The following is a 57,109-nucleotide window of genomic DNA, read 5'->3' as shown; positions in this document are numbered from 1 at the left end:
TGCCGCTGGGCCCGCGCGGGTTGACGACGTGGCTGTCCCCGGACGACGGGGCCCGGCTGTTCGAGGCGTGCCTGTCGGCGCCCTCGCCGGGGTACCGGCTGATCTGGGGTGTCTCCGACAACACGCGCCGGATCTACTCGCTGGCCGAGGCGGAGGCGCTGGGCTACAAGTCCCTCGACGACGCCGAGGTGTACGCGGACCAGCTGGCCTCTCGCCCCGCCCCCACCGGCGCGGCGGCCGAGTACGTCGGCGGCCCGTTCTGCACCGCTCCCCTGGGCGTCTTCAACCCGCTCTGACTTTGGTCATGAGTGCTCCTTGCTGGAAGCCGCGGAGGTACTAGTACCTTCGCGGCTTCCTCGTCTGTACGGGTGAGGCCAGGGTGACGCGCATGATCTTGAGATCCCGCCGCGCGCGGAAGTGGACCATCGTCGTCGCGAGCGCGCTGGTGCTCGTCGTCGGCGCCGCGGTCACCCTGTTCGAAGTCTCGAAGTCGCGGACGTTCCAGTTCTTCGGCACGCTCGTGAACCGCGTCGAGACCAGTGAGAAGGTCGTCGCAATCACCTTCGACGACGGGCCCGATCCCGCCGGCACCCAGGCGATCCTCGACACGCTCCGCGAGCGCCGGGCACCGGCCACCTTCTTCCTCATCGGCCGCGACATCGCCGCGCACCCGGACCTCGCCCGCGCGATCGCGGCGGCCGGACACGAGATCGGCAACCACAGCTTCAGCCACGAGCGCATGATCGGCGTGACGCCGGCCTGGGTCGCCGACGAGGTCGAGGCCACTGACGCGCTCATCCGCACCACCGGCTACACCGGCGAGATCCTCTTCCGGCCGCCGAACGGCAAGAAGCTCTTCGCCCTCCCCCACTACCTCGCGGCGCACGACCGGACCACGATCACCTGGGACGTCGAGCCCGATTCCGACGGCGCGCCGGACGCGGCGGCCGTCGAGAAGACCACCCTCGATCAGGTCCGGCCCGGCTCGATCGTGCTGCTGCACGCCATGTACGCCGCGCGTGGGCAGACCCGGCAGGCGATCGGGCCGATCCTCGACGCGCTCAAGCAGCGCGGCTACCGGTTCGTGACCGTGTCGCAGTTGCTGGCAGCGCGACACTGACGACCCACTCGCCGTCCCGCGGGCCGTACGTCAACGCGCCGCCCGCCTGTTCCGCGAGCCCGGCCAGCCCGTAGCCGCCACCCGGGCGCGGGGTTCCCTTGATCGGGTTGCGCGCGGTGATCCTCACCGGGTCGCCCGCTTCGACGTCCAGCCGCAGGCGGACGCCGGGACCGTTGTGCCGCAACGCGTTCACCGCCACCTCCGCGACGAACCGTTCGGCCAGCTCGCGCACCGGACGCGGCAGCTCGGGCAGCACGGGGTCGCGGTCGAGGACCAGGCCCGCGGTGCGCAGCCGGGCCAGCACCTCGGCGAGGTCGGGCGCCCGTTCGGCGTCGTCGCGCAGGTCGTCGAGCGTGCGGCGGACCAGCGTGAGCGCGCCGCGCCCGGCGGCCAGCAGGGTGTCGAGGCGCTCGCGGTCGGCGTCGGTGAGGTCGCCGACCGCGCGCAACGTCTCCGCCTGCACCAGCATGACGGCCGTGGTCTGGGCGAGGGTGTCGTGCAGCCGCCGGGCCGCGCGCTCGGCCCGCTCGGCCAGCGCGCGGCGGCGTTCGGCGCCGAGCAGCCACGCCACGGCGCAGATCGTCACCGCCAGGACCGTGCCGTCGATTGGGCCCTTCGCCGGGAACACGGCGGCGCCGACGGTGAGCGTCGCGGCGGCCGCGAGCCACCGCTGGGGCGTGCTGTAGAGCGCGAGCAGCACCGGTACGTACATCGTGTTGCGCGGCTGGTCGAGCAGCAGGTGCCCGGCCGTGGCGAGGGTGACGGCCACGAGCACGGCGGCCGGCGCGCGGCGCGCCCACAGCAGCGGGACGAGCTGCACCGCGCTGAGCCCGGCCGCGACCCAGCCCTGCTGCGGGGTCCAGGCGCCGCTGGCGAAGAACACCGCGGCGACCGCTGCCGTCGTGAGGAAGGACTGGCGCATGCGGCCGACAGTAGAGTGCCCGGCATGATCCGGGTCCAGGTCGTCGACGACCACGCGCTGGTGCGCGAGGGCATCGCACTGATCCTGGACGCGCAGCCGGACCTCGACGTCGTCGCGCGGTACGGGAGCGGGCCGGAGCTGCTCGCCTCCACCGTGGCGGCCGACGTCGTGCTGCTCGACCTCTACCTGCCCGGCATGGACGGCCTCGAAGTCCTGCGCCGGCTCCCGCCCGCGGCCCCGCGGGTGCTGATGCTGACCACCGTCGGGCGGCCCCGCGAGATCCGCGAAGCGCTCAACGCGGGCGCGGCCGGCTTCGTGCTCAAGGACTCCTCCGGCGACGAACTGGCGGCCGCCGTCCGGGCCGCGCACCACGGCGTGGCGGCGCTCAGCCCGGCGGTGGCCACGGCGCTGAGCGCGGGCGGCGCGCTGACCCCGCGCGAACGGGACGTGCTGGAACTGCTCGGCGAAGGACTGTCCAATCGCGACATCGCGAACCGGCTGCGGCTCGCCGAGCGGACGGTGAAGGTGCACGTCGGCAACGTGCTGGCCAAGCTGGGCGTCACGAGCCGCACCCAGGCGGCACTGCTGGCCAGGGACCGGTGATCGGGTCGTGGTGCGCGGCGCACCTGGGCAGCACTCCGGCCGAGGTGCTGTTCGAGCGCCGGTCCCTGTCGGACGTCGTCGGGCTCCGGCTGGCCGACGGCCGGGAAGTCGTGGTGAAGGCCCGTGCCGACGACGGCCGGGCCGCGTCCTGCGTCGCCGCGCAAGAACACCTGGCGGCGCAAGGGTTCCCGTGTCCCCGGCCGTTGACCGCGGTGACCCTGGTGGACGGGCTGGCCGTGCACGCCGAGGAGCACCGGCCCGGCGGCGAGGTGCTCCTCGGCGACTCGCCGAACGTCGCGGTGCGTTACGCGGCGGTGTTCGCACGGCTGATGACCGGGCTGGCCGAGGTCCGCGTCCCGCCGCCGCTGCCGAACCCGCGCTGGGCGCGCTGGGACCACAACGGCCCGGGGTTGTGGCCGCCGATCGGCTTCCTGGACGAGCGGGACCAGAGCGCGGTGCCCGGCTACGTCGTCGAAGCGGCGGAGCTGGCCCGCGCCCGGTTGCTGGCCGCGGACCTGCCGTGCGTGCTGGGCCACGCGGATTTCGAAGCCCAGAACCTCCGCTGGGACGGCGAGGTCCGGTCCGTGCACGACTGGGACAGCCTGGCCTGGCAGCCGGAAGCGGCGCTCGCGGGCGCGGCCGCCGGAGCGTTCGCCAACGACTCGCCGCCGACACTGGCTCCGGTCGTGAGCTCCGCGGCTTTCCTGACGGCGTACCAGGATTTCCGCGGCCGGCGGTTCACCGGCGAGGAGCGGGAGATCGCGTGGGCGGCGAGCCTCTGGCCGGCCCTGCACAACGCCCGCTGGGAGGCGCTGCACGGTGATCCCCCGGTGTGCGGCTCGGCCGTCCGCGCGCAGGCGGCCGAGCGGCTCCGCCGGGCGAACGCCTGAGCTTGTACGCCCTGTGTACGTGCTCGGCCTACCGTCGCGCGCCATGTCGAAGAAGCTGCTTTCGCTGGGCGTGTTCGCCGCCCTCGCGGCCACCGCCTTCACCGCCACCGACGCGGCCGCCGCGCCGAAGACCTACTACGTCGACCAGGTCGCCGGCAGTGACTCCGCGGCCGGGACGTCGCAGTCGGCGCCGTGGCAGTCCCTCGCCAAGGTCGCCGCGACCACGCTGGCCCCCGGGGACACCGTGCTGCTGCGCCGCGGCCGGACCTGGAGCGGCGGGCTCGCCGTCCGCGGCTCGGGCAGCGCGGCCGCGCCGGTGACCATCGGCGCCTACGGCACCGGGGCGCGCCCGATCGTCCAGGGGAACGAAGAAGCCTGCGTCAACCTGCCGGGGAACTACATCACCGTGCAGGACCTGCAGGTCGGGGTCGCGGCCGACGCCGGGCGCTGCTCGTGGGCGGGCGTCGAGGTCGGCGGGGACCACGACAAGGTCCTCTCGAACTACATCACCGGTGCCGGCGCGGGCGTCTACATCGCGCCCAGCGCCGACGGCACCGAGGTCACGCAGAACGACCTCGTCGACAACAACCACATGACCGTCGTGACGCCGGGCGGCAGCGACGACTCGGGCGCGTTCGCGATCCTGGTGCAGGGCAACGGGTCCGACATCGGCTGGAACCGGATCAGCGGGTCGATCGCGGTGAGCGACGACTTCGGCGGCCTCGACGGCGCCGCGGTCGAGATCTTCTACGGCTCCGGGAACGTCATCCACCACAACATTTCCGAGGACAACGAGTCCTTCACCGAGCTGGGCACCGACGCCGCCGACCCGGACGGCGTGTCCCGCGACAACGTCTACGAGTACAACGCCGTCTTCGGCGCCAAGACCCGCGGCGGCATCGTGACGCGCGGCGCCGAAGACCAGAACGGCCCGGTGACCGGCACCGTCTTCCGCAACAACTCGGTCCGGCTGAGCAACGCCGAATCGGAAGGTTTCGTCTGCTACGGCGGGTGCACGAACCAGACGTTGAAGCTGACCCAGAACGTCATCCAGTCCGCAATGAAGGTCGGGTACGCCGACGACGGCTGGACCGCCACGGACCACAACGTCTTCTACGGCGGCCAGCGGCAGTTCACCCCGGGCGCGACGGACAAGGTCGCCGACCCGAAGTTCACCTCGGCCACCAACCTGGTCCTGCAATCCACGAGCCCGGCGATCGGCCTCGGCACGACGAAGTACGCGGACGTCGACGTCGACGGGAACGCGGTCGGCACGCGGATCGACGCCGGCGCCTACCAGTTCACGCCGTGACGTAGCGGGTCAGCATCGCGACCATCTCGTTCTCGAGCTTCCCGGCGTCCACCGGTTCGTGATCGGCCACGAGCTGGTGGACGACCAGCTCGGTCGTGGTGACGCAGAGCCGGGCCGCCGTCTCGGTGTCGGCCACGCGGACCTCGGGGTGGGTGTCGAACAGCTCCTGGACGTAGCTGACCAGGGACTGCTTCAGCCGCTCGACCTTGTCGAGGAGTTCCTTCGACCGCGGCGCCTGTTCCATGAGCAGGCGCAGCAGCTGCGGGTTGCCGAGGTGGGTTTCGATCGCCCCGCGGACGAAGACGCGGAAGATCTCCTCGATCGAGGCGGGCAGTTCCCCGCGCTGGATCCGTTCCGTGGCGGCGGTGCCTTCGTCGAGGTGGCGGACGAGCAGCTCGGCCAGGATCGCGTCCTTGTTCGGGAAGTACTGGTACAGCGAGCCGATCGAGATGCCGGCGTGCTCGGCGATGCGGTTGGTGGTGCCGGCGGCGTAGCCGAACTCGCCGAAAACGTGAGCAGCCGCGGTCAGGATCCGCTCCCGGGTCAGCTCGGCGCGGACCTGGCGCGGCTGTTTACGTGGCTGGATGCGGCGCTCGCCCAAGCTCACGGCTCCTCCTTCCGCGCCGCTCGAAAGCGAGTAGCGCCAGATCTGAGTATTTGCTCATAATTGTGTCATGACCAGCACAAACACGCTGAGCCGAGTCAGCATGGCCGAGGTTCGGGCCCGGCTGGGCGAGCCCGAAGCGATGATCGAAGCGAAGATCGGCGACCGCATCGACCGGCACGCCCGCCGCTTCATCGCCCATTCGCCGTTCCTGACGCTGGCCACCGCCGACGCCGCGGGCCGCGCCGACTGCTCGCCCCGGGGCGACTACCCCGGGTTCGTGAAGGTCCTCGGCGAACGCACGCTCGCGATGCCCGACCGCACCGGCAACAAGATCGCCGACTCCTTCCGCAACATCGCCGAGAACGACGGCGTCGGCCTGCTGTTCTTCGTCCCCGGCACGCGGGAAACGCTGCGCGTCAACGGCCGCGCGTACGTCACCGACGAGCCCGACGTCCTGGCCCGGATGCGCACCGAAGCCAAGGAGCCGATGCTCGCGATCATCGTCGAGGTCGAGCAGGTGTACTTCCACTGCGGCCGCGCGCTGATCCGCTCGCGGCTGTGGGACCCGGCGAGCCAGGCGCTGGCGGCGGAGCTGCCTTCGGCGGGCGAGGTCGCCGCCGAGGCGATGGGCGCCGATCCCGAGCTCCTCGAGCGGATGCTCGAAGAGGGCTACCGGAAGCTGTACTGACCATGCAGAAGACGATCCTCGACCGCGTCGAGCGGGTCGCCGACGACGTCGTTTCCCTCGTCCTGCGCGGCGACGAAGGCCCGCTCGAAGCGTGGGCACCGGGCGCGCACATCGACCTCGCGCTGCCGAACTGGCTGACCCGGCAGTACTCGCTGTGCGGCGACCCGGCCGATCGCTCGGCGTACCGCATCGCGGTCCGGTACGACCCGCTCAGCCGCGGCGGCTCGGAGTACGTCCACCTGTTCCTGCGACCGGGCCGGACGCTCGAAGTTTCCGCGCCGCGCAACCACTTCCCGCTCGTGCCGGCACCGGAGTACCTGTTCCTGGCGGGCGGTATCGGGATCACGCCGATCCTGCCGATGCTGCGTGCCGCCGGGCCCCGCGCGACGCTGGTGTACGCCGGCCGGTCGGCGAGCACGATGCCGTTCGCGGCGGAACTGCGGGCCGAATTCGGCGACCGCGTGCGGCTGTTCGACCACGGCCGCCCGGACCTCGCGGCACTGGCGGCGGAGTTCCCGGCGGCGGAGGTCTACTGCTGCGGCCCGGCGTCCATGGTGGACGCGGCCGAAGCGCTGTTCCCGCGCGTGCACACCGAACGCTTCCAGCCCACGCGGCGGGTGTTCGGGCCCGACACGCCGTTCGAGGTGGAGTGCGCCCGCTCGGGCGGCACGATCCGGGTCCCCGCCGACGAATCCCTGCTCGACGCGCTGAACCACGCCGGGCGGCCAGTGCCGTGGGGCTGCCGGGAAGGGGTGTGCGGCAGCTGCGAGCTGTCCGTGCTGGACGGCGAACCCGAGCACCGCGACGACATCGGCGCGCCCGAGGGCCGGATGTACGCGTGCGTGTCGCGGGCGGTCTCGCCCCGGCTGGTGCTGGACGTCTGATGATCCCCAAGGTGCGCCGCCCGAAGACGCGGCGGATGCTCACCCTCGAAGTCCGCGCGAACACCGCGCCGAGCCCGTCGTTCCGGACCATCACCCTCGGCGGCCCGGACCTCGAGGACCTCGAACCGGCGGGCGACGACCAGGCCGTGCGGCTGTTCTTCCCCCGCGCCGGCCAGGAGCGGCTGCGGATGCCGACGCTGGACAACGAGGGCTGGATGGCCGAGGTGCTGATGCTGCCGAAGAGCCGCCGCCCGTGGGTCCGCAACTACACGATCCGCCGCTCCCGACCGGGCGAGATCGACCTCGAGTTCGCCCTCCACGACGGCGACGCCCCGGCGGCGTCGTGGGCCCGCCAGGCCCGGCCGGGCGATCCGGCGGGGGTGTTCGACCTGGGGGTCAGCTACCTGCCGCCGCCCGGGGTGCCGTGGCAGCTGCTGGCCGGGGACGAGAGCGCGGTCCCGGCGATCCTGGCCATCCTCGACCACGCACCGGCCGGGCTGGTGGCGGAGGTGTTCCTGGAGGTGCCTTCGGCGGCTGATGTGCGGGAGGTCGAGGCGCCGGCGGGGGTGCGGGTGCATTGGCTGCCACGTGCCCGGGCCGGCGACCGGCCGGGCGAGCTGGCGCTGGCGGCGCTCGTTGGTGCTGATCTTCCGCCGGGGCCGGCGTACGCGTGGGTCGCCGGGGAGGCCGCGCTGGCGACCGGGGCGCGGCGTCACCTGGTGCGGGAGCGGGGGTGGGCGAAGGGGGACATCGCGTTCTTGGGGTACTGGCGGCACGGGCGAGCAGCGCCGGGCTGAGCCACTGGCCGCGGCCGTGCGGGGACGGCGACGCGCCGCTCGGCCCAGCTGAACCGCCACCGCAGGGACTCGGCAAAGTCGCGCCGGCGAGCGGGTGACCGGCGGCAGAGTCGCCTGGCCGCGTGGTCTCCCTGCGCCGCGGGAATGTCATGAAAGGGTCGTTCATGTCGTCTGGCGAGGTGAACGACCCTTTCATGACATCGCGGACCGCCGCACCGGCCCAGGGCTGAACCCACGCGGCCACCGACGTGCGGTCGGCCGCCGCCGGCCGGTTCGGCGCGTACCATCGCGGACAGCCTCGACGGCGAGGAGATGGGCGTGGGCGAACTCGGGCTGGCCGACACCAACGGCATCCTCGCGCTGCCCTGGGTACGCCCGGATCGGACCAGCGCCGGCCTCGGCTGGAGCAGCGTCTACGTCTCCAAGCAGCGCGAACGCCCCTACCGCGCCGACTTCGGAGCGGCGCGCAGCCACCAGCTGATCCTGCACCTCGACGGCCCCGTGACCGTCCGGCGCGGGGTCGGGACGCCGCGCGAGCAGCGCCGGCGGATGCCCGCCGGTGGGCTCTTCCTGCAGCCGTCGCACGCCGAGTTGTCCGTCGAGCTGGGCGGTGAGCTCGACACCGTGCACGTCTACCTCGCCGACGACGCCGTGCAGGAAGCCGCCGGTGGGGACGCGCCCGTGCGGCTCGCCGAGGAGCTCGGGAGCACCGATCCCCTGCTCGAACAGCTCGTGCTGAGCCTCGACGGCGTCGTCCGCGACTGGGAGCCGAGCGCCCGGACCTACGCCGACCAGCTGGGTGCGCTCGTCGCCGCCCAGCTCGTCCGGCGCCACGGCGGTGGGCCCGTGCGGGAGGCCGTCGATCGCGGTCTCTCGGACCGGCAGTTCGCGACGGTCCGGGACTTCATGGCGGACCGCCTGGCCGAGCAGGTGCCGCTGGCCGAGCTGGCGGCGCTCGCCGGGTTGAGCGTCAGCCAGTTCTCCCGCCGCTTCAAGGCCCGCACCGGCCTGCCCCCGCACCGCTTCCTGCTGCGCCTGCGCGTCGAGCGGGCCGGGCTCCTGCTGCGCACGGGCGACGACCCGATCGCCGAGATCGCCGTCCGCTGCGGGTTCTCGCACCAGGAACACCTGACGCGGGTGCTGCGCGCCCAGCTCGGCACGACACCGGCGGCCCTGCGCCGCGCAGGCTGACACACGCGCGTTTCGTGCCGGACGGCAGCAGGAACGTGCAGGACCGGGCCGCCCAGTGCGGCCGATACTCCCCCGCATGACCTCGTTCAGCTACGCCGCGAACCCCGTCCGGGTGGTCTTCGGCTCGCTCGACTGCCTCAGCACCGAAGCCGATCGGCTCGGGCTCGGCCGCGTCCTGCTGATCGGCCGCCCGCGGCACGCCGACCGCGCCGCCAAAGCACTCGGGGCTCGGCTCGCCGCGCGCTTCGGAGAACCCGCCATGCACACCCCGGTCGACGTCACCGAGCGCGCGCTCAAGCTCGTCGCCGAGCACGACGTCGACGGCGTCGTCGCGATCGGCGGCGGCTCGGCCACCGGGCTGGCCAAGGCGATCGCCCTCCACACCGACCTGCCGCAGCTGATCGTCCCCACGACGTACGCCGGTTCCGAACTGACCTCGGTGCTCGGCCAGACCGCCGACGGCCGCAAGACCACCCAGAAGACCCCGAAGGTCCGGCCCGAGACCGTCCTCTACGACGTCGGCCTGACCCTGGACCTGCCGGTGAGCGTCTCCGCGGCCAGCGGTCTCAACGCGCTCGCCCACGCCGTCGAGGCCCGCTACGCCCCCGACGCCAACCCGATGACCGACCTGCTCGCCGCGGAAGCGATCAAGCTGCTCACGAGCGCGCTGCCGCGCATCGCCGCGAACCCGTCCGATGTGGACGCCCGCGCCGACGCCCTGCGCGGCGCCTGGCTCGCGGGCAGCTGCCTCGACGCCGTGCAGATGGGCCTGCACCACCGGCTCTGCCACCACCTCGGCGGCAAGTTCGGCCTGCCGCACGCCGAAACCCACGCCGTCCTGCTCCCCCACGTCATGGCGCACCAGGGTCTCGACGACGCCGACGACGTCTTCGAGCTGGCCGCGAGCCTCCCCGTCCCGCACTCGCTGGCGGAACTGGGCCTCACCGAAGCCGACATCGAGGGCGAGCCCGAAGAAGAACTGCTCCGCCAAGCCCTCCACGGCACCCGCCCGGCCGCGCGCCCGAGCCTCAGAGCACTCACGAAGCAGGTCGTCGACAGCTTCTCCAGCGCGCCGGACCGCGTCCGCACGCTCCTCACCGACCTCGTGGAGACCCTGCACGGCTACGCCATCCGCACCGATCTCACGCAGGACGAGTGGGAGTACGCGATCGGCTTCCTGACCCGCGCCGGGCACCTCACCACCGACACGCGCCAGGAGTTCATCCTGCTGTCGGACACCCTCGGCGTGTCGAGCGTCGTCGACGTCCTGACCAACTCGCGCACCCCGGACACCACCCCGTCGGCCGTGCTCGGCCCGTTCTACGTCGAAGGACCACCCGAGACCCCGCAGGGCGCCGACATCGCCGACGGCCTGCCCGGGACTCCACTGTGGACAGACGTCCGGGTCACCGACACCGAAGACCGGCCGGTGCCGGACGCGATCGTCGACGTCTGGCAGTCCAATGAGGACGGGTTCTACGACGTTCAGCTGCCGGACCTCGACGGCCCGGTGCTGCGCGCCCGGTTCCGCACCGACGCCGACGGTCGGCTGCGGTTCCGCACGATCGTGCCCAGCGCGTACCCGATCCCCGCCGACGGCCCGGTCGGCGAGATGCTCGACGCCGTCGGGCGGCACCCCTACCGCGCGCCGCACGTGCACTTCATGATCGCCAAGCCCGGCTACCGCACCCTCATCACGCAGCTGTTCGTCGCCGGCGGCGACTACCTCGACTCCGACACGGTTTTCGGCGTCAAGGACGGCCTGATCGCCGACTTCGCCGACCAGCGGCTCGAGTTCACCTTCCGGATCCAGGGGAGCACCGAATGAGCTACGACACCGACGTCATCGTGGTCGGCAGCGGCCCGGCCGGCGGCTCGGCGGCCCTGCTGCTCGCCACCTACGGCGTCCCCACCGTGCTGGCCACCAAGTACGGCTGGACGGCGAACACGCCCCGCGCGCACATCACCAACCAGCGCACCATGGAAGTCCTGCGGGACCTCGGCGTCGAGGACAAGGCGCTCGCCGCCGGCACGCCGCCCGAGCTGATGGGCGACACCGTGCTCTGCACGTCGCTGACCGGGCCGGAGATCGGCCGGATCGCCAGCTGGGGCACCGGTGACCGCTCGGCGGCCGAATACGCCGCGGCCAGCCCGTGCCACATGATCGACCTGCCGCAGACCTATCTCGAACCGATCCTGGTGAGCGAAGCCGCCGCGCGCGGCGCGAAACTGCGGCTGGACACCGAGTTCCTCGACTTCACCCAGGACGGCGACGGCGTCACGGCCCGGTTCCGCGACCGCGTCCGCGGTGACGAGTTCACGTTGCGCGCCAAGTACCTCATCGGCGCGGACGGCGCCCGCAGCCGCGTCGCCGAGCAGGCCGGCCTGCCGATCGCCGGGCAGACCGGCAAGGCGGGCAGCATGAACATCACGTTCACCGCTGACCTCGCGCCGTACGTGGCCCACCGGCCGAGCGTCCTGTACTGGGTGATGCGGCCGGGCGCGCACCTCGGCGGGATCGGGATGGGCCTGGTCCGGATGGTCCGGCCGTGGCGCGAATGGCTGCTGACCTGGGGTTACGACATCGAGCAGGCGCCACCGGAGGTCGACGTCGAGGAGGCGACGCGGCTGGTGCGCGACCTGGTCGGCGACCCGGCGCTCGAGGTCGAGATCACCTCGACGTCACTGTGGACGGTCAACCACAACTACGCCACCGAGTACCGCAACGGCCGGGTGTTCTGCGCCGGCGACGCGGTGCACCGGCACCCACCGTCCAACGGGCTCGGCTCCAACACGTCCGTTCAGGACTCCTACAACCTGGCCTGGAAGCTCGCGATGGTCCTGCGCGGCGAGGCGGGCGAAGGGCTGCTGGACAGCTACAGCGCCGAGCGGGCACCGGTCGGCAAGCAGATCGTCGACCGGGCCAACCTCAGCCGCGACCAGTTCGGGCCGATCTTCGCCGCGCTCGGCATCACCGGCGACACCGACGCCGACGGCATCACGGCCGGGCTCGACACCTGCCTCGCGCCCACGGCCGAGGGCGCGCGCAAACGCCGTGAGCTGGAGCGGGCGATCGAGCTGAAGCACTACGAGTTCAACGCGCACGGCGTCGAGCTGGACCAGCGGTACGTCTCCGGCGCGGTGCTGCCCGACGGCGTCGCGGCGGCGCCGGAGCGGGACCCCGAGCTGTTCCACCGGCCGAGCACCGAGCCGGGCGCGAAGCTGCCGCACGCGTGGCTGGTCGGGCCGCACGGCCGCCGGCTGTCCACTTTGGACCTCGTGGCGGGGGGCCGGTGGACGGTGCTGACCGGCCTGACCGGCACGCCGTGGCGGGACGCGGCGGCCAAGGTGGGTGCCGAACTCGGCTTCGACCTGCGTGCCGTCCGGATCGGCGACCCCGGCGCCCGCGACGCCTACGGCGACTGGTCCCGGCTGAGCGGCATCGACGAGGACGGCTGCCTGCTGGTCCGCCCGGACGGGTACGTCGCCTGGCGCCACGCGGCCGCGTCGCCCGATGCCGCGAAAGCCCTGCTCAGCGCGGTGCGGACGGTTCTCGACCGGCCCTGATCACGGCGTGGTGGTGACCCCGGTGAACGTCACCGGGGTCTTCGGGGGCCCGCTGCCGTCGCCGATACCCGGCTTCGAGGTGTCGACGCCGCCACGGGCGACCCGGTCCAGGACGGCGAGGCCGGCGTCGTCGACGCTGCCGAACACCGTGTACTCCGGCGGGATCCGCGTCTCGCCGAAGACCAGGAAGAACTGGGAGCCGCCGGTGTCCGGCTGGCTCGTCTTCGCCATGGCCAGCACGCCGCGGCCGTAGCTCAGCTCGGGGAACACCTCGTCGCGGATCGTGTAGCCGGGGCCGCCGGTCCCGTCGCCGACCGGGTCGCCGCACTGGAGCATCTGCAGCCCGGACGCCACGGAGAGCCGGTGGCACGACGTGCCGTCGTAGAAGCCCTGTTTCGCCAGGCTCAGGAAGTTGACCACCGTGCACGGCGCCAGCGCGCGGTCGAGCGTCAGCCCGATGGCACCCGCGCTCGTCGCGAGCCGCACGTCGGCCGTCCCGGACGACGGCGCCGGGCCGTCCGGCGGGAGCGCGACCTTCTTCGGCGCCGGCGCGCCCGGGTCGGGGGTGAACGCGCAGGTCACCGGGTCGGCGAGCGGCCTGGTCCGCTTCGGCATCGCGGCCCGGCCGCCCGGGATCGAGACCGGCGAGCTGACCGCGGCCGGTGGCGTGGACGACGTCGTCGTCGACGCCGCCACGGTGAAGAAACCCCCGTCGGCGTTCGCGTCCGGCTTGCGCAGGAAGCCGGGGTAGCCCCAGGCCAGGAACGCCAGCACCATCACGACGACGACCAGGAAGCACCCGGTGACCAGCCCGATCACCGTCGCCGACGTCCGCTTCGGCGGTACCGGCGGCTCCCACCGGCCGGACGGCTCGCTCATGCCCGCTCCCCTCGTCGAGAGCACCATTCTGCCGCTCCCGGCCGCTCCCCGGGCGAGAACGCGCGATCAGGGCAGGCCCCAGGGCGAACTCGGGCCGCCGGACGTGACCGGCCGGACGCCGAAGTCCGGCTTGTCCCCCTTCCGGTACACGAACGCGTCCTCGCCGCGCCCGAGTTCGACTTGGACGTCCCCCGTGGCCAGCCGGCGCCACCGGCGGGCCCGGCCGCGCGCGTCGGTCACGGCGAGTTCGCCGTCGATGCCCGGCCGCAGCACGCACGGCGCCCCGGCCTCGCTGTGCACCTTCAGCCAGCGCGTCTTGCCGCCGGCCCGCGACGCGCTCAGCAGGAACGCGCCTTCGGTGCGGAAGTCCCGCAGCGCGATGTCGGCCCAGGCCGACGGGACCGCGGGGAACAGCCGGAGCACGCCGCCCCAGCTCTGCACCAGCATGTCCTGCAGGGACTTCGCCGCCGACAACGGCGTTTCGATGACCGGGCCGGATTCCTTGTACATGGTGTTCGGCTGGATGTAGCGGCGTTGCAGCTCGCCGAGGTAGAACGCGGCCTGGTCGCCGCGCAGCATCTGCGCCGAGATCGACGCGGCCCCGGTGAACGTGTAGCCCTGCAGGGCGCCTTCGAAGCCGACCCAGTGGTTCAGCGACGTCTCGATGATCTGCCGGTGCTCCGGCTGCTCCCAGGTGACGTCGTAGAGCGGGTAGATCTGCAGCAGGTGCGAGTAGTGCCGGTGCGACTTCGCGAACGGCACGCCGGCGCCGATCATGTAGCCGTTCGCGTCGGCCGGGTAGGCCACGAGGTTGGCGAGGACGTCCCGCCACTTCGGCGCCAGCGCGTCGCCGGGCGCGATCTGCAGGAGCGTCTTGCAGCCCCAGCGGATCAGCGAGAGGTCGTAGTTGCAGTCCGGCGCGTTGACGCCGTACTCGGGCGAGAACGTCGGCGGCAGGTGCAGCTTCCCGTCCGGGCCCGGGGCGAGGAAGTGCAGGTAGTAGTTGATCGCCTTGCGCAGCAACGGGAACAGCGTGCCGCCGAGCAGTTCGCGGTCCATCGTGTGCCGATAGGACAGCCACACGTTGTGCAGCGCCCAGGTCAGGTTGCCGACCTCCGGCGTCGGCGTGTCGTGCCCCGGGATGCCGACCGGGTACCCGCTGGTGGCGTTCGCGACGCCGTTGAGCAGGGTCATGTCGGTCGTCCGCGGGATGCCCGCGGAGTCCGCTTGGTACGGCGACGCGACCTGGCTGGTCAGGTTCGCCCGGTACTTGCCGAGCGCGTGGCTGACCGCGTCCAGTTCGAGGTGGTTCGAGCCGTGGATCAACCAGTACTCGAGCTGGACGTTGAGGTTCCACCACGTGGCAGGCCACGGCGTGTTCTCCAGCCACGGCCCCGACGTCGCCATCACCGGTGCCTCGCGCCGGGCCGCCGACGCGACCTTGTACAGCTGGATCCAGTAGAAGCCCTGCAGCCGGGTGTCCGGAATGGACAGGAAGCTGCCGCGGTAGTAGTCGTGCCACCAGCGCCGGTGGTCCCGGGTCAGCTCGGGGAACGCGCCGGCGCGGCGGACCGTGCCGAGCGCCCGCGCCACCGACGTCTTCTCCGGGTGCGACCACGCCACCGACGTGTACAGCGTGCGCGTGCCCCCGCGCGCCACCTCGCGCCAGGCCGTCACGTGCTCGCCGCCGGCCAGCAGCGGCTGGACCGCCAGCCGGGCATCGCCGTTGGTGCTCAGGTTCACCGGCGGGTTCGCGGTGTAGCCGGCCGGCGGGGGCTTGTTCCACACGGGATCGGCGCGCGGGCTGACCGCCACCGCCGGGTGGAACACCCACTTGAACGCCCGTTCGCCTTCACTGGGCCGGACTTCGACCGCGAGCAGCGACTGTCCGGTGTGGACGATCGCGCGCAGGCTCAGGCTGCCCGCCGCGGTGGTGATCGTGCCGGTCAGCTCGGCGTTCCACAGGTCCAGCCGCCAGTCGATCGCGGTGATGGCGCCCACCGGCTCCAGCGTGAAGTACCCGATGGGCAGCCGGGCCAGGCCGAACAGCGACCCGAACTCCGGCCGGTGGTCCTGCACCTGGCTGTGCTGGACGTTGAACCGGATCGCGTTCTGCCCCGGCTCGGCGTAGATGCCCGAGCCGAGGAACCCGTTGCCCAGGAACGGGCCCTCGTACCAGGTCTTCGGCAGCCTGCGCCAATACAGGTCGGCGGTGGCCAGGAACTCCGCCCAGCCGAAGTCGTCGCTGCCCGGTGCCGCCGCCGCGGCCGCGGGGGCCAGGCCGGCGGCGGCCAGCCCGGCGAGCGCGCCGCCGAGCACGGTTCTGCGGGTGATGTCCATTCCGGCCTCCTCGTCGAAGCGGGATGTCAGCTCGGCAGGCCCCACGCGGGTGCCGGGCCGAGGGCGGGGACGTCTCGCGGCGCGAAGTCCGGCCGCTTACCCCGGGGCGTGACGACGGCGGTGCCGCCGCGCCGCAGCCCGATCGAGATCCGGCCCGGGCCGGTGGCGCGCCACGGCAGGTGCCTGCCGTGCTCGTCGCGGACGTCGACGTCGCCGGTGATGCCGTGCTGGAGGACCAGGGGTTCCCCGGCTTCGCTGCGCACGCGCACGAACTCTGTGGTGCCACCGCGCCGGGAGGCGTCCACGAGGAACGCGCCCTCCGCGCGCAGCCCCGAGATCGAGGCGTCCCGCCAGGTCGCCGACACCGACGGGAAGACCTTGAGCACACCCCCGGACCCCTGCATCAGCATGTCCACAACGGACTGCGCCGCCGTGATCGGGCTTTCGATGGCGAAGTTCGAACCCTCGCGGTACATCGTGTTCGCGGTCAGCTCGGTGTCGGCCACGATGTTCCGGTCGAGGAAGAACTTCAGGTACCGCAACGCTTCTTCCGGCGAGTCCATCACGGACTTCATCGACGACGCGGCCGCGTAGCTGTAGCCGTGCCACGCGGACTGGTCGGCGGCCCAGTGGTCGAACGTGCGGGTCATGACGTCCCGGTCCGCGGGGTTGTCCCAGACCTTTTCCCGCAGCGGGTACAGCCACAGCAGGTGCGAGAAGTGCCGGTGCGAGGCGGCCAGCGGGACGCCGTCGCCGATGAGCACGCCGTTGACGGGATCTTCGTGGTAGGGCACCAGTTTCGCGCCGATCTCCTGCCAGATCGGCACGCGCGGCTCGTCGAGGCGCAGGATCCGGGCCGTGTCGACGAGGGTGCGGGCGGCCCACCGGATCAGCGACAGGTCGTAGGTGCAGTCCGGGGCATCGGCGTATTCCGGCGACCGGGTCAGCGGCAGGTGCAGGGCGCCGTCGGGACCGGTGACCAGGAAGTGGCGGTAGAAGTTCAGCGCCTTCGCCAGCGTCGGGTACAGGACGTCGCGGAGCACGCGCCGGTCCAGGTGGTGGCGGTAGGCCAGCCAGACGTTGTGCAGGCCCCACAACAGGTTCCCGGTCTGGTCCGTTTTGGACGTCGTCCCGGGGACGCCGACCGAGCGCGTGCCGCCGGGGCGTAGGCGCCAGTCCCCCGGGTGCGAGAGCGCGTAGGTGTCGCCGTCGCGGTACGCGGGCGGCACGGACGCCTCGAGGTTCGCGTGGTCGCGCCGGAAGGTCTCGGTGACGGCGTCGAGTTCCGGGTGGTTGCTGCTGTTGACGATCGGGTAGGTGACCTGGACGTTGAGGTTCCACCAGACCGCGGTCCAGCTGTTGCCGACCTCGGGGAACCACGGGCCCCACTCCGAGACCACGGGCCCCTCCGCCCGCGTGGCGGCCGCGATCTTGTACAGCTGGATCCAGTAGAACCGCTGCACCTGCTTGTCCGGCACCGAAACGAAGCTGCGCCGGTGGTAGTCGTTCCACCAGCGGCGGTGGCGCGCGAGGAGGAAGTCGGGGTTCATCGCCAGCGCGTTCCGGACCGACGCGAGGGCGTCGGCGGTGTGCGTGGTGCCCGGGAAGCTGTAGGCGACCGTCGCGGCGAGGAGCCGGCGCGCCCCGATCGCGCGTTCCCGCCACGCCGTCGTGTACCCGCCCCCGGCGAGCATCGGCTGCGCGCAGTACCCGGCCGCCACCTCGGGCGCGGGGTTCGCGACGTACTCGGGCGGCTTGCGGACGGTCCGGGTCGTCGCCGACTCCAGCGGCTGGAACGCCCACGCCGCACCGGCTTCGCCCGCGCTCGGGGTCATCGAGACGAGCAACACCCCGAGGTCGTTGTGCACGACCGCGGAGAAGGCGATCGAGCCCTGCGTCGTGGTGATGGTGCCGCCCAGCTCGGCGTTGTAGAGGTCGAGCGTCCAGTCGACGGCGGTGATCGCGCCGGCGAAGGTGAGCGTGAGGTAGCCGATCGGCAGCCGGGACAGGCCGATGCCCGCCTCCCACTGGATCCGCTGGTCCTGCACCTGGGTGTGGCTCAGCATCACCTTGAGCACCTGCGGCGTCTGGCCGGCGTAGACCTGCGCGCCGAGGTAGCCGTTGGCCAGGAACGGGCCTTCCCGCCAGTTCTTCGGCAGCCGCTTCCAGATCATCCGCGCGTCCGCGGCGACGTCGCGGTGCGGGTTCGCCGCGGCCAGCGCGGGTGGTGCCGCCCGGGCCCACAACCCACCGAAGGCCGCGGCCCCGGCCGCGACCGAGGCAGCACGGAGCACCGTCCGCCGGGACACTGAGTCCATGAAGCATCCTCCGAATTCATACTACGTTTCGGTGCGTTCAAGCGGCGGCGTGCGGCCATACTTGCAGAGGACGTCCCAAAACGCCAGAGACGTTCACCCGGAAAGCGGCAGAGACATCCGATGAATGCTGACGCCGGGAGGTCGTGAGTGTTTAGTCGGGTTAGAACCCGACCAAACACTCACGAGCGTCAGGCGGGCTAGAGCGGCGGCAGCGCGGTCGAGTCCAGCCAGCGGGTGAAGAACGCGGTCAGCGACCGGCCCGCGTACGCCTCCGCCGTCGTCACGAACTGGCCCGTCGTCACCAGCCTGTGCCGGTGCTCGACCGCCCACGCCTTCAGCAGCGCGAAGAACGCCGGGTCGCCGATCTCCCCGCGCAGCGCGTGGAGGGTCAGGGCGCCGCGCTTGTACACGCGCTCGTCGAACATCCGCGCCACGCCCGGGTCGGCGATGCGGACGTCGGCCGGCTTGGCCTTGACGCGCGTGTACCAGTCCCGGGCCAGCGCCTGCGCCGAAAGCCCGCCGGCCTCCTCCGACCACAGCCACTCGGCGTAGGTCGCGAAGCCCTCGTTCAGCCAGATGTGGCGCCAGTCCGCCACCGTCAGGCTGTTGCCGAACCACTGGTGCGACAGCTCGTGCACGACGAGCCGCTCGTGGGTGCGGCGGCCGTCGACGTGGTTGGCGCCGAAGATCGACATGCCCTGCGCCTCGATCGGGTCGTCGAGGTCGTCGTCGGTGACGACGATGACGTACTCGGGGAACGGGTACGGGCCGAACAGCCGCTGCAGGAACTCCATCATCCGGCCCTGCCTGCCGAAGTCGCGGTCGAACGCCCGGCGCAGCCGCGGCGGCACGGCGGCCCGCTGCGGCACGGAGTCGGCGACCGACTCGACGCGGCCGTGCCCGAAGCCGAGGCTGAGCAGCCGCGCGCCCACGCCGGCGGGCGGCGCCCAGCCGCGGCCGGTCAGCTCGAGGTCGTCGTAGCGGCCGATCTGCACGCTCATCAAGTACGTCGCGGTCGGCTCGGGCCGGTCGAACACCCACTTCGTCGTGCTGGCCGACGTGGACCGCTCGACGAGCGTGCCGGTGACCGCCACCAGGTACGGCGACGCCGTCGTCACGCTCACCCGGTAGGACGCCTTGTCCGACGGGTGGTCGTTGCACGGGAACCAGGACGGCGCGCCGACCGGCTGGCTCGCCACCAGCGCGCCGTCGGTCAGCTCGTCCCAGCCGACGTCACCCCAGCGGCTGCCGACCGGGCGCGGGTTTCCGACGTAGTGCACCTCGACGGTGAACGCGGCACCCACCGCGATCGACTTCGCCGGCTTGACGTGCAGCTTCGCGCCGCGCTTCACGTACTTCGCGGGCTTGCCGTCGACCAGCACGCGGTTGATCCGGAACTCGCCGAAGTCGAAGCTGGCGCGGGACAGCGCCTGCGTCGCCTCGGCGGTGATCACGGCCGAGGCCGACAGCCGGTTCGGCGCGACCTTGTAGTCGAGCGTGAGGTCGTAGTGCCGGACCCGGTAACCGCCGTTGCCGTGGGCCGGGAGGTAGGGATCCCCCGAGGTGTCCGCCCCGGGTGCGGGAGCCGGGGCCTTCGCAATCACCCGTCGCGTGCCTTTCGTCGTGCGTGCTGAAACCAGGCTCGCACGGACGGGTGGATCCGGCGCGCCTGGTCCCGCTTTCGTTACTTACCGACCCACGCGGAGATCGGGTTGCCGAGCCAGCGCGTGTCGGCGGGCACCTCGTCGCCGCGGGTCACCAGCGAGCCCGGGCCGACCGTGGTGCGCGCGCCGATGCCGGCCCCCGGCAGCACGATGCCGTGCGGGCCGAGCGTCGCGCCTTCGCCGAGCGCGACGCTCGACATGCTCATGATCCGGTCGTGGAACAGGTGCGTCTGCACGACGCAACCACGGTTGATCGTCGCGCCGTCGCCCAGCTCGACGAGGTCGGCCTCGGGCAGCCAGTACGTCTCCAGCCACACGCCGCGGCCGATCTTGACGCCCATCGTGCGCAACCACGCGGTCAGCAGCGGGGTGCCGCCGACCGAGCCGATCAGCCACGGCACCGCGAGGGCCTCGACGAAGGTGTCGGCCAGCTCGTTGCGCCAGACGAAGGAGCTCCACAGCGGGTGGTCGATCTCGCGGAACTTGCCGACCAGCAGCCACTTCATGACGGTCGCGGTCAGCGCCGCCACGACCCCGGCGGCCAGCAGCGCGGGCCCGGCCAGCAGCAGCGCCACGCCGAAGCCGTACGCGGAAGCCGCCCACAGCAACCCGAAGGCGACCGAAACGGTCAGCGCGACCCCGCACATCACCGGGATGATCCGGCACAGCTCGACCAGCGCCCGCGCCGCCTTGAGATGCAGCGCCGGGGTGTAGGTACGGCTGGTGTCGGCCTCGCCGATCGCGCGACGCACCGGCAGCGGCGGCATGCCGAGGTACGACGAGCCCTTCTTCGCCTTCAGCGGCGTCGAGGACAGGACGCCGACCAGGCCGCGCTTCGGCACCGAGCGGCCGGGCGCGGTCATCCCCGAGTTGCCGAGGAACGCCTGCTTGCCGATCCGCGCCGGGGCGACGTGCAGCCAGCCGTGGCCCAGCTCATAGGTGGCGACCATGGTGTCGTCGGCGAGGAACGCGCCGCTGTCGACCTTGGTCATCTTCGGCAGCGCCAGGACGGTCGACGCCTCGACGTTGCGGCCCACCTTCGCGCCGAGCAGCCGCAGCCACACCGGCGTGAACAGGCTGGCGTACAGCGGGAACAGGCCTTCGCGGGCCATGCTCATCAGCCGTTCGGTGGCCCAGACCTGCCAGGCGACGCGGCCGTGCACCGGGTGGTAGCCCTCGACCATGCCGATGCTCAGCGCCCGCACGCCGACGAGCACGAGCAGCATGTAGGCGAGGAAGTACGCGGCCGTCGCGGCCGGGACGAAGACCAGCGCGCGGGTGAACGCGTCGAGCAGCGTCGGCGCACCGACGATCGCGTAGCCGAGCACGGCGACCCCGGCCAGCGCGGCGGCACCGGGCAGGAAACCGAGAGCCAGCGACGTCGCGCCGTAGACGGCGGCCCAGAAGTGCGACCGCGGCGGGCGGCTCGACGGCCACTTCAGCGCGTCGCGCTCGTCCTTGGCGACGCGGGCGGCGGGCGAACCGGCCCAGCGCTGCCCGGCCGGGACGGCGCCGCGGACGGTCGAGCCGGCCGCGATCTCCGCGCCCTTGCCGATCCGGACCCCGGGGAACAGCGTGCTGCGCGCGCCGACCCGGGCTTCCGCGCCCACGCGGACCTTGCCGATGTGCACGACGTCGCCGTCGACCCAGTGGCCGGACAGGTCGACCTCGGGCTCGATCGCGGCACCGCGGCCCAGCTTGAGGAAGCCGGTGACCGGCGGCGGCGAGTGCAGGTCGACGTCCTTGCCGATCCGTGCGCCGAGCGCCTTCGCGTACGTCGTCATCCAGGACGCGCCCGCGACGCTGTCCGCGCCGGAGAACTCCGCGAGCTTCTCGGCCGTCCACAGTCGCAAGTGGACACTGCCGCCGCGCGGGTAGGTACCGGGCTGGACCCCCGACAGCAGCACGCGCGCGCCACCGGCGGCGATCGCGATCCGGCCGGCCGGGCTGAACAGCACCACCCAGGCCAGGCCGAGCCACGCCCAGCTCAGCGTCGGCGCCCAGGCGAACCCGAGCAGGGACAGGACGTTCGACAGCGCGGCGGCGAGCGTCGCCCAGCGCAGGCCGACCAGGCCCATCAGCGGAACCGTCAGCAGCGACTGGATGACACCCGCGCGGCGCGGCGTCGGCGCGATCTCGCGGCGCTCGGTGGCGGCGCCGTCCAGCGCGTCCAGCAGCGCGGCCAGCGCGCCCAGCTTGGGGTGGGCGTAGATGTCGGCGACCGACACCTGCGGGTGCCGGGTGCGGATGCGCGCGACCACCTGCGCGGCGGTCAGGCTGCCGCCGCCGTGGGTGAAGAAGTCGGCCTTCGGGTCGTCGACCGACACGCCGAGGATCTCGGCCCAGCCTTCGGCGAGCCACGTCTCGGTCGGCGACAGCCCGGTGGCGTCCACAGTGGACAGCGGCCACGGGAGGGCGTTGCGGTCGACCTTGCCGGACGTGCGGGTCGGCAGGTCGTCGACGACGGCCAGCAGCGGCACCAGCGCGGCGGGCAGGTGCTCGCGCAGCCGGGTCGCGGCTTCGTCCTGGTTGAACGGGACGCCGGCGGCGGGCACGACGTAGCCGACGAGGACCTGGTTGCCGGCCTTGGTGCGGCGGATAGCGGCGGCCGCGCCCTGCACGCCCGGCAGGGCCTGCAGCGCGGCGTCGACCTCGCCCAGCTCGATCCGGCGGCCGCCCAGCTTGACCTGCTCGTCGAGGCGGCCGAGGAACAGCAGGCCTTCCTCTTCGGCGCGGACCATGTCGCCCGAGCGGTAGGCGCGCTGCCAGCCGAGCGACGGCAGCGGCGCGAACTTCTCGGCGTCCTTCTCCGCGTCGAGGTAGCGGGCCAGGCCGACGCCGCCGATGACCAGCTCACCGGTCTCGCCCATCGCGACCGGCTCGCCCTCGTCGTTGACGACGGCGAGCTGCCAGCCGGACAGCGGCAGGCCGATCCGCACCGGGCCCTCGCCGGTCAGCTGCGCGGCGCAGGCGACGACGGTGGCCTCGGTCGGGCCGTAGGTGTTCCAGACTTCGCGGCCTTCGACGGCGACGCGCTCGGCCAGCTCCGGCGGGCACGCTTCGCCGCCGAAGATGAGCAGGCGGACGTCTTCGAGCGCGTCGGCGGGCCACAGCGCGGCCAGCGTCGGCACGGTCGAGACGACGGTGATGCGCTGCGCGACCAGCCACGGGCCCAGGTCGACGCCGGTGCGGACCAGCGCGCGCGGCGCCGGGACCAGGCAGGCGCCGTGGCGCCAGGCCAGCCACATCTCTTCGCAGGAGGCGTCGAAGGCGACGCTCAGCCCGGCCAGGACGCGGTCGCCCGGGCCGATCGGCTCGTCGGTGAGGAACAGCTCGGCCTCGGCGTCGACGAACGCGGCGGCGGAGGCGTGCGTGACCGCGACGCCCTTGGGCTTGCCGGTGGATCCGGAGGTGAAGATGATCCAGGCGTCGTCGGCCGGGCCGGGGACGCCGTCACGGCCGCCGGGCGTCGAGTGGACCTCGATCTTGCCGTCGGTGGCGACGGCGGCGACCTGGGCCTCTTCGAAGACCAGCTCGGCGCGCTCGTCCGGGTCGTCCGCGTCGACCGGCACGTAGGCGGCGCCGACGGACAGGGTGGCGAGGATCGCGACGTACAGCTCGGCGGTGCCGGAGGAGATCCGGATGCCGACGCGGTCGCCGAGGCCGACGCCGTAGCTCTTGAGACGGCGCCCGTAGTCGTCGATCTCCTCCAGGAGCCGCCGGTAGGTCAGGGTGGTGGTGCCGTCGTCGATCGCGGGGGCGCCGGGGTGCAGCTCGGCGGTGGCGGCCAGGACGTCCAGCAGGGTGCGCTCGCTCGCGCCGAGCCCCGACCAGAACAGGGCGCGGTCGGCGACCGGGGCGAGCGTCACTTCGGCCGCGGAACCGGTGGGTTCGATCGTGACGGTCATCGACCGCTCACCTCGGCCGCGACGAAGACGTGCAGGGACAAACCATGGGCGCGCAAGCCCATCACTCACCTTCCGGGAGCCTCAACCGGGCTCGCTCTCCTGGCTGAGGCGCCCGCAACGACCTTTCACCATACCCGTGGATGACGAAAAGGTGTCCACAGGGTCACAAGGGAGTGTCGGACCTCACGCGGGCCCGACACGTGGGGAAATCACCGCGTACGAGCGGCCTTCCCGCCGACCTTCGGCTTCGCCTTCTTCTCCCGCACGCGGACATTCACCCGAACGGGACTGCCGGTGAAGCCGAACTGCTCGCGGAACTTGCGCTCGATGAACCGGCGGTAGCCCGCCTCGAGGAAGCCCGTGGTGAACAGCACCAGCGTCGGCGGCCGGATGCCGGCCTGCGTCGCGAAGAGCACCTTCGGCTGCTTGCCGGAGCGGACCGGCGGCGGGGTGGCCGCGATCAGGTCGGACAGCCACGCGTTGAGCTGGCCGGTCGGCACCCGCTGGTCCCACGACTTCAGCGCGGTCCGCAGCGCCGGCGCCAGCTTGCGCACCGACCGGCCGGTCAGCGCGGAGATGTTGACCTTCTCCGCCCACGGCACGCGCACCAGGCCGCGATCCAGCTCGCGGACCATCGCGTGCCGGCGGTCCTCGTCGACCAGGTCCCACTTGTTGAACGCCAGCACGCAGGCGCGCCCGGCCTCGACGACCATGGTCAGCACCCGCAGGTCCTGCTCCGACAGCGGCTCGGCCGCGTCGAGCAGCACGATCGCGACCTCGGCCGCGTCGATCGCGGTCTTGGTGCGCAGCGAGGCGTAGTACTCGGCGCCGGCGGCGAAGTTGACGCGCTTGCGCAGGCCCGCGGTGTCGACGAACCGCCAGGTCTCGCCGTCCAGCTCGACCAGCGAGTCGACCGGGTCGACGGTGGTGCCGGCGACCGAGTCGACGACCGAGCGCTCCTCGCCCGACAGCTTGTTGAGCAGGCTCGACTTGCCGACGTTCGGCTTGCCGACCAGCGCGACGCGCCGCGGCCCCGACGTCACGGCACCGCCCTCGCGCGGCGATTCGGGCAGGGCCTTGAGGATGGCGTCGAGCAGGTCGCCGGAGCTGCGGCCGTGCAGCGCGCTGACCGGGTGCGGCTCGCCGAGGCCGAGCGACCACAGCGACGCGGTGTCCGCGAGCAGGCGGTCGTCGTCGACCTTGTTCGCGGCCAGCAGCACCGGCTTCTTCGAGCGGCGCAGCACCTTGGAGACGGCTTCGTCGGTGGCGGTGGCGCCGACCGTGGCGTCGATCACCAGCAGCACGGCGTCCGCGGTCTGCATGGCCAGCTCGGCCTGCGCGGCGACGGAGGCCTGCAGCCCGGTCGCGTCCGGCTCCCAGCCGCCCGTGTCGACCAGGGTGAACTTGCGGCCACCCCAGTAGGCGTCGTAGGCGACGCGGTCGCGGGTCACGCCCGGCACGTCCTGCACGACGGCTTCACGGCGGCCGAGGATCCGGTTGACCAGCGTCGACTTGCCCACGTTCGGGCGGCCGACGACGGCGAGCACCGGCTGCGCGAGCGCGGCCTCCTCGGCCAGCTCGGCCGCCTCGATCTGCGCGTCGAGCGCGGCGAACTCGGTCTCGTCCGACCAGGTGCCGTCGATCTCGCCGACGCTGTCCAACTCTTCCATCACTACCCAATTTCCCTTATGGCGAGCCGAATCCGTTTTCGGAACGCCAATCGTCCAAAGTCTTCACGAGCGCCGCGAGCTCGCCGCGGAGCTCTTCGGTGCCCTGGTCGAGCCCGGTCCTCCCGGGTCCGACCTTCGGCGTGAACGGCTCCCCCACGAGGATGTCCACGCGCGGGCGCCAGCGCCGCTTGCCGTCCGCGGGCTTGCGCGTGCCCCGCGTCGCGACCGGGAGCACGGTCGCGCCGGAGGCCCGGACCAGCCAGGCCGCGCCGCGTTCGGCCGCCCCGACGTCGCCGGCACCGCGGGTGCCCTCGGGGAAGATCCCGACGACACCGCCGTCCTTGAGCACGCCGACCGCGGTCATCAGCGGCTTGCGGTCGATCTCGCCGCGCTTGACCGGGATCTGCCCGATGGCCAGCAGGAACTTCCCGACCAGTCCCTTGAACAGCTCGGCCTTGACCAGGAACGCCGAACGCCGCGGCAGCATTCCGAAGATCAGCTGCGGTTCGACCATGGAGCTGTGGTTGGCGATCACGACCACCGGCCCGGTGGCGGGCATGCGCTCGCGGCCGTGCACCCGGATCCGGAAGGCCGACCGCAGATGGTACCGGGCGAAGACCCGCCCGGCGTCGTGGAGTGCGCCGACGGAGCCTTCCGGCAACCCGTCAGCGCTCATCGAGCCACCTCGGCGTCGCACCCCGCCAGCAGCCCACGACGGCTGGCCAGTTCGCTCAAGGCGACGATCACCTGGTCGATCGACAGTTCCGAGGTGTCGACGTGCACGGCGTCCTCGGCCGCGCGCAGCGGCGAGGCGGCGCGGGTCGAGTCGAGGTGGTCGCGGCGCTCGACGCTCGCCAGCGCGTCGGCGACCGACGACGTCCGCCCGGCGGCGGTGTCCTGGGTGCTCCGGCGGGAGGCGCGGACGTCGGCCGACGCGGTCAGGAAGACCTTGAGCGGCGAGTCCGGCACGACGACGGTGCCGATGTCCCGGCCCTCGACGACGATCCCGCCGCGGTGCCCGACGACGTCGCCGATGATCTGCCGCTGCCTGCCGACCAGCAGCTCGCGCACGTGCGGCACGGCGGAGACGGGCGAGACGGCCTTGGTGACCTCGGGCCCCCGGATGTCGGCGGCGACGTCTTCGCCGCCGAGCCGGACCTCGGGCCGCTCGGGACTGGTCCCGATGCTGAAGTCCGCCCGGTCGGCGACCGCGGCGACGGCGGCCGCGTCGGCGGGGTCCACGCCGGCGCGCAGCACGGCGAGGGTGACCATCCGGTACATGGCACCGGTGTCGAGGTAGCCGGCCCCGAGCCGGTCGGCGAGCTTGCGGGCGACGGTGGTCTTCCCGGTCCCGGACGGGCCGTCCAGCGCGACCACACCACGTAGGGCTCCCGTCACCAGCACTCTCCTCGCGTTCTCGCACTCGATCGGTTCCGGTGCCCATTCTGCCGGTCGGGTCGCGGCGGAGATCAGTCGCCCCGCGCCCCGAAGCGCGCGACCACCAGCGCGAGGCGCTCGTCGTGGTGCGCCGGGGACAGCCGGTGGCCGCGGTCCAGCGTGACGAGGCCGTGCAGCGTGCTCCAGAACACCTCGGTCAGCGCGCCCGCCTCCGGCTCGGCCGCCACCGGCTCGATCACCGCGAGCAGCTCGGCGAAGCACGCCTTCATCACCTCCGGCGTCTCGTCCTTGGCGAAGGGCAGCTCCGAAGCCAGCGTGAACATCGCGTCGTACAACGCGGGCTTGTCCTCGGCGAACGCGACGTACGTCCTCGCGACCCCGGCGACACCGCCGTCCCGCCCGGCCGCGAGCGCCGTGGCCAGCTCGGCGAACCCCTCCAGGGCGGCCGCCGCCATGATCGCGTCCTTGCCGCCGGGGAAGTGGCTGTAGAGCACCGGCTGGCTGTACTCGATCAGCGCCGCGAGCCGCCGGGTGGTGACCGCGTCCCAGCCCTCCGCTTCGGCCAGCTCCCTGGCCGCGGTGACGATCCGCCGCCCGCGCTCGGTCCGGTCGCGCACACGCCGTTGTCGCTGGGTCATGGCCGAGATGCTAGCACCGCTAGACAAACTAGCGCCGCTAAGTTAGCGTTGCTAGCAATCCTAGCGATGCTAGAAAACTGGAGGGAACACCATGGTGATCACCGGCTACGTCCTCGTCGCGATCGTCTCGCTCGGCATCATCTACGTCGGCCTGAACTACCTCTTCGCACCGGCGAAGATCGCCCCGGGCTTCGGCTTCCGCGAGGTCCCCGAGAACGCCGAAACGTTCTTCAACGTCAAGGGCGGCCGCGACATCGGCGCCGGTCTCGTCCCGCTGGCCCTGGTGCTCTACGGCGACCCGCACGCGCTGGGCTGGGTCTTCCTCACCGCGGCCGTCTGGCCGGTCTTCGACATGCTGATCGTCCTGCGCCACCGGGGGAAGAAGGGCGTCGCCTTCGGGGTCCACGGCCTGACCGCCGCCGTGATGGTGGTCGCGGCCCTGCTCCTCCTGCTCGGCTGAACGTCGCGAATCGGACACGTGGGTTACGGTGGTTGGGTGAACGTCGAAGTAACCCCTCTTCCCGGCATCGGGGTCCGCAAGGACTTCAGCACCCGTACCGGCCGCCGCATCGGCGTCGTGTCGCAGCGGGACGGGCACACCGAGCTGATCGTGTCCAAGTCGGACGACCCGGACGCCTGCGCCGCCTCGATCCCGCTGACCGCGGACGAGGCGGGCACGCTGGCCAACCTCCTCGGCGCGCCGCAGCTGGTCGCGCAGCTCACCGAGGAGCACCAGGACCTGCCGGGCATCAGCACCAAGCAGCTGCCGATCAAGCCGTCCGGCCCGTTCGACGGCCGCACGCTCGGCGACACGGCGATGCGCACGCGCACCGGGGTCTCGGTGGTCGCGGTCGCGCGGGCCGGCCAGGTGCACCCCTCGCCGGCGCCGGACTTCGCGCTGACCGGCGGCGACCTGCTGGTCGCGGTCGGCACGAGCGAGGGTCTCGAAGCCGCCGCCAAGATCCTCAAGTACGGCTGAGCGGCCGATGGACCACACCGCGCTGTCCCTGATCGAACTGGGGGCGGTCTTCTTCGTGCTGGGCGCGCTCGGGCGCCTGGCCGGGAAGATCGGCCTCTCCCCCATCCCGCTCTACCTGCTCGGCGGCCTCTGCTTCGGCTCCGGCGGGCTGATCCCGCTGACCGACATCGGCGGCTTCACCCACCTGGCCAGCGAGATCGGCGTCGTGCTGCTGCTGTTGCTGCTGGGCCTGGAGTACTCCGCGGCCGAGCTGTTCACCGGCCTGCGCCGCTCCTGGACCGCGGGCCTGCTCGACATCGTCCTCAACGCCGCCCCGGGCGCGGCGGTGGCGCTGCTGCTGGGCTGGGGCCCGGTCGGCGCGATGGTGATGGCGGGCGTCACGTACATCTCGTCGTCCGGCATCGTCGCCAAGGTGCTCGGCGACCTCGGCCGGCTCGGCAACCGCGAAACCCCGGTGGTGCTGTCGATCCTCGTGTTCGAGGACCTGGTGATGGCGCTCTACCTGCCGATCCTGACCGCGGTTCTCGGCGGCGTCAGCCTCCTCGGCGGCATGGAGGCCGTCGGGATCTCGCTGCTGGTGATCACCGTGGTGCTGGTGATCGCGCTGAAGTTCGGCCGCTACGTCTCGGCCGCCGTCGACAGCCCCGACCGCGAGGTGTTCCTGCTCAAGGTCCTCGGCGCGGCCCTGCTGGTGGCGGGCATCGCGTCGGCGATGCAGGTCTCGGCCGCGGTCGGCGCGTTCCTGCTCGGCATCGCGATCTCGGGCTCGACGGCGGAGAACGCGACGCACCTGCTGGAGCCGTTGCGGGATCTGTTCGCGGCGGTGTTCTTCGTGGTGTTCGGCCTCAACACGAACCCGGCGTCCATCCCGCCGGTCCTCGGCTGGGCGGTGGTGCTGGCGGTGGTGACGACGCTGACGAAGGTCGGCACCGGCTGGTGGGCCGCGCGCCGCCAGGGCATCGGGAAGATGGGCCGCGCCCGCGCGGGAGCCGCGTTGGTGGCGAGAGGCGAGTTCTCGATCGTCATCGCGGGCCTGGCGGTGACGGCGGGCGCGGTCGAGGGCGAACTGGCGGCGCTGGCGACGGCGTACGTTCTGCTGATGGCGATCCTCGGCCCGACGGCCGCACGGGTCGTCGAGCCGATCGCCCGTGCCCTGCAACGCAAATCGGCCGCGAAGACCGCGCCGGCCGAGGCCAGCTAGCCCCCCCCCCCGGTCCTGAGCCGCCCCAAGGTGGCCTTCGGTGCGTCAGACGCACCCAAGGCGGCCTTGGGTGCGTGTGACGCAACCAAGGCCGCCTTGGGTCGCTCGGGCTACCGCAGGTCCGCCCGGCCCGCCGACGGCACGTGCTCGCCACCGGCCGGGGCCGGGTGCGTCGTCGCCGCCGGGACGGCACCGGCCACCGGGACCGACGCCGACGTGCGCGCCAGGTCCAGCGTCACCCGGCCCGGCTGGGCGGGGCCGCGGATGAAGCTGCCGTCCGTGCCGCCGATGATCAGCGCCAGTGCGTGCCCGCGCGGCACGACGTGGTCGGTCGAGGCCAGCCGGAACGTCATCGAGTACGCCGTCCCGGGCGTCAGCGGGCGTTCCTGGGACAGCGACGCGTAGTTCGCGAGGTCCGCCCAGCCCCGGCTGAGAATCGTGTAACTCACCTTCTTCACGTCCGCCGACGCGATCCGGTAGCAGGCGTCGTCCCCGGCCGTCGACGATCCCCAGCAGTTCTCCGCCGTCCCGGTCTTGATCCCCTCGCCGCTGCCGGCGAAGTTGCGGATCGTCGCCGGGCCGAGGTCCACCAGCAGCGCCGAAAGCCGCGCCGACGACGTGCTCGGCGTCGCCGTCACGGTGAGCGTCGTGGTCCCGGACACCTGGACGTCGGCCGCCAGCGCCCCGGTCGAGTAGGTGAGCGCGGCGCTGCCCGGGTTCGTCACCCAGGTGTCCTCGCCCAGGCTCGGGTTGTCGGTGAAGGACGCGGTGCCGGACGACGGCGAAGTGCCCAGTGTGCCGGACGCCCCCGGCCGCAACGTCGTCGCGACGGCGTTCGCAGCCGGGTAGGCGCTCTGGTCCACCCACTGGTCCGGCTGGCGCTCGACGCTCGCCTGCGGCCCGTTCTGGACGCCGTTGTCGACGCCGAGCAGGTAGTGGTCGAACCACCGGTGCAGCAGGTCGACCCAGTCCGCGCGCCGGTAGTCGAACGGGTCGACGTGCCCGGTCTGCGACAGCCAGATCTTCTTCTCGACGTTCAGCCCGCGCCACCACTGTCCGAAGTGGATGGTCTTGACGTTGAGGTCGTTGACGCCGTGGGAAAGCAGCACGCTGGCGCGCACGTTGCCCGCGTTCCGGACGTAGTCCCGGTCGGCCCACAGCGGCCCGTAGTCGCCGTTCGCCGTCGCACCCTGGGTGAGGACCTGGTTCTGGGCCGAGCAGTTCTGCCCGGAGTTGCGGGCTTCGACGGTCTGCGCGAGCCCCGCCGGGTTGAACCCGAAGGTGGCGCCGTCGGAGCGGTAGTAGTCGTACCAGGAGCTGATCGCGGAAATCGGCACGATGGTCTTGAGCCCGGCGACACCGGTCGCCGCGACGCCGTTGGCGATCGTCCCGTCGTAGGACTTCCCGATCATCCCGACGTTCCCGGTGCTCCAGGCCGCCGTCACGGCGCTGCCGCCGGTCTTCGCGCTGTAGCCGGTGGCGCGGCCGTTCAGCCAGTCGACGACCTTGCGCGCCGAGTCGACGTCCGACGCGCCGCCGACGTCCGCGCAGCCCGCCGAGCGGTTGGTGCCGGCCAGGTCGACGAGCACCACCGCGTAGCCGCGCGGCACGAAGTAGTTGTCGTAGAACAGCGGGAACTTCACCGGTTTGCCGGCGCCGTCGTAGGTCTTGAGCTCGCTCTCGTTGCCGCGCCCGCAGCAGGAGTAGTACGGGCTGGCGTCCATGATCACCGGCACTCGCGACGCGGTTTCGCTCGGCCGGACGATGTCGGCGGCGACGCGGTCGGGCTTGCCGTCGCCGTCCCCGTCGTGGCCGATGTCGACCCAGACGGTTTCGCGGATCGCTTTCGCGTAGTCGTAGACCGGTTCACTGCCCCGGGGCGCCGCGGCGTGCGCCGCCCCGGGCGTGAACGTCGAAAAGAGGATGAGCGCGAGCAGTACCAGACCGGTTCGCATGCGACCACGCTGGCAGCCGCGGGCGCGCTCGCGCCACGGCGGAAAGTCGGGACTGTGGCGTCAGAGCTCGACGTTCCGGTAGAGCGCGCCGACCTCGCCCTTCGTCAGCCGCCGGATCGAGCCGACGCGCTGGTTGCCGAGCTGGACGTCGCCGACCGCGGTCCGGACCAGCTTGAGCACCGGGTGGCCGGTGTCCTTGAGCAGGCGGCGCACGATGTGCTTCTTGCCCTCGTGGATCACGAGCTCGACCAGCGACTTGCCGGAGTGCATGTCCTTCACCCGGAACTGGTCGACCTTGACGATGCCGTCCGGCAGCTCCCAGCCGGCGCGCAGCTCCTTGCCGAGCCCCCGCGGGACCAGGCCGTCGACCTCGGCGAGGTAGGTCTTGAGCACCCGGTAGGACGGGTGCATCAGCCGGTGCCCGAGGTCGCCGTCGTTGGTCAGCAGCAGCAGGCCCTCGGTGTTCTCGTCGAGCCGGCCGACGTGCACGACACCGGGCGTCTCCTCGTACCGGCCGGCCAGGTAGTCGCCGACGCACGGGCGGCCGCGGTCGTCCGACATCGTCGAGTGCACGCCCTTGGGCTTGTTCAGGGCGAGGTAGATCAGGTCGTCGCGCAGGTTCACCCGGGTGCCGTCGACGTGGATGACCGCCTCGTCCGGGTGCACCCGGCGGCCCAGCTCGGTGACGATCTCGCCGTCGACCTCGACCCGGCCGGCGACGATGAGGTCTTCCGCCGCGCGCCGGGAGGCGACCCCGGCCTGCGACAGCACCTTCTGCAGGCGGATGCCGTCGGGGTGCTCACTGGATGTCATCGATGGTGTCCACTTCGGGTAGCAGCGGAGCGATCGGGGGCAGGTCGTTCAGTGACGACAGCCCCAGTCGCTCCAGGAACAGCTCGGTCGTCACGTACAGCGTGCCGGTCGTGTCGGGGTCGGTCCCCATCTCTTCGATGAGGCCGCGCGCGAGCAGCGTCCGGATCACACCGTCCACGTTCACGCCGCGCACCGCGGCGACCCGCGCACGGGTCACCGGCTGCCGGTACGCGATCACGGCGAGGCTCTCGAGCGCGGCCCGGGTCAGCTTCGACCGCTGGCCGTCCAGCAGGAGCTTCTCCACGAACGGGGCATAGACGTCCCTAGTGTAGAACCGCCACCCTTCGCCGACCCGCCGCAGGTCGATCCCGGACGTCCGGTCGGTGAACTTCTGCGCCATGGTGCGCAGCGCGACGACGATCCGGGCCTTGGGCTGCTCGAGGGTTTCGGCGAGCAGCTCCTCGCTGGCCGGCGAGTCGACGACGAGCAGCAGCGACTCGAGCGCCGCTTCGAGCGCTTCGTCGGAGGTGACGTCGGGCAGCAGGCTGATGTCCCCGCTGGCAACGAGATCCGACTCAGGATCATCAGCCCCCGCCTCCCTCTCGCCCGCGTCGCTTTCACGTGAAAGCTCCGCCTCGGACTCGGGCTCGTCGGACGCCTCAGCCGGGGCTTCGGCGGCCGAAGCCTCTTCGGCGGCCGTTTCGCCCGCCTTAGACGCGTCGCTTTCACGTGAAAGCTCCGCCTCGGTCACGGGCTCGACCGGGTCTCCGTCTTCGGTCACCGGCTCGCCGGACAGGGCCTCGTCCAGTGCCAGCTCCGCCGCGGCCTCCCCCGGCGGCACCGGCGCTTCGGCTGCTTCGTCGTTCTCGGGGTTCACCCGTACTCCTCTTCGTCTCCGGCGGCGCGGTCCAGCTCGGCCGCCGCGGAGGCTTCTTCCTTCGAGCCGCCCGTCCAGCGGACGTGCAGTTCCGCCAGCGCCTCGCTCTGCTCGAACTGGACCGACGACTCGCGGTAGAGCTCCAGCAGCGCCAGGAAGCGCGCGACGACCTCCACCGTGTGCTCGCAGTCGTCGACCAGCTCGCCGAACGTCGCCTGGCCGCGCTCGGCCAGCATGATCCGCAGGATGCCCGCGTGCTCGCGCACCGAGATGCGGCCCATGTGGATGTGCGCGATCGACACCGTCGGCGGCGGCTTCGGCCGGAACACCGCCACCGCGATCTCCGCGAACTTCTGCGGCGTGACGCCCAGCATCACCTCGGGCAGCAGCCCGACGAACCGCTCCTCCAGCGCCACCGACCGCGGGTACCGCCGCAGCGCGCCCTGTTCCAGCTCGCCGAACAGCGCCGCCACCTGCTTGTACGCCCGGTACTGCAGCACGCGCGCGAAGAGCAGGTCGCGGGCTTCCAGCAGCGCCAGGTCGTCTTCGCTCTCGACCTCGGCCGCGGGCAGCAGGCGCGCCGCTTTCAGGTCGAGGAGCGTGGCCGCGATGACCAGGAACTCCGTCGTCTCGTCGAGGTTCCACTCGGTGCCCAGCGCGCGCGTGTACGCGATGAAGTCGTCGGTGACCCGGTGCAGCGCCACCTCGGTGACGTCGAGCTGGTGCTGCGAGATGAGCTGCAGCAGCAGGTCGAACGGCCCTTCGAAGTTGGCCAGCCGCACCTTGAACTTCGACGTGCTCAGTTCTTCGGTGTTGACGCCTTCGGGGATCATCCCGCCGTGCACCGTCTGGTGCTCTTCGGGGACCTGTTCCTCCGGAGCCGGTGCCGGCTCGTCCATCAGCCCTCGGTTTCGCCGCCGTCTGAGCCGACCACGCGCAGCCGCTGCACCAGCACCGAGTCCTCGCCGTTGGCGTCGAAGTCGGCCAGCAGCACCGCGACCGCCTCGCGGACCAGCCGGCCGCGGTCGACGACCAGCTCGTGCTTGGCGCGCAGCGTCAGCCGGGCCTGTTCCATGGCCACGAGCTCGTCGCCGGAGACGTAGACGGTGATCTTCGCGTCGTGCTTGGTCCGGCCGGACCCGTGCGGGGCCGCGCTGCGGGCCAGCTGCTCCGCCCGGCCGTTGCCCGCGGGCTTGGCCTTCTCGACGGGCTCGGCGGGCGCGGGCGGTGCCTTCGGCGGGAGGTCGAGGGCGGGGCTGGAGGTGATCCTGAAGAGTTCCGACGCTCCGGGCAGGGAAGCGCGCCTGCTCACCGAGCGATCACCTCGCGGGCCAGCTGGCGGTACGCCGCCGCGCCTGCCGACTTGGGCGCCCAGGTCGTGATCGGCTCACCCGCGACCGTCGTCTCGGGGAACCGCACGGTGCGGTTGATGACCGTGTCGAACACGGTCTCGCCGAATGCCTCCACCACGCGAGCCATGACCTCCTTCGAATGCAGGGTTCTCGGGTCGTACATGGTGGCGAGAATCCCGACTATGTCCAGTTTGGGGTTGAGGCGTTCCTGGACCTTCTCGATGGTGTCGATCAGGAGGGCGACGCCTCGCAGACTGAAGAACTCGCACTCCAGCGGGATGATCACGCCGTCCGCGGCGGTCAGCGCGTTCACCGTGAGCAGGCCGAGCGAGGGCTGGCAGTCCACAAGAACATAGTCGTAGTCGTTCATGACCGGACGAAGGACCCGTAACAACGTGTGCTCGCGCCCTACCTCAGCGACGAGCTGGACCTCCGCCGCGGACAGGTCGATGTTGCTCGGCAGCAGGTCAACGCCGTCCACGCGGGTTTTCATGAGCACGTCGGTGGCGCTGACCGACCGCTCCATGATCGCGTTGTAGACCGTGTGGTCCAGTTCGTGCGGCTGGATGCCGAGGCCGACGGCGAGGGCGCCCTGCGGATCGAAGTCGACGAGCAGCACCTTGCGGCCGTACTCGGCGAGGGCGGCGCCCAGGTTGATGGTCGACGTCGTCTTGCCGACGCCGCCCTTCTGGTTGCACATCGCCATGATCTTGGCCGGGCCGTGCTTCTCCAGCGGCGCGGGATCGGGGTGCTCGCGGATCGGGCGGCCGGTCGGCCCGATGCCCTCGAGCTTGACCTTCTTGCCGTTGCGCTCCTGCTGCGTTTCGTCGCCTTCGTGGATCGCGGGCGTGGCGATGGTGACCTGGCTGAGGTTCGCCGCCGCCGACCCGGCGGACTCGGCCGAAGGGGCCGGCTGGTTCGGTGTCGACATGGCGCGAAAGCTCCTTGTTCGTCAGCGTCCGCCGCAGCCTATGCGCGGAGTCGGAGCCCCGGCAAAGCAACGCGCCGGACCCGAGGGGGCAATGTCACTCGACCGTCGGTCCAGCGTACGAAGGCCCTTCACGCTCTATAGGGCCGTCTAGCCCAGCGCCCGCGGGTGCGCCGTGGCGTACACCTCGCGCAGGGTGTTGACCGTGACCAGCGTGTACACCTGCGTCGTCGTCACCGAGGCGTGGCCAAGCAGTTCCTGCACGACCCGGACGTCGGCGCCGCCTTCGAGCAGGTGCGTGGCGAAGGAGTGGCGCAGCGTGTGCGGTGAGACGGCGGCCACGATCCCCGCGCGGCCGGCGGTGTCCTTGAGCACCTGCCACGCGCTCTGCCGCGACAGGCGGCTGCCGCGTGCGTTGAGGAACAGCGCCGCGGTGCCCCGGCCGTGCGCGGCGAGCGCCGGCCGCGCGCGGACGGTGTAGGCGTGCAGCGCGGCGAGCGCGGGCCGCCCGATCGGGACCAGCCGCTGCTTGCCGCCCTTGCCGTCGAGCAGCACCGTGCGCTCGGCGTCGTCGACGTCGTCGAGGTCCAGCCCGACCGCCTCGGAGATCCGGGCCCCGGTGGAGTAGAGCAGCTCGAGCAGCGCCCGGTCGCGCAGCGGGCGCTCGCCGTCCGGCGGCGGGGTCTCCAGCAGCCGGAGCACGTCGTCGACCGGCAGGGCCTTGGGCAGCCGCTTCGCGGGCGTCGGCGGGCGGACCTCGCGGGCCGGGTTGTGCTCGGTGAAGCCCTCGGCGTGGGCGAACTTGTGCAGTCCCCGCACGGCGACCAGCGCACGGGCGGCCGACGAAGCGGCGAGCGGCTTGTGCTCGCCGTCGCCCTCCCGCAGGGCCGCCCCGAAGCCCGTGACGTGCGCGGACGTGACGTCGGCGATCTTGGCGACGCCCGCGCCGTCCAGGTACGCGGCGTACCGGCGCAGGTCACGGGCGTAGCTGTCCAGGGTGTTGCGCGCGGTCCCGCGTTCGACGACCAGGTGGTCGAGGTACGCGGCGATCACGTCGGCCGTGCTACCCGCGGCTGCCACGCCGGTCACCTTAGGCCGCCCGGGGCTCGTGACCCGGCAGAAACCCCGTTCTCGGCTTCGCGCGGTTACCTTGGATTCCATGGAGTCGGACGCGCTCCGCATCGGCACCGCCGAGCGAGAGGAAGCGGCGAGGCTGCTCGCCGACCACTTCGGCATGGGCCGCATCACGCCGGACGAGTACGAGACCCGGGTGACCGACGCCTACGCGGCGGCCACGCTCGGCGACCTCCGGCCGCTGTTCCGCGACCTGCCACCGCCCCACCCCGGCTTCTTCGGCCCGCCGCCGTCGCCCATGCCGGCCTATGCGCCGCCACCGCCGGTCCCCGTGCCGATGCCGTACGCGCAGTACCCGGTGCCGTACTCCTACCGCTCGAAGACGGTGGCCGGGGTGCTGCAGATCGTCCTGCCGTTCGGCGTCGGCCGGTTCTACACCGGCCAGATCGGGCTGGGCGTGCTGCAGCTGTTCGTCTGCATGATCACCTTCGGCTTCGGCGCGCTCTGGCCGATCATCGACGGCATCGTGCTGCTGGCCAACGGCGGCCGCGACGCACAGGGCCGCCCCCTGCGCCCGTAGCCCCGCCGCGCCGCGTGGTCTGCCCGGTGCCGCGGGGATGTCATGAAAGGGTCGTTCATGTCGTCTGGCGACAGGGCCCCGGCAAAGTCGCGGCGGCTTGCCCGGCGGCGGCTGCGCCGACGTCTTGAATGACTCATTCAGGTCTTCGGAGGTCCTGAATGAGTCATTCAAGACACCGTAGGGCCGCCCGGCGCCACTCGCCGCGGCCGGCGCCAGTGGGTCCAGTGGGTTCAAACCAAGGGCGGCCGGCCCCCGGCGACTTTGCCGAGGCCCTCGCAGCGGACCTCAGGACTCCTTGCGCTTGGCGAACGCCGTCGGGCGGTCCTCCCACGGGGCATCCGCCGCGCGAGCCGGGGCCGCGCCCGAGAGCACCGCGTGCGCGGCCAGCACCCCGGACACCGTGGCGCCGTTGACCAGCTCGCCCGCCAGTGCCATCCGCACCGCCTCGGCCAGCGGGAACTTGCGGATCACCAGGTCCGCCTCCTCCTCGCCGAGCACCTCGCGATCCACCTCGGACAGCCCGCGGGCCAGGAACACCCGCACGACCTCGTCGGTGAAGCCGGGCGACGCCGCGACGTCGACCAGCGTCACCCAGTCCGCCGCCGCCAGGCCGACCTCTTCGACGAGTTCCCGGCGGGCCGTGCCCACCGGGTCCTCGCCGACGTGGTCGATCAGGCCCGCCGGCAGCTCCCACAGCCGGTGCCCGATCGGGTGCCGGTACTGGTGGATGAGCGTGACCTGCTGGTCGTCGTCCAGCGCGACGATCGCCACCGCGCCGAGGTGCTCGATCACCTCGCGGGTCGCGGTGGCGCCGCCCGGCATGACGACCTCGTCGATCCGGAGGCCGACGACCCGTCCGATGTGGACGTCCCGGCTGGCCGCGACGCTGAACTCGTGCTCGCCGGGCGCGGTCACCGGGCCGCCACGGGGGCCTCGGGCAGCTCGACCGGGAGCCGCTCGGCGACCTTGCGGTCCACCACGGCCTTGACGAACGCGCTGAACAGCGGGTGCGGCCGGGTCGGGCGGCTCTTGAGCTCCGGGTGCGCCTGGGTGCCGACGAAGAACGGGTGCTTGTCGGCGGGCAGCTCGACGAACTCGACCAGGCGGTCGTCCGGCGAGGTGCCCGAGAACACGAGCCCCGCGTCCGCGAGCTGCTTGCGGTAGGCGTTGTTCACCTCGTAGCGGTGGCGGTGGCGCTCGGACACCTCGGTGGTGCCGTAGGCCTTCGCGACCTGCGAGCCCGGCTTGAGCTTCGCCGGGTACGCGCCCAGCCGCATCGTGCCGCCCATGTCCCGCTCCCCCGCGACGACGTCGCGCTGGTCGGCCATGGTCGAGATCACCGGGTGCGTGGTGTTCTCGTCGAACTCCGACGACCCGGCGTCCTTGATCCCCGCCAGGTGCCGCGCCGCCTCGATGACCATGCACTGCAGGCCGAGGCACAGCCCGAGCAGCGGCACGCCGCGGGTGCGGGCGTACTCGATCGCGCCGACCTTGCCCTCGATGCCGCGGATGCCGAACCCGCCCGGGATCAGCACACCGTCCACATCGGACAACACCGAAGCCGCGCCGGACGCGGTCTGCGCGTCGTCGGAGGCGACCCAGACGATCTCGACCTTGGCGCGGTGGGCGAACCCGCCCGCGCGCAGCGCCTCGGTGACCGACAGGTAGGCGTCCGGCAGGTCGATGTACTTGCCGACGACCGCGACCCGCACGACCTCGTTCGGGTTGTGCACGCGGTCGAGCAGGTCGCCCCACACCGTCCAGTCGACGTCGCGGAACGGCAGGCCGAGGCGGCGGACGACGTAGGCGTCGAGCGCCTCGCCGTGCAGCACCTTCGGGATGTCGTAGATCGACCGCGCGTCCGGGCAGGCGATGACGGCCTCGGTGTCGACGTCGCACATCAGGCCGATCTTGCGCTTGAGGTCCTCGGGGATCTCGCGGTCGGCCCGGCAGACCAGCGCGTCGGGCTGGATGCCGATGTTGCGCAGCGCGGCGACCGAGTGCTGGGTCGGCTTCGTCTTGAGCTCGCCCGACGGCGCCAGGTACGGCACCAGCGAGACGTGCAGGAAGAAGCAGTGGTCGCGGCCGACGTCGTGGCGGACCTGGCGGCAGGCCTCCAGGAACGGCAGGGACTCGATGTCGCCGACCGTGCCGCCGACCTCGGTGATCACGACGTCCGGCGACTGGCCGGTCTCGTCCGGCCCCGCGGCCGCGGTGATCCGCGCCTTGATCTCGTCGGTGATGTGCGGGATGACCTGCACGGTGTCGCCGAGGTACTCCCCGCGGCGCTCCTTGGCGATCACCTCGGAGTAGACCTGCCCGGTCGTGACGTTGGCCTTGCCGTCGAGGTCGCGGTCGAGGAACCGCTCGTAGTGGCCGATGTCGAGGTCGGTCTCGGCGCCGTCGTCGGTGACGAACACCTCACCGTGCTGGAACGGGTTCATCGTCCCGGGGTCGACGTTGAGGTACGGATCGAGCTTCTGCATCGTGACGCGAAGCCCGCGTGCGGTAAGGAGCTGACCCAGGCTCGAAGCCGTGAGTCCCTTACCCAGAGAGGAGGCGACGCCTCCGGTGACAAAGACGTACTTGGTAGCCCGTGACTGAAGTCCCACGGGCCGCCAGCATATCCCAACCCCGCGGATCCGCTCGCTGTGACATGCCCGAACCGCTTTTTGTGCTCCTGACCACCCTGTCGGGCTAAACCCGGGCCGCGACCTCCAGCCGGGGACGCCCGGTGAGCGCGCGGCTGCCCGGCAGCCGCCGCAGCACCTCGACGATCACGATCGTCAGCGCGATCGTCGCCAGGTAGATGATCAAGCTCAGCCAGGGCGCGCCGAAGCGCTCGGCCACGTGCGGGATCGCCGGGCCGAGCAGGGCCAGCGCGAGCGGGTGGACCAGGAAGACGCTGAACGACCGGTTCGCCGCCCAGGACACCAGGCGGGCACCGCGGCTGCCTTCGCGGCGGCGGGCCGACCACCGGGTGGCGAACGCGTAGATCGCGGCGATGACCGTGACGCACCACGGGATCAGGTACGGCTGGAACGGGTCGCTGGCCACCTGCGGGAACGTTCCACTGTGGACGGTGTGCAGATAGCACCACTCGGTGCCCGCCAGCACCGCCACGAGCAGGCCGCCGAGCAGCAGCCGGTGCCGGCCGACCCAGGCGTGCACGGTCTCGAAGTGCATGGCCACGACGGCGCCGAACAGCGTGTAGAACTGGTACGGCAGCAGCGTGGCGTACAGGTGGGTGATCGTCTCGTAGCTGACGCCGAACGGCTGGTAGGTCATGAACAGCGTCACGGCGACCTGCACCACGCCGCTGCCGAGCAGCAGCCACTTGCGCCTGCCCTCGGTCGCGCGCAGCAGCTTCATGATCCACGGGAACAGCAGGTACACCTGCATCGTCACGAGCAGGAAGTACAGGTGGTACCAGGCGCCGCCGGTGACGAGGTCCTTGAGCAGCAGGCGCATCGACGCCTCGAGAGAGTCCGGCTGCTGCGTCCCGGTCACCAGCGAGAACGCCCAGAAGATCATCGTCCACGCCAGGTACGGGGTCGCGACCAGCGGCAGCCGCTTGCGCCAGAAGTCGGACGGCGTGAGCTCGCGGCCGCGGTTCTGGAAGACGAGCACGAACCCGGTCAGCGCGAAGAACGCCTCACGCGTGAAGTGCAGCGGGGTCTCGACGGCGTTGGCGCCGACGTCCTGCGCGAAGTTCGTCGCGCCGACCACGTGGATGAGGATCACGCAGGCGAACGTGATCAACCGGAAGAGGTCGATCTGGTGCAGGTAGGGCGCTCTCCCACCCGGTCTCGTGAGCCGGGCGGGAGCTTCGAGAGTGGCCTGGGCAGTCGTCATCGTGCCGCCGTTCCGGCACCGTCGTCGGCGTGGTTCACGTTGTCAGACTTGCCACCCATTCTGTGAATTTCCCATGAAGGCACTGGGCGGCGCCTGTTGGCGGGCCCCTGCCGGGCTGTCGGATATGCCACTGTCGCTCGGGATGCATCGATCCTGTGATCATGCTAGTGCTCAGCGTGAAGGGCCACCACACGGGCGTGACGACACCCACGTGATGGCCCTTCGCGGCGAACGGTCAGAACGCGCCGGCCCCGTTGGGGGTGCCGAGGCCGGTCGGGCCGTCGTAGCCGGTGACGGCGGTGCAGAGGTAGGTGCCGCCGCACGAGCCGTTGCTGCCGCCGCTCACGTCGTAGAGCGACGAGGTGTGCGAGTACGCCGTGTTCGCGCCGCTGACCCCGCTCACGCCGCCGAGGGCGTACACGCTGCCGACGACCGGCGCCGCGACACTGGTGCCGCCGAACACCATCCAGCCGCTGCGGCCCTGGTAGGCCGTGCTGTCGTAGACCGCGACGCCGGTCGCCGGGTCGGCGACGGCGCTGACATCGGCGACGGTGCGCCGGGCGCAGCCGCTGTCGGTCTGCCACGACGGCTTGGCGACGTAGGCCGAGCAGCCGCTGCCCGCGCCGCTCCACGCGGTCTCGCTCCAGCCGCGGGTGGTCGACGCCTTCTTCAGGCTGGTGCCGCCGACCGCGGTGACGTAGCGCGACGCCGCCGGGAACTCGACGCCGTAGCCGGAGTCACCGGAGCTGACCGTGATCGCGACGCCGGGGTGGTTGAAGTACTTGCCCTCGTCGGTGGTCTCGCCGGAGTACTCACCGCCGCCGTAGGAGTTGCTGACCACTTCGGCACCGAGCCGGACGGCGGTGTTCACGGCGGTGCCGAGGTTGGCCATGCTGGCCGTGCTCGCTTCGACGAGCAGGATGTTGCACTTCGGGCAGATCGCCGAGGCCATGTCGACGTCGAGGGAGATTTCCTGGGCCCAGCCGCCGTCCTTGCGCGGGAAGGACGTCCCGCCGCTCTGGTCGGACTTCGCGAAGCACGGCGTGGTGCTGGCGTCGACCGACGACGGCGTGCACGAGGCGAGCGCGGGGATGCCGTACTGCGCGCGGTAGACGTTGACGTCGGCGAACGCGGTCGGGTCGTCGTAGGCGTCGACGATCGCGATCGTCCGGCCCGCGCCCGCGCTGCCGGCGAGCGAGCCGAGGTTGTACGCGGAGAGCAGGTCGGCCGGGCCGAGCCCGGACGGCGTCGCGGCCGCCGCGGCCGTGACGTGGTCGGTGTCGATCCAGGCGTTGCAGGCCGCGTACCCGGCCGGCGCGGCCGAGCAGACGCGCTGGGCGTGCTGCCCGTGGGTGGCGGGCGCGGGCGCCGCCTCGGCGACGCCGGCGGTGGTGAGGGCGAGGGTGAAGGCTGCGGCGAATGCTGTCGCTCTACGCACAGTGAACCTCCGGGAGGTGGGGACCCGGTCGGCGGGACCGGTGAGCGAAGACAGTAAGCAGCCGTTCAGCCGCGTGACACAGACCAAAGTCGGGTCCCGGTTGCTCCCAATGGTGGAAAATCCGGGCGCGCGAAGGCATTCCCCGCCAAACCGGACTTCGCCGCGGCACTACTCCCGGTAGCGGTCAGCCCGCCGGGCGCTCACCTGTTTCCGCTTCCCCGAAGAGGGACTTCAGCGTCACCTCGCGGTTGACCCGCACGTGCTCGACGGCTTCGGCGTGCGCCCGCTCGGCGTCGCCCGACGCGATGGCGTCGTAGAGCCGGCGGTGCTCGTCGAGCAGCTCGGCCCAGTGCTCGTTCTGGCTGGTGAGCCAGCGGAGCCTGCCTTGCAGCGGCTGCAGCATCGTGGTCAGCAGCGTGTTGCCGGCGGTGGCGACGATCTCGTCGTGGAAGCGCGAATTGAGCACGGTGATCCGGGCCGCGTCGCCACGTGCCGTCGCGCGGGCGGCGTCGGCGAGCACCCGCTCGAGCCGCTTCAGCTCCGCCGCGCCGGCCCGTTCGGCGGCACGCCCCGCCGCGAGCCCTTCGAGGGCTTCCCGGACGTCGAACAGCTCCTCGACGTCGATGCGGGCCAGCTGCCGGACGACGATCCGGCGCGCCGACTGCTCGACGAGGAACCCCTCGGCTTCGAGACTGCGGATGGCCTCGCGGACGGGCACCCTGGAGACACCGAGGTCCTCGGCCAGCTCGCGCTCGACCAGCCGGTCGCCCGGACGGAGGCGGCCGGTCAGGATCCGTTCGCGCAGCTCGTCGCGCACCCGCTGCCGGGTGGCCGCGAGGGGTTGCCGCTCGCTCGCCGTCGTCACCGACTCCCCTCTCCTCAACACGCCCGTAACAAGAGTTTACGGGCCGAAGGGTTGACGGCGGCGGACCACGGGGTGATATTTGGGATGCCAAATTTTGGTATCCCAAATCGCCGTCGCAGCACGTCGATCGGAGGCCCGCATGACCGCCGCCCCGCTCACCGACACCCAGCAAGAAACGACCGCGCCACCCGATCCCCGGCTCTGGAACGAAGACCTCGCGCCGGCGGAAGAACGCCGTTGGAAGGTCTATGACATCTTCGCGCTGTGGATGTCCGACGTGCACAACCTCGGCAACTACACCTTCGCGGCCGGGCTGTTCGTGCTCGGCCTGTCCGCCTGGCAGGTGTTCACCGCCCTGCTGTTCGGCTTCGTGATCATCTACTTCGGCATGAACCTGATGGGCCGGATCGGCCAGCGCACCGGCGTCCCGTTCCCGGTCGTCGCGCGGATCAGCTTCGGCACGTTCGGCGCCAACCTGCCCGCGCTGATCCGCGCGATCATCGCGATCTTCTGGTACGGCATCCAGACCTACCTCGCGAGCGTCGCCATCACCCTGCTCGTGCTCGCCATCGACCCCGGCCTGAAACCGTTGACCGAGCACGGTTTCCTCGGCCTGCACGCGCTCGGCTGGATCTGCTTCGTCGCGCTGTGGGCGGTCCAGGCGCTGATCCTGACCCGTGGCATGGAGTCCGTCCGCAAGTTCCAGGACTGGTGCGGGCCGGCGATCTGGGTCGTGATGATCGCGCTCGCCGTCTGGATCCTCGCCGCCGGCAACTGGCACATTTCCCTGACCAGCAGCCCGAAGCAGCTCTCGACGGGCGAGCAGATCCGGCAGTGGTTCGGCGCGGCCGGGCTGATCCTGGCCACCTACGGCACGCTGATGCTGAACTTCTGCGACTTCTCCCGCAACGCCCCGGACCAGAAAACGGTGAAGCGCGGCAACTTCTGGGGCCTGCCGATCAACTCGACGGCGTTCGCGCTGCTGTCGGTGATCGTGACGGCGGGCAGCATGCAGGTGTTCGGCGAGGCCATCACCGACCCGGCCGAGCTGCTGGCCAAGGTGCACAACACGCCGGTGCTCATCGTCGGCGCGCTGACGTTCGCCGTCGCCACGATGGGCGTCAACATCGTCGCGAACTTCGTCTCCCCCGCCTACGACCTGGCCAACATCTGGCCGAAGCGGATCTCGTTCACCGTCGGCGGCCTGATCAGCGCGGTGGCCGCGCTGTGCGTGCTGCCGTGGAAGCTCTACTCCTCGCCGGCGGTGGTCAACTACTTCCTCGGCGGGCTGGGCGCGTTCCTCGGGCCGCTGTTCGGGATCATGATCGTCGACTACTACGTGATCCGGCGCGGCAAGGTCGACGTCGCGCAGCTGTTCGTCGACGGCGGCGCGTACCCGCGGGTGAACCCGCGTGCGCTGGTGACGTTCTTCCCGACCGCCGCGCTCGCCGCGGTGATCGCGCTGGTGCCGTTCTTCGCCCCGGCCGCCCCGTACTCGTGGTTCATCGGCACGGCGTCGTCAGCGGCGCTCTACTACGTCGTTTCGAGGAAGCACCGATGAGGATCGTCGTCACCAACTGCAACACCACCGAGGCGATGACGAAGGAGATCGAAGCCGGGGCCCGCGCGGCCGCGAGTCCCGGCACCGAGATCCTGGCGCGGACACCGCGCTGGGGACCGGAATCCGCGGAGGGGTGGCTCGACAGCTTCCTGTCCGCCGCGGCGGTGCTGGACCTGTTGCGGGGCCTGGACGAACCGTTCGACGCCGTCGTGCTCGCCGGGTTCGGCGAGCACGGCCGCGAAGGCGCCCGCGAGCTGCTCGACGTCCCGGTCGTCGACATCACCGAAGCCGCCGCGCACCTGGCCTGCCTGCTCGGCCGCCGCTACGGCGTGGTGACCACTTTGGACCGGACGTGCGGGCTGATCGAAGACAGCCTGCACGCTGCCGGCGTCGCGCAGAACTGCGTCACGGTCACCGGCGCCGGGCTCGGCGTGCTGGAGCTGACGGACGAGCGCCGCACGGAATCGGCGTTGCTCACCGCCGGCCGCCGCGCCCGGGACGCCGGCGCGGAGGTGCTCGTGCTCGGCTGCGCCGGGATGACCGGCCTGGACCGCAAGATCGCGACGATGCTGGACATCCCGGTCATCGACGGCGTCGCGGCGGCGGTCCGGCTGGCGGAATCGCTGGTGGCACTGGGACTGAACACCAGCCGCGCGGGCTCGTACGCCCGGCCGCTGGACAAGAGGCGCACCTGGCCGCACGCGGGCTGAGCAGTCTGCCGCGGCTTGTCGTCAGTTGCCGGTGGGGGCGCCGACCCCCGGCGCCGGGGCCTGGGCGTTGCCGGCGATGCCGTAGCGCCCGGACCCGCCGTCGAGCTGTTCCTTCAGCGCCAGCACGGTGCTCACCCGCCCGGCCGACGAATCGACGTTGTCCACAGTGGACAGGATGGACGTCGCCGAGGTGTCCGCGCGGACGACGCCGAGCGCGCCGGTGCCGTCGGCCGAACCGGCGTCGCCCGCGAGCACCGTGCCGGCGCCGGAGCGGTCGAGCTGCGTGGCGAAGCGGGCGATCGTCGCCGCGCGGTCACCCGCGCCGTCGCCGGTGGCCTGGGCGCCGGTCAGCACGATCGCCAGCTGCGCCGGCTTCACCTCCCCGCCGGCCTTGACGAAGCCGCCGTCGGTGAGCCCGCCGATCGCGGCCGCGAGCTCCTCGCCCGAGGACTGCGGTTTCGCGGTGGTCTTGTCCAGCAGCAGCACCGAGCCGAGCAGCGCGCCGGCGAGCGTGCCGGAGTCGCCCGCGGTCGGGAACTTCGAGCCGGCCGGCTGCAGCCGCGTGACGACGTCGCGGAGCTGGTCGGCCTTGTCGGGGTCGGCGAACGCCGCGGTCAGCTGGACCTCGCCGGTCACCGAAGCGCCGGACTGGCCGATCAGCTGCTTGAGCGCGTCCCGGTCGGCCGGGCGCGCGTCCTCGGTCGTCACCAGCACCACCGACCGCTTGTCGAGCGCGCCGGCGACGACCTTCGGGCCCATCGAGCCGGCGAACGCGTCGGCGTCGGCGAGCCGGGCGTTGAGCGCGTTGCGCTGCGCCTCGAGGTCGGAGACCTGGCTGCCGAGGTCCTTCTTCTCCCCCGCGAGCCCCGACAGCAGCGTGCCGTTCAGCGCGGTCGAGCCGAGCACGACGCCGACGGCCAGCGCGAGGAAGCAGGCGGCGATGGAAACGACGTGGTAGCGCAGCGAAATCACGTGAACAATCCCTTGACCCAGGCGAAGAGCGAATTCCAGGTGTCGCGCAGCCAGTCCACGTAGACCGAGCCGACGTCGGACACCAGCAGGGCCGCGGCGACCACCACGACCGCGGCGAGCACGAGCAGGACGACCGCACCGATCGACACCCGGCTGCGGTGCAGCGTCGCCACCGCTTTCCCGTCGACGAGCTTCGTGCCGAGCTTCAGCCGGGTCAGGAACGTCGACGGGTTCGAACCGGACCGGCCGTGGTCGAGGAATTCGCGCAGGGTCGCCTGGAACCCGACGGTGACGACCAAGCTCGCGCCGTGCGCGTCGGCCAGCAGCAACGCGAGGTCTTCGGCGTTGCCGGACGCGGGGAACGTCACCGCGCCGATGCCGAGGTCCTGGATCCGCTCGACGCCGGGCGCGTGCCCGTCGGGCTGGGCGGGCACCACGACCTCGGCGCCCCCGCGCAGCGTGGCGGTGCCGATGCCGGTGGGGTCGCCGACGATGATGTCCGGCTGGTAGCCCTGCACGCGCAGGGTGTCCGCGCCGGCGTCCACGCCGACCAGCACCGGGCGGTGCTCGGCGATGTACTTCTTGAGCTTCTTGAGGTCCTCGGCGTGCCCGTTGCCGCCCGCGACGACCAGCACGTGCCGGTCGCGGATCTGCGCCTTCAGCTCCGGCACGCCGACGCCGTCGAGGATCAGCGTGCGCTCGCGGCGAAGGAACTCGATGGTGTTGGCCGAGAACGCTTCGAGCTGCGTCGACATCCCGGCCTTGGCCTCGATCATCTGGTCGGCGACGCTGTCGGCGCTCTGCTCGATGCCGGAGGCGACCTGCCGCTCGCCGACGTACACGACGCCGTCGAGCAGGCGCAGCTTCGTGCCGTCCTTGATCGTGCGCAGCAGCTCGCCGCCGACCGAGTCGACCAGCGGGATGCCGGCGGCGACGAGGATCTCCGGTCCCATGTTCGGGAACCGGCCGGAGATCGACGGCGACGCGTTGACCACGCCGGCGACCTCGGCCTCGACCAGGGCGTCGGCCGTCGCGCGGTCGAGGTCCAGCTGGTCGAGCACGACGATGTCGCCGGGACTGATCCGGCGCAGGAGCTCCCGGGTCCGGCGATCCACGCGGGCGACGCCGGTGATCCCCGGGAGGGGTTCTTGGTTCCGCGTGAGCAGGCCGGTGAGCTTCATGTGGCCGATGGTGACAAATTTGCTCGTGGGACGACGGACGCCACGCCGTAGGCGCTGTGACTCGTTGTGGTGAGCCGCGTCGCCATCCCCCGCGCGGGTCAGGCCTCGGACTCCTCCGACAGCGAGCCGAAGCCGAGGTTCAGCCAGGGACTCGCCGGGTCCTGAAGGAGCTGGTGGTGGACCCGCACGGCCGCCGGGTACCACTCGCCGAAGTCGTCGCCGTCGGCGTGCAGCACCCGGCCCATGACGTATCCCGCCGACAGGTCGGCCCATGACTGGTGGTAGCGGCGCGCCAGCGAGCCGGCTTCGAGCACCATCAGCTCGGCGGTGAGCGCGTCGCAGTAGCCTGCCGCCAGCCCGGCGCGGGCGATCGCGACCGCCCGGCCGACGTCCCAGGACAGCGCCGTCGTGACGAACCCGTCCGCGTCGACCAGGCCGTCGGCGCGGAACCGCTGCTCGTAGCGGGACACGCGGCGGACGGTGTGGCGCAGCTCGTCGGCCTGGTCGTCGGCGTCGTTCTCCGCGCACCACCGGTCGACCAGCCCGGCCCAGGTCAGCGGGTCGAACTCGCCACCCGGCAGCCCGTACTCGGCGGCGAACCGCAGCCGGAGCATGAGCACCAGGTTGCCGGGCGTCAGCGCGTAGCCGTCGCCGATCAGCCGGGTCATGGTCGCGCGCCACTCCGGCGGATCGGGCACGTTCCACCAGTCCCGCAGGCTCCGGACCTCGGCGACGTAGTCGTGGAAGCGCCCGTCGAGGACGTTCCACGGCGTGGCTTCGAGGACGGCGAGGTGCGCGCCGCAGGCGAGCGCGTGCGCGATCGGCCCCTCGAGGTGCCCGTACGGCGCCGTGAGCAGCCGCTCGACCTGCTCCTCCAGCGGCGTGACGTCCTCGAGGTGCGCGTCGAGCCACGGCTGCAGCGTCGCACCCGGCAGCCGCCACTCACCGCGGGTGCCGCGGTTGAACACGACCCGCTCGTGCCGCCCGACGCCGTCGACCGCCCAGTCCAGCGCGCCGCTCATCGCCACGACGTCCGGGCCGAGGTCAGGCAGCGCGCCGCGGGTGAAGACCTGCAGGAACTCGTCGCCGCCGGTCTCGAAGTAGACGTTCGGGAAGGTCTCCGCCCGCTCGTCGAGGATGCTGCGGGCGTCCACCCGCCGGATCGGCACGAACAGCTCCTCGCCGGCGAGGAGGCCGAGGTAGCGGTCGAGGTCACCGTCCCGCCGCGCGGCGGCGAGCTGGGCTTCGACATCGGCGGGCGGCGGCAGCATCACGGGGCGGCTCCCTCCGATCGGCCGGTCAGCACGACGAGCTTGCCCGCCGTCCGGTTGTGCTCCAGGTCGTCGTGCGCCTGCCGGATCTCCGCCATCGGGTAGACCTTCGCCGGGCCGAGGCTGGCTTCGCCGGCCGCGATCCGGTCGAGGTACCGCTGGAGGACGGAGGCGGGCAGGTCGTCCGCCTCACCACCATAAGCGGTCAGCCGCACCCCGGCGGGAAGGTAGCCGATCGGATAGAAAGATTTGACCGTCCACTGGTTCGACAACATGCCGGTGAAGCAGACGGTTCCGTGCACGCGGGTGGCGTTCAGGGTGTCCGGCAGGGTCGGCGTCCCGACCAGTTCGAGCGCCGCGTCGACGCCGTCCGGGACGATCTCCCGGACCTGTTCCGCGACGTTCCCGTCGTCCAGCAGCGGGTGGTCGACGCCGTGCTCGCGCAGCGTTTCGAGGCGGTCCGGCTGCCGGGTGGTGGCGAAGACGGTGGCACCGAGGTCCTTCGCCAGCGTGGCGGTCGCGAACCCGAGAGCGGAAGTACCGCCGCGGATCAGCAGCGTCTGGCCGCGCCCGAGGTCGAGTCCGGTGGTCAGCGAGCCGTACGCGGTCTGCAGTGTCTCGGGAACCTGACCGAGGACCTCCCACGGCAGCTCGGAATGGAACGGGATGACCTGCTCGCGCGGGACCACGGTGTACTCGGCGTAGCCGCCGTCGAACGTCCGGCCCATCCCGCCCATCATCGTGGCGACCTGCTGCCCGGGCGCGAAGCCGTCGCCGGCGTCGACGATCCCGACGGCTTCGATCCCGGGGACCCGCGGGAACGTGACGCCTTCGGCCAGCCCGAGCCGGGTGTGCAGCTCGGACCGGTTGAGCCCGAACGCCTTGACCGCGATCCGCACCCAGCCGGGTTTCACCGCCGGCAGCGGCAGCTCTTTCAGCTCGAGGTTCTCGACGGGACCGGGTTCTCGGAGTACCACCGCGCGCATCCTGGGTCCTTTCTTCGCATGCGAACAGTCCGCACAACAACTGCGTCGACGGCCTCGAATCCGCGGGCTACGCGCGCGGCGAACCGGACCCGGCAGGTCTCGCCGCGCCGGAGTCCGCGACTGACTACTTCTTCTTCGCCGCCCGCTTCCGCTTGGGCGTGAACTCGGCCTTGTCCTTCTCCGCCGTCGCCAGCAGTTCCTCCGCGTGCGCCCGCCCGGTCTCGTTGTCCATCCCGGCGAGCATCCGGGCCAGCTCGCTGACGCGCTCGGCCTGCTTCAGGTTCTTCACGCCACTGCGCGTCACGCCGCCGCTGTGACCCTTGTCCACCACCAGGTGCTGGTCGGCGAACGCCGCCACCTGCGGCAGGTGCGTCACCACGAGGACCTGGTGGGTGCGCGCGAGCCGCGCCAGCCGGCGGCCGATCTCGACCGCCGCGCGGCCGCCTACGCCCGCGTCGACCTCGTCGAACACCAGCGTCTGCACGGTGTCCGCGTGGGCCAGCACGACCTCGATCGCCAGCATCACCCGCGACAGCTCACCGCCGGAGGCCGCCTTGTGCACCGGCAGCGGCGGGGCGCCGTCGTGGGCCCGCAGCAGCAGCTCGACGTCGTCGACGCCGTCCGCGCCCGCGTGCACCGCGCGGCCGTCGATGGTCAGCGCGTGCGTGTCGCCGTGCTCGGCGGGGCGCTGCTCGACGGTGACCTCGATCGCCGCCTGGCCCATCGCCAGGCCGGACAGCTCCTTGGTGATCTCGGCCGCGAGTTCGGCGGCGGCCTTCTCACGCGCGGCCGACACCTCGGCGGCGTGCGCGGCCAGCTGGGTCCCGAGCTGGTCGCGCCGCAGGGCCAGCCCGGCGAGGGCCTCCTCCGAGGTGTCCATCGACTCCAGGCGGCGCCGGGCGTCGTCGGCCCAGGCGAGCACGCCGTCGACGTCCGCCGCGTACTTGCGGGTCAGCCGCTTGAGGTCGGCCTGCCGGGCCAGGACCTTCTCCAGCAGCGCGGGGTCGGCGTCCAGCGTCTCGACGTAGCTGCCCAGCTCGGCCCCGACGTCGGCGAGCAGCACCGACGCCTCTTCCAGCCGCGGCGCGAGGTCGCGCAGCACGGCGTCCTCGGACGTCGAGAGCCGCCGCAGCGCCTCCGAGACCAGGCCGGCCGCGCCAGGGGCGTCCGGATCGCCGTCCGGGGAGCCGGAAACGGCGACGTGCGCTTCGGTCGCCGTCGCGCGCAGCTCGTCGACCGCCGCGAGCCGCTTGATCTGTTCGGTGAGCTCGACGTCCTCGCCCGGCTCGGGCGCGACGGCGTCGATCTCGGTGAGCCCGTGCTTGAGCAGGTCGGCCTGCTGGGCCATCTCCCGCGACCGCGTCGACCGCTCGGTCAGCTCCGCGATCACCGCCAGCCACTCCGCCCGGACCTCCTGGTAGGCGCTCAGCGGCTTCGCCACGGCGTCGCCGGCGAACCGGTCGATCACCGCGCGCTGCTCGGCCGGGCGCAGCAGCCGGAGCTGGTCGTTCTGCCCGTGCACCGCGATCAGCTGCTCGGACAGCTCCGCGAGCACGCCGACCGGCACGGACCGCCCGCCGAGGTGGGCGCGCGACCGCCCGTCGACGGCGACCGCCCGCAGCGCGATCACGCTGCCGTCCTCGTCCACGTCGGCACCCGAATCGGTGACGATCCGCTCGGCGCCTTCGACGCCGGCGTAGGTGAACCGCCCCTCGACGAACGCCTTGAGCATCCCCGTCCGGACCTTGGACACCTCGGCCCGGCCACCGGACAGCAGGTGCAGCCCGGTGACGACCATGGTCTTGCCCGCACCCGTCTCACCGGTCACGACGGTGAAGCCCGCGTGCAGTTCCAGCAGGGCGTCCTCGATGACTCCGAGGCCCTGGATGCGCATCTCGGCCAGCACGCCGCCTACCGTAGCGGCCACCACCGACACTCTGCGCGCCCGGGACCCCGGCGAGTCGCCGATATGTTCGAATAAAGCGTTAAGTGGCGGTTACTCGCAGGGGCGCGCGTGCCGCTCGCGCCAGCTCTTGACCGGCAGTGAGAACTTCTGGACCAGCCGATCCGTGAATGGCCCGTCCCAGAGCCGGACCAGCCGCACCGGCGTGGTGCCGCACGTGACCCGCACCCGCACCCCCGGCGGCAGGTCGACGTGCCGGGTCCCGTCGCAGGTCAAGACCGCCGACGAGCCGTCCGGGTCGATCCCGACGGTGATCACCGAGTCCCGCGAGACGACCAGCGGCCGCGCGAACATCGCGTGCGCGTTGCTCGGCACGACCAGCAGCGCCTGGACGTCCGGCCAGATGATCGGGCCGCCCGCCGAAAACGCGTACGCCGTCGAACCGGTGGGTGTGGCGCAGAGCACACCGTCGCAGCCGAATGCCGACACCGGGCGGCCGTCGACTTCGATCAGGGCGTCGAGGACCCGCTCGCGCGTGCTCTTTTCGACGCTGGCTTCGTTGAGGGCCCAGGTGCGGGCAACCTCCTCGCCGCCGTGGGTGACCGTGACGTCGATGGTCATCCGCTCTTCGACCTGGTAGTCGCCGTCGACGACCCGCTGCACGGTGTCGGCCAGTGCGTCGGAGTCGGCCTCGGCGAGGAAGCCGACGCGCCCGAGGTTCACGCCCAGCACCGGCACCCCGGCGGGCCGGGCCAGCTCCGCCGCGCGCAGCAGCGTGCCGTCACCACCGAGGACGAAGACCAGCTCGACGCCCTCCGCGGGGTTGTCGTCCGGGTCGACGACGGTGCAGGTCGCGCCGACGCCGTGCTCGTCGGGGTTGATCAGCGCGCAGACGTCGTGCTCGATCACCCGGATCCGGATGCCTGCCTTGGCGAAGCGCGCCGAAACCTCGCGCGCGGCCTCGCCCGTCGCGTCACGATCGGGGTGCACCATGAGGAGCACTTCACGTTCGGTGGTCATGCGGGCCCTTCCTCGACGGCGGTTCGGACGAGCCGCTCGGCCTCAGACCTGTCTACCGCGTCCACAGTGGACCCGGCCACGTGTTCTTTCTTCAGCCACACGAAGTACTCGACGTTCCCGGAGGGCCCCGGCAGCGGGCTCGCCGTCACCCCGCGCAGCGCGAGCCCGAGCTTCGCGGCCTCGTCGATGACGGTGAGCACGGATTCGGCGCGCAGCTCCGGGTCGCGGACCACGCCACCGCTGCCGAGCCGGTCCTTGCCCACTTCGAACTGCGGCTTGACCATCGGCACCAGGTCGGCGCCTTCGCGCGCGCAGGCGGCGAGCGCGGGCAGCACGAGCTTGAGCGAGATGAACGAGAGGTCGCCGACGACGACGTCGACCTGGCCGCCGAGGTCGTCGGGAGAGAGGTTGCGAACATTGGTGCGGTCCATGACCACGACCCGTTCGTCGGTGCGGATCCGCCAGTCGAGCAGGCCGCGGCCGACGTCGGCGGCGATCACGGTCGCGGCGCCGTTGCGGAGCAGGACGTCGGTGAAGCCGCCGGTGGACGCGCCGGCGTCGAGGCAGCGCTTGCCTTCGACGCTCAGGTCCGCGAAGGCTTCGAGGGCGCCGAGCAGCTTGTGCGCGCCGCGGGAAGCCCAGCCGGGGTCGTCCTCGTCCTTGACGACGATGGGCGCGTCGGTCTCCACGCCGGTGGCGGGCTTGCTGGCCACCATGCCGCGCACGGTGACCTTGCCGCCGGTGATCAGGGCCGAAGCCTGCTCGCGCGACCGGGCGAGGCCGCGCCGAACCAGTTCCGCGTCGAGGCGCGCCCGCTTGGGCACCGTGGTCAGACCTTGTCGATGCTGGAGAGGGCGACCGTCAGCTCGGTGTGCACCGCGTCGAAGCGCTCGACGTGCTCCGCGAGCGGCAGCGCGTCGAGGTCGTCCAAGCCGGCGACGGCTTCGTCGATGCCGGCCCGCGGGTCGGTCTGCTGCGAGAACGAACCGGGCGGCGGGCCCGGGACGGGGTAGGGATGATCCTGCACGTCACAAACGGTAGCAGTCAGCGCAGCCGGGCCTTCGCGTCCTCGCCGAGTTCGGTGACTCCGGTCTCCCAGGCCACGTGGCACAGCGCGCGGAGCAGGTCCAAGCCGTCGCCGTCACCCGTCGCCGTCAAGGTCTGGTTCTCGACGGTCACGGACCACCCCGGCCGCGGCCCGATCTTGAGGTCTTCGGGTGACTCGGTGAGCGCGGTGAGGTCCTCGGCCAGGTAGGTCCCGCGCTCGGCGGGGATGGCCCGGATCAGCTGCTCCGGCGTCGCGACCCCGGAGAGCACGACGAGCGAGTCGATGCCCGCGGCGACCGCGCCGGCGATGTCGGTGTCGAGCCGGTCGCCGACGACGAGCGGCTTTTCGGCACCGGCGGACCGCGCGGCGGTCTCGAACAGCAGCGGCTGCGGCTTCCCGGCGACCAGCGGTTCGACGTCGGTGGCGGTCCGCAGCGCGGCGACCATCGAGCCGTTGCCGGGCAGCAGGCCGCGTTCGCTGGGCAGCGTCGCGTCGACGTTGCAGGCGACCCACAGCGCGCCCGCGCGGATGGCCAGGCAGGCCTCGGCGAGCGCGGCCCAGGTGTTGTCGGGCGAGTGCCCCTGGACGACCGCCTTGACGCCGTCGCCGTTCTCCCGCACCGGCGTCAGCCCGGCCCCGGCGACCTCGGCCGCCAGTGATTCGGTGCCGACCACCAGGACTTCGGAGCCGGGCTCGAGCCGGTCCTCGAGCAGGACGACACCGGCCTGGGCGCTGGTGTGCACCTCGTCGACGCCGGCGGGCATGCCGAGGCCGGTGAGGTGCGCGACGACCTCCTCCGGCGCCTTGGAGGCGTTGTTCGTGACGAACCGGACGGGAGTGCCGTGCTCGCGCGCCGCCTGGATGGTCTCCGGGGCGCCCGGGATCACCCGGGCGCCGTGGTAGACGGTGCCGTCGAGGTCGAACAGGACGGCGTCGTAGGCCGCGAGCAGGGCGTCACTCATCCTTCTCCTCGTTGGCCAGGTCGGCGGCCCGCTCGGCGGCGTCGGTCTCGTCCTCGGCGTCGGCCTCGGCGGCGTTGAGGAACCACTGGACGGCCTCGTCCTTGCGGCCCGCGGCGACGAGGTTGTCGGCGTAGGCGTAGAAGAGGCGAGCGCTCCACGGATCGCGCTTCTCCGCCTTGAGGTCGTCACCCTGCAGCGAGACGACGGCGGCGTCGAGCTGCCCGAGATCCCGCCGAGCCCCGGCCGCCACGATCGCGAGCTCGATCTGCACGGCCTTGCTCAGCGACGCCTTGTCGGCCTCCTTGGCGAGGTCGAGGGCCCGCTCGGGCCGCCCGAGAGCACGCTCGGCGTCGGCGATGATGGCGATGTGGTCGTCGGTGCGCGTCATCCGCCGCACGGCCCGCAGCTCGGAGAGGGCTTCGGACCAGTTGCCGGCGTGGTAGGCGACGAGCCCGAGCGCCTCACGGACGATCGGCACCCGCGAAGCCTTGGCCTTGGCGTACTTGGCGTGCTCGAGCGCGGCCTCGGGATCACTGTCGATCAGCCCCCCGGCGGCGACGAGGTGCTTCCCGACGGTCTCGGCCAGCCCCTTCGGCAAGGTCCTCAGCTCGCGGCGGGCGTCCTCGTCGAGGTCGGAGAACTCGATGTCCTCGGGCAGCTCGGGCGCCTCGAGGAGTTCCTTGGCGAGCGCTTCGTCATCGAGCGCGGACCCGACCTTGGGCCGCGGTTCCCGCCGCACGGGCCGGTCGTCCCGCTTGAAGTCCCCACCGGACCGCGGCTTCCGATCCCCGTAGGAAGCCTTCCCCTGCGGCCGCGAGGCACGGTCGTCGCTGCCGCGCCGGTCGTCACGCCCACCGGAGTCGCGGTTGCCGTAGCCACCGCCGCTCGGCCGCCCGGAATCACGGCTGCCACCGCGCCGGTCGTCACGGCTGTCAGAGTCACGGTTGCTGTAACCACCGCTGCTCGGCCGCCCCGAGTCACGGCTGCCACCGCGGCGGTCGTCACGGCCGCCGGAGTCACGGTTGTACCCGCCGCCCCGGCGGTCGTCACGCCCACCGGAATCGCGGCCGCCGTACCCACCGCCGCGACGGTCGTCGCGGCCGCCCGAGTCGCGGTTGTACCCGCCGCGGCCACCGGAGTCACGGTCGCCCGACCGGCCGCTGTAATCGCGGTCGCCATAGCTCGACCGACCGGAGTCCCGGGAACCGTAGCCACCGCCCGAGTCACGGTCGCCCGACCGGCCCGAGCCGCGGGACCCGTAACCACCGCCCGACCGGCCACCGGAATCACGGTCGCCGAAGCTCGACCGACCGGAGTCGCGAGAGCCGTAACCGCCGCCCGAGTCACGGTTGCCATAGCTCGACCGCCCCGAGTCACGAGAGCCGTAGCCCCCACCCGACCGGCCGCCCGAGTCGCGAGAGCCGTAACCCCCACCCGACCGGCCACCCGAGTCACGGGAGCCATAGCCACCACCCGACCGGCTACCGGAGTCGCGGCCGCCGTATCCACCACCGCGGCGATCGCCGCTGCCCGAGTCGCGGCCGCCGTAGCCGCCGCGGCGGTCGTCACGGTCGCCGGTGCTGCGGTTGCCGTAGCCACCGCCGCTCGGCCGGCCGGAGTCCCGGTTGCCGTAGCCGCCACGGCGGTCGTCGCGCCCACCGGAGTCGCGGTTGCCGTAACCGCCGCCGCTCGGCCGGCTGCCGCGGCGGTCGTCGCGGTCGCCGAAGCCGCGGCCGCCGTCGCGGCCCTGACCTGCGCCGCTTCCGCGCTGGTCGCGGGGACCGTCGCCACTGCGGAAGGGCTTGCCGCCACCGCGGACACCGCGGTCGTCACGGCGAGGCCGGCCCTGGTGCCCGCCGTCGCGGCCGCCGCGGTCCTGGCGCGCACCGCGCCGGTCTCCCCGGGGTGCGTCCGACCGGTCCCGGGAGCCTTCGTCCCGGCGTGCCGATCGGCCGGACCCATCATCCGCTGAGTCTCGTCGACCGAACTCGGACACCTGGCCTCCTGCCGTGGAAAAATCTTGTTCTGGACATACGCGTACGGCCCGCTAGGGCAGCCAACTGGCTATCCTAACGGGCCGTACCGAAGGTAAGTTCGGCGGTGTCCTACTCTCCCACAACCCTTCGATTGCAGTACCATCGGCGCTGTCAGGCTTAGCTTCCGGGTTCGGAATGGGACCGGG

The 57,109-nt window shown here is 72.1% G+C and carries 50 protein-coding genes and 1 rRNA gene (1 of these 51 cut by a window edge); 17 read left to right on the top strand and 34 right to left on the bottom strand.

All coding sequences use genetic code 11. The features are described 5' to 3' along the window. Together EIY87_RS32285 and EIY87_RS32280 are read left to right on the top strand one after the other, a co-directional pair. On the top strand, positions 1-296 hold the final stretch of the coding sequence (locus EIY87_RS32285; RefSeq protein WP_125313698.1) for an NAD-dependent epimerase/dehydratase family protein. Its footprint begins 511 nt before the window's first position; 296 of the gene's 807 nt are visible here — the last part of the coding sequence; the start codon falls outside the window, past its left edge; the stop codon is at positions 294-296. Between the two features lie 92 nt (positions 297-388). After that, positions 389-1,120, top strand: a complete 732-nt coding sequence (locus EIY87_RS32280; RefSeq protein WP_125313697.1) for a polysaccharide deacetylase family protein — start codon at positions 389-391, stop codon at positions 1,118-1,120. Here the strand turns inward: EIY87_RS32280 and EIY87_RS32275 are convergent. Next, positions 1,062-2,042: a histidine kinase gene (locus EIY87_RS32275; protein WP_125313696.1), complete on the bottom strand. Its 981-nt coding sequence runs from the start codon at positions 2,040-2,042 to the stop codon at positions 1,062-1,064. The two genes, EIY87_RS32280 and EIY87_RS32275, sit on opposite strands and share 59 nt — an antisense overlap. Positions 2,043-2,066: 24 nt before the next feature. On the opposite strand from EIY87_RS32275, the gene EIY87_RS32270 reads away from it, so the two are divergent. From EIY87_RS32270 to EIY87_RS32260, 3 genes are read left to right on the top strand one after another with little or no spacing between them, the layout of a single operon-like run. After that, positions 2,067-2,645 (top strand): response regulator transcription factor, encoded by a 579-nt coding sequence (locus EIY87_RS32270; protein ID WP_125313695.1) that lies wholly within the window; start codon positions 2,067-2,069, stop codon positions 2,643-2,645. Continuing rightward, positions 2,642-3,535, top strand: a complete 894-nt coding sequence (locus EIY87_RS32265) for a phosphotransferase (RefSeq protein WP_225440163.1) — start codon at positions 2,642-2,644, stop codon at positions 3,533-3,535. Before EIY87_RS32270 ends, EIY87_RS32265 begins: the two co-directional genes overlap by 4 nt. A 43-nt stretch (positions 3,536-3,578) precedes the next feature. Next, positions 3,579-4,847, top strand: coding sequence for a right-handed parallel beta-helix repeat-containing protein (locus tag EIY87_RS32260; RefSeq protein ID WP_125313694.1), 1,269 nt, complete (start codon positions 3,579-3,581; stop codon positions 4,845-4,847). On the opposite strand, the gene EIY87_RS32255 is transcribed toward EIY87_RS32260, so the two are convergent. Beyond that, positions 4,837-5,454, bottom strand: a complete 618-nt coding sequence (locus tag EIY87_RS32255) for a TetR/AcrR family transcriptional regulator (protein ID WP_125313693.1) — start codon at positions 5,452-5,454, stop codon at positions 4,837-4,839. The two genes, EIY87_RS32260 and EIY87_RS32255, sit on opposite strands and share 11 nt — an antisense overlap. Positions 5,455-5,521: 67 nt before the next feature. Here EIY87_RS32255 and EIY87_RS32250 point away from each other — a divergent pair, with 67 nt between their 5' ends. From EIY87_RS32250 to EIY87_RS32225, 6 genes are all read left to right on the top strand, one after another. Beyond that, positions 5,522-6,142 (top strand): MSMEG_1061 family FMN-dependent PPOX-type flavoprotein, encoded by a 621-nt coding sequence (locus EIY87_RS32250; RefSeq protein ID WP_191984355.1) that lies wholly within the window; start codon positions 5,522-5,524, stop codon positions 6,140-6,142. Between the two features lie 2 nt (positions 6,143-6,144). Beyond that, positions 6,145-7,026 (top strand): PDR/VanB family oxidoreductase, encoded by an 882-nt coding sequence (locus tag EIY87_RS32245; protein ID WP_125313692.1) that lies wholly within the window; start codon positions 6,145-6,147, stop codon positions 7,024-7,026. Then, on the top strand, positions 7,026-7,823 hold the full coding sequence (locus tag EIY87_RS32240; protein WP_125313691.1) for a siderophore-interacting protein: 798 nt from the start codon (positions 7,026-7,028) through the stop codon (positions 7,821-7,823). Before EIY87_RS32245 ends, EIY87_RS32240 begins: the two co-directional genes overlap by 1 nt. A 318-nt stretch (positions 7,824-8,141) precedes the next feature. Then, positions 8,142-9,014 carry a helix-turn-helix domain-containing protein gene (locus EIY87_RS32235; RefSeq protein ID WP_125313690.1) on the top strand — a complete coding sequence of 291 codons (873 nt, stop codon included), beginning with the start codon at positions 8,142-8,144 and terminating at the stop codon, positions 9,012-9,014. A 76-nt stretch (positions 9,015-9,090) separates the two neighbouring features. Continuing rightward, positions 9,091-10,842 (top strand): maleylacetate reductase and hydroxyquinol 1,2-dioxygenase domain-containing protein, encoded by a 1,752-nt coding sequence (locus EIY87_RS32230; protein ID WP_125313689.1) that lies wholly within the window; start codon positions 9,091-9,093, stop codon positions 10,840-10,842. Further along, the gene (locus EIY87_RS32225; protein WP_125313688.1) at positions 10,839-12,581 is read left to right on the top strand and encodes an FAD-dependent monooxygenase; all 1,743 of its coding nucleotides are present in this window, start codon (positions 10,839-10,841) and stop codon (positions 12,579-12,581) included. Before EIY87_RS32230 ends, EIY87_RS32225 begins: the two co-directional genes overlap by 4 nt. Here EIY87_RS32225 and EIY87_RS32220 read toward each other — a convergent pair whose 3' ends face one another. The 9 genes from EIY87_RS32220 to EIY87_RS32180 form a co-directional block, all read right to left on the bottom strand. After that, positions 12,582-13,460, bottom strand: a complete 879-nt coding sequence (locus EIY87_RS32220) for a peptidylprolyl isomerase (RefSeq protein WP_125313687.1) — start codon at positions 13,458-13,460, stop codon at positions 12,582-12,584. It lies immediately after the preceding gene. 66 nt (positions 13,461-13,526) lie between these two features. Continuing rightward, positions 13,527-15,800: a glycosyl hydrolase family 95 catalytic domain-containing protein gene (locus EIY87_RS32215; RefSeq protein ID WP_125313686.1), complete on the bottom strand. Its 2,274-nt coding sequence runs from the start codon at positions 15,798-15,800 to the stop codon at positions 13,527-13,529. Between the two features lie 26 nt (positions 15,801-15,826). Next, complete coding sequence (locus EIY87_RS32210) at positions 15,827-18,118, bottom strand: glycosyl hydrolase family 95 catalytic domain-containing protein (protein WP_125313685.1); 2,292 nt, start codon at positions 18,116-18,118, stop codon at positions 15,827-15,829. 197 nt (positions 18,119-18,315) lie between these two features. Continuing rightward, positions 18,316-19,722, bottom strand: a complete 1,407-nt coding sequence (locus EIY87_RS32205) for a M1 family metallopeptidase (RefSeq protein WP_125313684.1) — start codon at positions 19,720-19,722, stop codon at positions 18,316-18,318. Between the two features lie 80 nt (positions 19,723-19,802). Further along, positions 19,803-23,690 (bottom strand): Pls/PosA family non-ribosomal peptide synthetase, encoded by a 3,888-nt coding sequence (locus EIY87_RS32200; protein WP_125313683.1) that lies wholly within the window; start codon positions 23,688-23,690, stop codon positions 19,803-19,805. A gap of 209 nt (positions 23,691-23,899) precedes the next feature. Then, positions 23,900-25,360, bottom strand: a complete 1,461-nt coding sequence (gene der / locus EIY87_RS32195) for a ribosome biogenesis GTPase Der (RefSeq protein WP_191984354.1) — start codon at positions 25,358-25,360, stop codon at positions 23,900-23,902. Positions 25,361-25,376: 16 nt separating this feature from the next. Then, on the bottom strand, positions 25,377-26,036 hold the full coding sequence (locus EIY87_RS32190; protein WP_191984353.1) for a lysophospholipid acyltransferase family protein: 660 nt from the start codon (positions 26,034-26,036) through the stop codon (positions 25,377-25,379). Continuing rightward, positions 26,033-26,737: a (d)CMP kinase gene (gene cmk / locus EIY87_RS32185; protein WP_125314279.1), complete on the bottom strand. Its 705-nt coding sequence runs from the start codon at positions 26,735-26,737 to the stop codon at positions 26,033-26,035. The genes EIY87_RS32190 and cmk overlap by 4 nt, the downstream gene beginning before the upstream one ends. Positions 26,738-26,829: 92 nt before the next feature. Beyond that, complete coding sequence (locus tag EIY87_RS32180) at positions 26,830-27,396, bottom strand: TetR/AcrR family transcriptional regulator (protein ID WP_191984352.1); 567 nt, start codon at positions 27,394-27,396, stop codon at positions 26,830-26,832. 91 nt (positions 27,397-27,487) lie between these two features. Here EIY87_RS32180 and EIY87_RS32175 point away from each other — a divergent pair, with 91 nt between their 5' ends. The 3 genes from EIY87_RS32175 to EIY87_RS32165 are packed head-to-tail and all read left to right on the top strand — an operon-like array spanning position 27,488 to position 29,576. Beyond that, complete coding sequence (locus tag EIY87_RS32175; RefSeq protein WP_125313681.1) at positions 27,488-27,856, top strand: DUF4267 domain-containing protein; 369 nt, start codon at positions 27,488-27,490, stop codon at positions 27,854-27,856. A 36-nt stretch (positions 27,857-27,892) separates the two neighbouring features. Further along, the gene (locus EIY87_RS32170; RefSeq protein WP_191984351.1) at positions 27,893-28,375 is read left to right on the top strand and encodes a cation:proton antiporter regulatory subunit; all 483 of its coding nucleotides are present in this window, start codon (positions 27,893-27,895) and stop codon (positions 28,373-28,375) included. 7 nt (positions 28,376-28,382) lie between these two features. Next, positions 28,383-29,576 (top strand): cation:proton antiporter, encoded by a 1,194-nt coding sequence (locus tag EIY87_RS32165; RefSeq protein WP_125313679.1) that lies wholly within the window; start codon positions 28,383-28,385, stop codon positions 29,574-29,576. A 110-nt stretch (positions 29,577-29,686) separates the two neighbouring features. Here the strand turns inward: EIY87_RS32165 and EIY87_RS32160 are convergent, their stop codons facing one another. The 7 genes from EIY87_RS32160 to xerD form a co-directional block, all read right to left on the bottom strand. Continuing rightward, a complete protein-coding gene (locus tag EIY87_RS32160) occupies positions 29,687-31,531 on the bottom strand; it encodes a Xaa-Pro dipeptidyl-peptidase (RefSeq protein ID WP_125313678.1) in 1,845 nt (614 codons plus the stop codon). A gap of 60 nt (positions 31,532-31,591) precedes the next feature. After that, on the bottom strand, positions 31,592-32,344 hold the full coding sequence (locus EIY87_RS32155) for a pseudouridine synthase (RefSeq protein ID WP_125313677.1): 753 nt from the start codon (positions 32,342-32,344) through the stop codon (positions 31,592-31,594). Continuing rightward, positions 32,331-33,221 carry an SMC-Scp complex subunit ScpB gene (scpB, locus tag EIY87_RS32150; RefSeq protein ID WP_125313676.1) on the bottom strand — a complete coding sequence of 297 codons (891 nt, stop codon included), beginning with the start codon at positions 33,219-33,221 and terminating at the stop codon, positions 32,331-32,333. The genes EIY87_RS32155 and scpB overlap by 14 nt, the downstream gene beginning before the upstream one ends. Next, a complete protein-coding gene (locus EIY87_RS32145) occupies positions 33,218-34,120 on the bottom strand; it encodes a segregation and condensation protein A (RefSeq protein WP_125313675.1) in 903 nt (300 codons plus the stop codon). Before EIY87_RS32145 ends, scpB begins: the two co-directional genes overlap by 4 nt. Beyond that, a complete protein-coding gene (locus EIY87_RS32140; protein WP_125313674.1) occupies positions 34,120-34,533 on the bottom strand; it encodes a cobyrinic acid a,c-diamide synthase in 414 nt (137 codons plus the stop codon). The genes EIY87_RS32145 and EIY87_RS32140 overlap by 1 nt, the downstream gene beginning before the upstream one ends. Then, positions 34,530-35,504 (bottom strand): ParA family protein, encoded by a 975-nt coding sequence (locus EIY87_RS32135; protein WP_125313673.1) that lies wholly within the window; start codon positions 35,502-35,504, stop codon positions 34,530-34,532. Before EIY87_RS32135 ends, EIY87_RS32140 begins: the two co-directional genes overlap by 4 nt. A gap of 147 nt (positions 35,505-35,651) precedes the next feature. Beyond that, a complete protein-coding gene (gene xerD, locus EIY87_RS32130) occupies positions 35,652-36,554 on the bottom strand; it encodes a site-specific tyrosine recombinase XerD (protein ID WP_191984385.1) in 903 nt (300 codons plus the stop codon). Positions 36,555-36,660: 106 nt separating this feature from the next. Here xerD and EIY87_RS32125 point away from each other — a divergent pair, with 106 nt between their 5' ends. Next, positions 36,661-37,155, top strand: coding sequence for a DUF1707 domain-containing protein (locus EIY87_RS32125; RefSeq protein ID WP_125313671.1), 495 nt, complete (start codon positions 36,661-36,663; stop codon positions 37,153-37,155). A gap of 285 nt (positions 37,156-37,440) precedes the next feature. On the opposite strand, the gene EIY87_RS32120 is transcribed toward EIY87_RS32125, so the two are convergent. The 5 genes from EIY87_RS32120 to EIY87_RS32100 form a co-directional block, all read right to left on the bottom strand. Next, positions 37,441-38,070, bottom strand: a complete 630-nt coding sequence (locus EIY87_RS32120) for an NUDIX domain-containing protein (protein WP_125313670.1) — start codon at positions 38,068-38,070, stop codon at positions 37,441-37,443. Continuing rightward, positions 38,067-39,767 (bottom strand): CTP synthase, encoded by a 1,701-nt coding sequence (locus EIY87_RS32115; protein WP_125313669.1) that lies wholly within the window; start codon positions 39,765-39,767, stop codon positions 38,067-38,069. Before EIY87_RS32115 ends, EIY87_RS32120 begins: the two co-directional genes overlap by 4 nt. An 85-nt stretch (positions 39,768-39,852) precedes the next feature. Continuing rightward, on the bottom strand, positions 39,853-41,010 hold the full coding sequence (locus tag EIY87_RS32110; protein ID WP_125313668.1) for an acyltransferase: 1,158 nt from the start codon (positions 41,008-41,010) through the stop codon (positions 39,853-39,855). Between the two features lie 235 nt (positions 41,011-41,245). Further along, complete coding sequence (locus EIY87_RS32105) at positions 41,246-42,448, bottom strand: S53 family peptidase (RefSeq protein WP_125313667.1); 1,203 nt, start codon at positions 42,446-42,448, stop codon at positions 41,246-41,248. A 184-nt stretch (positions 42,449-42,632) separates the two neighbouring features. After that, positions 42,633-43,313, bottom strand: a complete 681-nt coding sequence (locus EIY87_RS32100; RefSeq protein WP_125313666.1) for a GntR family transcriptional regulator — start codon at positions 43,311-43,313, stop codon at positions 42,633-42,635. A gap of 139 nt (positions 43,314-43,452) precedes the next feature. Between EIY87_RS32100 and EIY87_RS32095 the strand changes: the two genes are divergently transcribed. Both EIY87_RS32095 and EIY87_RS32090 read left to right on the top strand, forming a co-directional pair. Beyond that, positions 43,453-44,874 carry an NCS1 family nucleobase:cation symporter-1 gene (locus EIY87_RS32095; protein ID WP_125313665.1) on the top strand — a complete coding sequence of 474 codons (1,422 nt, stop codon included), beginning with the start codon at positions 43,453-43,455 and terminating at the stop codon, positions 44,872-44,874. Further along, a complete protein-coding gene (locus EIY87_RS32090; protein WP_125313664.1) occupies positions 44,871-45,584 on the top strand; it encodes an aspartate/glutamate racemase family protein in 714 nt (237 codons plus the stop codon). Before EIY87_RS32095 ends, EIY87_RS32090 begins: the two co-directional genes overlap by 4 nt. 21 nt (positions 45,585-45,605) lie before the next feature. Here the strand turns inward: EIY87_RS32090 and EIY87_RS32085 are convergent, their stop codons facing one another. From EIY87_RS32085 to rrf, 11 genes are all read right to left on the bottom strand, one after another. Then, positions 45,606-46,556, bottom strand: coding sequence for a copper transporter (locus tag EIY87_RS32085; RefSeq protein WP_125313663.1), 951 nt, complete (start codon positions 46,554-46,556; stop codon positions 45,606-45,608). After that, positions 46,553-47,737 carry a putative cytokinetic ring protein SteA gene (steA, locus tag EIY87_RS32080; RefSeq protein WP_125313662.1) on the bottom strand — a complete coding sequence of 395 codons (1,185 nt, stop codon included), beginning with the start codon at positions 47,735-47,737 and terminating at the stop codon, positions 46,553-46,555. The genes EIY87_RS32085 and steA overlap by 4 nt, the downstream gene beginning before the upstream one ends. A gap of 98 nt (positions 47,738-47,835) precedes the next feature. Further along, positions 47,836-49,008, bottom strand: a complete 1,173-nt coding sequence (locus EIY87_RS32075) for a DUF1266 domain-containing protein (RefSeq protein ID WP_225440236.1) — start codon at positions 49,006-49,008, stop codon at positions 47,836-47,838. Next, a complete protein-coding gene (locus EIY87_RS32070; protein WP_125313660.1) occupies positions 49,008-49,994 on the bottom strand; it encodes a zinc-binding alcohol dehydrogenase family protein in 987 nt (328 codons plus the stop codon). The genes EIY87_RS32075 and EIY87_RS32070 overlap by 1 nt, the downstream gene beginning before the upstream one ends. 124 nt (positions 49,995-50,118) lie before the next feature. Then, on the bottom strand, positions 50,119-51,900 hold the full coding sequence (recN, locus tag EIY87_RS32065) for a DNA repair protein RecN (RefSeq protein WP_191984384.1): 1,782 nt from the start codon (positions 51,898-51,900) through the stop codon (positions 50,119-50,121). A 90-nt stretch (positions 51,901-51,990) separates the two neighbouring features. Further along, the gene (locus tag EIY87_RS32060; protein WP_125313658.1) at positions 51,991-52,917 is read right to left on the bottom strand and encodes an NAD kinase; all 927 of its coding nucleotides are present in this window, start codon (positions 52,915-52,917) and stop codon (positions 51,991-51,993) included. Beyond that, the gene (locus tag EIY87_RS32055; protein ID WP_125313657.1) at positions 52,914-53,741 is read right to left on the bottom strand and encodes a TlyA family RNA methyltransferase; all 828 of its coding nucleotides are present in this window, start codon (positions 53,739-53,741) and stop codon (positions 52,914-52,916) included. Before EIY87_RS32055 ends, EIY87_RS32060 begins: the two co-directional genes overlap by 4 nt. 5 nt (positions 53,742-53,746) lie before the next feature. Then, a complete protein-coding gene (locus EIY87_RS32050) occupies positions 53,747-53,944 on the bottom strand; it encodes a hypothetical protein (protein WP_043774930.1) in 198 nt (65 codons plus the stop codon). Positions 53,945-53,961: 17 nt separating this feature from the next. Beyond that, a complete protein-coding gene (locus EIY87_RS32045) occupies positions 53,962-54,927 on the bottom strand; it encodes an HAD-IIA family hydrolase (RefSeq protein ID WP_125313656.1) in 966 nt (321 codons plus the stop codon). After that, positions 54,920-55,666, bottom strand: coding sequence for a tetratricopeptide repeat protein (locus EIY87_RS48585; protein WP_225440162.1), 747 nt, complete (start codon positions 55,664-55,666; stop codon positions 54,920-54,922). Before EIY87_RS48585 ends, EIY87_RS32045 begins: the two co-directional genes overlap by 8 nt. A gap of 1,353 nt (positions 55,667-57,019) precedes the next feature. After that, positions 57,020-57,109: ribosomal RNA gene (gene rrf / locus EIY87_RS32035) — 5S ribosomal RNA — on the bottom strand; the annotation flags it as partial.

It is taken from the genome of Amycolatopsis eburnea, from assembly GCF_003937945.1.
In the GTDB taxonomy this organism is placed as follows: Bacteria; Actinomycetota; Actinomycetes; order Mycobacteriales; family Pseudonocardiaceae; genus Amycolatopsis; species Amycolatopsis eburnea.
The sequence above is the reverse complement of the archived record's forward strand: the minus strand, read 5'-3'. Positions and strand labels throughout refer to the sequence as shown.

Excerpts from the sequence above, each read along its gene's own strand:
- EIY87_RS32110 (WP_125313668.1), bottom strand. The coding sequence starts at position 41,010 with ATGACGACTGCCCAGGCCACTCTCGAAGCTCCCGCCCGGCTCACGAGA.
- EIY87_RS32245 (WP_125313692.1), top strand. The coding sequence starts at position 6,145 with ATGCAGAAGACGATCCTCGACCGCGTCGAGCGGGTCGCCGACGACGTC.
- EIY87_RS32135 (WP_125313673.1), bottom strand. The coding sequence starts at position 35,504 with ATGTCGACACCGAACCAGCCGGCCCCTTCGGCCGAGTCCGCCGGGTCG.
- EIY87_RS32075 (WP_225440236.1), bottom strand. The coding sequence starts at position 49,008 with ATGCTGCCGCCGCCCGCCGATGTCGAAGCCCAGCTCGCCGCCGCGCGG.
- EIY87_RS32045 (WP_125313656.1), bottom strand. The coding sequence starts at position 54,927 with ATGAGTGACGCCCTGCTCGCGGCCTACGACGCCGTCCTGTTCGACCTC.
- EIY87_RS32145 (WP_125313675.1), bottom strand. The coding sequence starts at position 34,120 with ATGGACGAGCCGGCACCGGCTCCGGAGGAACAGGTCCCCGAAGAGCAC.
- EIY87_RS32220 (WP_125313687.1), bottom strand. The coding sequence starts at position 13,460 with ATGAGCGAGCCGTCCGGCCGGTGGGAGCCGCCGGTACCGCCGAAGCGG.
- EIY87_RS32270 (WP_125313695.1), top strand. The coding sequence starts at position 2,067 with ATGATCCGGGTCCAGGTCGTCGACGACCACGCGCTGGTGCGCGAGGGC.
- EIY87_RS32125 (WP_125313671.1), top strand. The coding sequence starts at position 36,661 with ATGGAGTCGGACGCGCTCCGCATCGGCACCGCCGAGCGAGAGGAAGCG.
- EIY87_RS32225 (WP_125313688.1), top strand. The coding sequence starts at position 10,839 with ATGAGCTACGACACCGACGTCATCGTGGTCGGCAGCGGCCCGGCCGGC.
- EIY87_RS32160 (WP_125313678.1), bottom strand. The coding sequence starts at position 31,531 with ATGCGAACCGGTCTGGTACTGCTCGCGCTCATCCTCTTTTCGACGTTC.
- EIY87_RS32250 (WP_191984355.1), top strand. The coding sequence starts at position 5,522 with ATGACCAGCACAAACACGCTGAGCCGAGTCAGCATGGCCGAGGTTCGG.
- steA (WP_125313662.1), bottom strand. The coding sequence starts at position 47,737 with ATGAAGCTCACCGGCCTGCTCACGCGGAACCAAGAACCCCTCCCGGGG.
- EIY87_RS32190 (WP_191984353.1), bottom strand. The coding sequence starts at position 26,036 with ATGAGCGCTGACGGGTTGCCGGAAGGCTCCGTCGGCGCACTCCACGAC.
- EIY87_RS32175 (WP_125313681.1), top strand. The coding sequence starts at position 27,488 with ATGGTGATCACCGGCTACGTCCTCGTCGCGATCGTCTCGCTCGGCATC.
- EIY87_RS32210 (WP_125313685.1), bottom strand. The coding sequence starts at position 18,118 with ATGGACTCAGTGTCCCGGCGGACGGTGCTCCGTGCTGCCTCGGTCGCG.
- EIY87_RS32070 (WP_125313660.1), bottom strand. The coding sequence starts at position 49,994 with ATGCGCGCGGTGGTACTCCGAGAACCCGGTCCCGTCGAGAACCTCGAG.
- EIY87_RS32230 (WP_125313689.1), top strand. The coding sequence starts at position 9,091 with ATGACCTCGTTCAGCTACGCCGCGAACCCCGTCCGGGTGGTCTTCGGC.
- EIY87_RS32200 (WP_125313683.1), bottom strand. The coding sequence starts at position 23,690 with ATGACCGTCACGATCGAACCCACCGGTTCCGCGGCCGAAGTGACGCTC.
- der (WP_191984354.1), bottom strand. The coding sequence starts at position 25,360 with ATGGAAGAGTTGGACAGCGTCGGCGAGATCGACGGCACCTGGTCGGAC.
- EIY87_RS32215 (WP_125313686.1), bottom strand. The coding sequence starts at position 15,800 with ATGGACATCACCCGCAGAACCGTGCTCGGCGGCGCGCTCGCCGGGCTG.
- EIY87_RS32155 (WP_125313677.1), bottom strand. The coding sequence starts at position 32,344 with ATGACATCCAGTGAGCACCCCGACGGCATCCGCCTGCAGAAGGTGCTG.
- EIY87_RS32275 (WP_125313696.1), bottom strand. The coding sequence starts at position 2,042 with ATGCGCCAGTCCTTCCTCACGACGGCAGCGGTCGCCGCGGTGTTCTTC.
- EIY87_RS32280 (WP_125313697.1), top strand. The coding sequence starts at position 389 with ATGATCTTGAGATCCCGCCGCGCGCGGAAGTGGACCATCGTCGTCGCG.
- EIY87_RS32060 (WP_125313658.1), bottom strand. The coding sequence starts at position 52,917 with ATGACCACCGAACGTGAAGTGCTCCTCATGGTGCACCCCGATCGTGAC.
- EIY87_RS32095 (WP_125313665.1), top strand. The coding sequence starts at position 43,453 with ATGACCGCCGCCCCGCTCACCGACACCCAGCAAGAAACGACCGCGCCA.
- EIY87_RS32240 (WP_125313691.1), top strand. The coding sequence starts at position 7,026 with ATGATCCCCAAGGTGCGCCGCCCGAAGACGCGGCGGATGCTCACCCTC.
- EIY87_RS32165 (WP_125313679.1), top strand. The coding sequence starts at position 28,383 with ATGGACCACACCGCGCTGTCCCTGATCGAACTGGGGGCGGTCTTCTTC.
- EIY87_RS32180 (WP_191984352.1), bottom strand. The coding sequence starts at position 27,396 with ATGACCCAGCGACAACGGCGTGTGCGCGACCGGACCGAGCGCGGGCGG.
- EIY87_RS32090 (WP_125313664.1), top strand. The coding sequence starts at position 44,871 with ATGAGGATCGTCGTCACCAACTGCAACACCACCGAGGCGATGACGAAG.
- EIY87_RS32260 (WP_125313694.1), top strand. The coding sequence starts at position 3,579 with ATGTCGAAGAAGCTGCTTTCGCTGGGCGTGTTCGCCGCCCTCGCGGCC.